The organism is Nocardioides endophyticus, assembly GCF_039543845.1.
In the GTDB taxonomy this organism is placed as follows: Bacteria; Actinomycetota; Actinomycetes; order Propionibacteriales; family Nocardioidaceae; genus Nocardioides; species Nocardioides endophyticus.
Map to the genome: position 1 here is coordinate 168587 of NZ_BAABKN010000015.1, position 56631 is coordinate 225217.

The window sequence follows — 56631 nt, forward strand, 5'->3', positions numbered from 1 at the left end:
GCGGACCCCCGTCCGCGCAGTGCCCCTGGATGGTTCTCTTTCGTTCTCATGTTGACCCCCGATGGACGTGGACCGTCCACGATCCGCACCGAGCGGGCTCCGGTCTGTCCCCCGAATGGCCATACCAGTGGCCGTCCGGCGTGCCTGAGCGGGTCAGCGGGTGACGATCTCTCGGTTGCCTAGACCTCTCTGCGCTCGTGGCGTCATCCGGAACGCCGCGGTGGAGGCGGCGCTACCGTCGAGGAAGACCACGGGGGTGGAGGCATGCGGCACGGTCTGGTGCGTTGGATCAGCGGCATGAGAGGCGCCTGGGGCGGAGGCGGCACCTGACGTTGCATGTCGTTGTCGCGATCGCTGTCGAGGTGGCGGACCACGCGTTCGCTGCGGACGGCGTCGACCGGGTCTACCCGCAGGGGCACTCGTGCGGACCACGCGTTCGCTCGTGCGGACGCCCTGTACCTGACCCGAAGTGCCCGTGGTTGAGGGCGATTGGGCATCGCCGACGCGCGTCAACGGAGGCTAGACCAGTTTGGGTATCTTGCGCGGAAGTCACCCATATAGATGAAGCGGTCCGCTACCAAGGTAGTGCTGCACCTCAGTTTCGAGACGCCCACTTGACAAGAACCGTCACCGAGCAGAACTGAAAAGCTCAGCACATCTTCGACCAGGACGACGCCGCCGAAAGCCGCCTCCCGCGTGGCTCGAGCAGAGCGACCTCCTCGTCCGGAGACCTCTGTCTCCGGCGCGCGCTCAGTGGCCCCCCCGCAACCACTGGGTGCGCGCCGGCATCGGGGGCGCTTCGAGTAGACCACCTATCTCGGGGGCCTACCCGAAGCGCCCCCACCTTCGGATGACCCGCCGTCGTGGCTACGGTGGTGGCATGTCCCTGCCGCGGTCGTACCCGCCGGACACCTGCCTCGGAGAAGGCGGTGAGATCTCGGCCTGGCTTAATTCGAGACGCTGGCGCTCGGAGCGCAGATGACCCAGGAGCAGCGCACGGAGTTCATGGTGCGGCACGACACCTACTGGGTGTGACGGACCGTCGTACTCTCGGCTCCGTGACTGAGATGACCTACCGCCCGCTGGGCGACTCGGGCCTGATGGTGAGCGCGGTCGGGATCGGCTGCAACGCGTTCAGCCGCCGGGTGGACCTCGACGGCGTGCGCGACATCCTGACGGCCGCGCGCGACACCGGCGTGACACTGCTCGACACCGCGGACATCTACGGCGCGCCGCCGGGTGCGTCCGAGGAGCTGATGGGCGAGGCGCTCCGGGGTCAGCGCGACGAGTTCGTCCTGGCGACCAAGTTCGGCATGGACATGCAGGGCGCCAACGGGAACGACTTCGGAGCGCGGGCTTCGCGGCGCTATGTACGGCGCGCCGTCGAGGCGTCGCTGCGGCGGCTGCAGACCGACCACATCGACCTCTACCAGCTGCACCAGCCCGACGGCGTGACGCCGATCGAGGAGACCCTGTCGGCACTGACCGAGCTGGTCCGCGAGGGCAAGGTCCGCTACATCGGCTGCTCGAACTTCGACGGCTGGCAGATCGCCGACGCGTCCTGGACCGCGCGGACCTCAGGGCTGGAGGCGTTCGTCTCGGTGCAGAACCGCTATTCGCTCCTCGACCGCACTGTCGAGGCCGAGGTGACGCCGGCGAGCGAGACCTTCGGGCTCGGCATCCTGCCCTTCTTCCCGTTGGAGTACGGGTTGCTCACCGGCAAGTACCGCCGCGGATCGGGGGCGCCCGCCGGCTCGCGGGCCGCGCTCGACCCAACGCGTGCGCAGTGGCTCGAGGCGGCCGACTGGGACCGGATCGAGGCCGTGGAGAAGTACGCCGAGGTGCGCGGGCTCGGCGTACTCGACGTGGCGATCGCGGGCCTGGCCGCCCAGCCTGCTGTGGCTTCGGTGATCTCCGGCGCCACGTCCGGCGACCAGGTGCGGACGAACGCCGCCGCGCTGCGCTGGGTGCCGACAGTCGAGGATCTGGTGGAACTGGACGAGATCACAGGCTGAGCGCCGCTTCTCGGCTCACCGGACTTCGACGCGCCCGTCGCGCCTTCGCGAGCTCAGGCGCAGGGCTTGCTCAAGCTGCCTTCACCCGCGCGGTGCGCTTGTGCCTCGCGCTTCGCTGCTCAGGCAACCTGCAGCGACCGCTTCGAGAGGCCCATCCAGAATCCGTCGATCACCTGGATGCCGGGCTCGTCGGGGGTGGTCGCTGCGCCCAGGGTGACGAAGAGCGGTGTGTAGTGCTCGACGGTGGGGTGCGCGTACGGCATGCCGGGGGCGTGGGTGCGGAAGCGGGCGAGCTCGTCCACGTCGCCGCGGGTGAGCGCCTCGCCGGCCCAGGCGTCGAAGTCGCTCGACCAGCCGGGAGCGTCCGCCTCGATGCGGAACTCCTTCAGGAACGGCAGTCCGTGGGTGAGGAAGCCGGAGCCGACGATGAGGACGCCCTCGTCGCGCAGCGGACGCAGCCGCTCGCCGAGCGCCATCAGCCGCACCGGGTCGTGGGTGGGCAGCGACATCTGCAGGACCGGGATGTCGGCTTCGGGATACATGATCCGCAGCGGCACCCAGGCGCCGTGGTCGAGACCGCGGCTGGCGTGCTGGTGCACGGGTTCGGACGCCGGCATCATCGCCGCGATCCGCTGGGCGAGCGCAGTGGCATCCGGGGTCTCGTAGGTCATCCGGTAGAACTTCGGGTCGAACCCGCCGAAGTCGTAGACCAGCGGGGCGCGGTTGGCGCTGAGGCTGACCGGCGCCGATTCCCAGTGGGCGCTGACGATCAGGATCGCCTTCGGCCGCGGCAGGTCCTGGGCCCAGGTGGCCAGCTGCGACGACCACACCGGGTCGTCAAGCAGCGGCGGTGCGCCATGTCCGATGTAGAGCGCCGGCATGCGAGAGGTCATGATGCTCCAATGATTTAAGCATCAACTATATTCCACCGGGAGGGCCCAGTCCACCGGTTGGGCGCCCTGCTCGACGAGCAGTGCGTTGACCTGGCTGAACGGGCGGGAGCCGAAGAAGCCGCGGTACGCCGACAGTGGCGACGGGTGCACGGACTCGACGCACGGGATGGCGCCGAGCATCGGCTTGAGCTTGCGGGCAGGGCTGCCCCAGAGGATGGCGACGCACGGGCCGCCGCGTCGTGCGAGCGCTTCGATCGCGCACTGCGTAATCTCCTCCCAGCCCCTGCCGTGGTGCGCACCCGAGTTGTGGGGCTGCACGGTCAGGGCTCGGTTGAGCAGCATCACGCCCTGGTCGGCCCAGGACGTCAGGTCGCCGTGCGGCGGCGTCTCGATGCCGAGGTCGGAGCGCAGCTCCTGGTAGATGTTGGCCAGGCTCGGCGGCAGTGGTCGGACGTGCGCCTCGACGGCGAAGGACAGCCCGATCGGGTGTCCGGGCCTTGGGTAGGGGTCCTGCCCGACCACGAGGACGCGTACGTCGGCCAACGGCCGCCGGAACGCCCGGAAGACCTGGTCGCCCGCGGGGAGGTAGCCGCGCCCGGCGGCGATCTCCTCGCGCAGGAACACTCCCATCGCCGCGATCCGGTCGTCGACCGGTGCGAGCGCCTCGGCCCAGTCCGGCGCCATCAGGCCCTTGTCCACGAGTCCAGCGAGCGCGCCCATGCAGGCAGACCCTAGTGGCCCACTAGGGTCTGCGTCGTGACACGCGCAGCAGTTGCGGCGGCGGCGCGAGCCCTCGCCGACGAGGGCCTCTTCATCGGTACGGCGGGCAACGTCTCGGTCCGCGACGGCGACCGGGTCGCCGTGACGGGCACCGGTGTCGTGCTCGGCCGTTGCACCGAGGCCGACGTGACCGTGGTGTCGCTGGACGGTGCCGTGCTGGAGGGGGACCTGGTCCCGACCTCGGAGATCGACCTGCACCTCGGCATCTACGCCGACACCGAGGCGACGGCGGTCGTGCACACTCACGCGCCGTACTCCACGGCTGTCGCGTGCGTGCTCGACGAACTCCCGGTCCTGCACTACCAGCACCTGCTGCTCGGGGGCGCGGTGCGCGTCGCGCCGTACGCCACCTTCGGCACGCCCGAGCTGGCGGCGCACGTCCGCGAGGCGCTGGCCGGTCGGCAGGCCGCGTTGATGGCCAACCACGGCTCGGTCGCCATCGGTGCCAGCCTGGACAAGGCGGTCGAGCACGCGCTGCTGCTCGAGTGGCTCGCCACCCTGCACCACCGCGCGTCCGCGCTCGGCACGCCCCGCGTGCTGACCGAAGCGGAACAGACGGACGTGATCATCCAGGCGATCAGCCGCAACTACGGAACCCAGCAGGAGAACCCATGAAGATCGCCACCGTCGGCGTGCACGTGCTCGACACCCACGTCATCGGCATCGAGTCGATCCCCGAGGGCTCGGGCGGCCAGCTCGTCGAGACGATCCGGATGTCGCCCGCCGGCACCGCGGGCGGTACGGCGGTGGTCCTGAGCCGGCTCGGTGCTGAGGTGCTCAGCTTCGGCGGGGTCGGCGCCGACCCGATCGGCAGTGTGTTGGCCGGGCTGCTCGCAGCCGAGGGCATCGACGTCTCCGGCCTCGTCCGCAAGGACGACCACCAGACCTCGGCGTCGGTCATCCCGGTGCGCCCCAACGGCGACCGGCCGGCGTGGCACTGCATCGGTGCCAACGGCGCCTTCACCCTCGACGACCTGCCGCTGGCGGCTCTCGAAGGGATCACCCACCTGCACCTGGGCGGACCGGAGTTCCTGGGCGGCGAGGCCGCCGGCCAGCTGCTCGCGCACGGCCGGTCGATCGGCGCGGTGACGTCGCTCGACATCCTCGCTCCGGGCGACCCTGACATGCTCGCGTGGATCGCCGCCGCGCTGCCGCACACCGACTATCTGCTGCCCAACGACGAGCAGGTGCTGGGCTTCACCGGCGCGTCCTCGCTGGTCGAAGGAGCCCAGGCGCTGGTCGCCGCGGGAGTCGGCTGCGTCGCCGTGACCCAGGGCGCCGAGGGCGCGCTCGTGGTGACCGCCGACGAGGTGATCGAGGTGCCGGCGTACCCGATCGAGGTCGTGGACACCACCGGATGCGGCGACGCGTTCTCGGCTGGCTTCCTGCGTGGGCTGGCCCTCGGTCGCGACCTGCGCGGCGCCGCCGAGCTCGGCTGCGCGGCTGCGGCCCAGGTCGCGCAGGGTCTCGGCACCGACGCCGGCGCCTACTCGCTCGACTCGATGATCGCCTTCGCGGCGGAGCCTCCGCGGGCACCGTGATGATCTTCGGCGCCGTCGCGACCCTCGTGCTGAGCCTGCTGCCGGCGGTCGCGCCGCCCCCTGCGCTGGACCACTCGGCTCTGGATCGCTCCGTGCTGACCCCCGACGGGTCGTCCTACCACTACCGGTATGACGGGGACCGCCTCGCGGTGCGGGCATCTCGCGGCGGTGGGGAGCCGAACCGTCGAGAGGTGGTCGTCGACCAGCAGGCCCCCGTCAGCAGGGACCAGCTCTCGTGCGCGACCTGGACCCGACAGAGCAGCTGGCGGGTGCAGCCCGGCCTCGCGGTCCGGGTCAACGACACCGGCGACCGGGTCAGGGCAGTCACCCTGACGAAGAACATCGTCTTCGGCGTGCAGACCGTCATCAACGTGCTGACCTGGGACACGGCGCGACGCGGCGAGCCGTGGCGTGCGGTCGGACAGTACGACGTCGCCCGCGCGGTGGTCCGCGACGGCAAGCTGCTGCGGCTCCCGTGGCGCGTGTGCCTACGGGTCGCGGACCGCAGGATGTCATTCAAGATCTGGCCGATCGGCCGCGTCGACCGGCCGGGATGGTCGGAGCGCCGCTACGTCCGCCACGCGAGGCTGCCGCGGTCGTTCGACATCGCCGGCCGGCCCGGGTGGTACGTCGGACACGTGCCCGGTGGCGGCTCGGCGGTCTACCGCGACCTGAGGACGCGCTAGCGGTTCGGTCGCGCCAGCCGGTCGAGGAACGCGACCAGCAGCGCCTCGCGCATCGCCGGCGAGGCCAGGTCGAGCATCGCGTTGACCTCGGCCATCCGCTCGGGGAGCGAGAGGCCCTCGCCGCCGCCGACGAGGCCGGAGGCCGCGAGCAGCCCGTCGAAGTCGTCGTCCGAGAGCGTCGCCGGGTCGAGCGTCTCGATGAACGCGGCGACGCCGGGGTCGACGCCGACCGGCCCCGCCGCGACGGCCGCCGCCACCGACTCGGTCAGGGCGGTCAGGAACTCGTCGACGTGCGCGAGGGTGGCGGCGCTGACCGAGAGGTGGACGTTGGGCGGCTGGCCGTCGTACGACATCTGCGGCTGGACGTACCACTCCCGCGTCGCCATCTCGTCGCAGATCGTGAACGCGTCGCAGGTCGCGTCGGTGACCAGCGCGACCAGCGTCGAGTCGGGGGTGGCGACCAGGCTGAGCTCGGGGATCGCGTCGACGCCGGCGACGATCCGGTCGACCGCCTCGAAGACGTCGCGGGTCAGCTGCTCGTAGCCCGCGTCGCCGAGCGACTGCACGACCGCCCACGCGCCCGCGAGTGGCCCGCCCGACTTGGTCGACTGGATGGTCGAGTTGAGCATCGTGTATCCGGGCCAGTCGGCGTGCGCGAAGTACTGCGGACGCCGGTGCGCCGGCGTGCGGTGCAGCAGGACCGAGGTGCCCTTGGGGGCGTAGGCGTACTTGTGGGTGTCGACCGAGATCGAGGTGACGCCCTCGACCGCGAACGTCCACGGCGGCACGACGCGACCGATCCGCGCGGCGTACGGCAGCACCCACCCGCCGATGCAGCCGTCGACGTGGCAGCGGATCCCACGCTCGGCGGCGGCCGCCGCGACCGGCGGCACCGGGTCTACGACGCCGTGCGCGTACGACGGGGCGGAGACGACGACCAGGACGGTCCGATCGGGCGCCTCATCGATCGCCGCGATCATCGCGGCCGCGTCGGCGCGGAAGTCGGGGCCGACCGGGACGACGACGGCCTCGACGCCGAAGTAGTGCGCGGCCTTGAGGAACGCCGCGTGCACGGTCGACGGCACGACCATCCGCGGGCGCTCGACGTCGGGGCGGCTGTCGCGCGCGCCCTGGACCGCCAGCAGGCAGGACTCGGTCCCGCCCGAGGTGACCGTCCCGACGGCCTCGGGCGGGGCGTCGAGGAGGTCGGCCGTGAAGCCGACCAGGTCGTTCTCCATCCGGAGCAGGCTCGGGAACGCCGTCGGATCCAGCCCGTTCGATCCGGCGTAGGCCGCCACCGCCTCGCGGCCGATCCGGTCGACGTCGGGCAGGCCCGAGTCGTAGACGTAGGCGAGGGTGCGGCCACCGTGGACGGGGAGGTCGGCGGTCTGCATGTCACGGAGACGGGCAAGCGGATCGCTCATGCAGTGACCTTCTCATCCACCTCCGCGGCGTCGAGCGAGTACCTCCTCAACCACCACAGGCTGAGGATCATCAGCGCGGCCGGCAGGATCGAGAAGCCCAGGGTGATCGCCGTCAGCGCCGAGTCGGGCTGGATGGCGTCGCCGTCGGTGGACGACTTGTAGCCGCCGATCGCGAGCACCAGGGCGAAGACGCCGGGGCCGAGCGCGAACCCGAGGGTCTCGCCCGCGGTCCACACGCCCGTGTAGACGCCGGCCCGGTTGGAGCCGGTACGACGGGCGTCGACCGCCGCCGCGTCCGGCAGCATCGCCAGCGGGAAGACCTGGCAGCCGGCGTACCCGACGCCGATCAGCACGACCGCGCCGTACACGACCGAAAGCGGCGCGAACTGCGCGGTGACGGTGAGCAGCGCGCCGACAGCCAGGATGACCGAGCTGATCAGGTAGCCGCGCTTCTTGCCGATCCGGGTCCCGACGGCCGACCACACCGGGGTGAGCAGCAGCGCGGGGCCGACGAAGAGGACGAAGAGGATCGTCGACGCGCCCTTCCGATCGAGCACGTCGGAGGCCAGGTAGTCGACGCCGGCCAGCATGGCGCCGACGGCGAGCGCCTGGATCACGAAGCACGTGAGCAGCCACCGGAAGTCGCGCGCCTCGCCGACGATGCGCAGCTGGTCGCGCAGGCTGCCGGCGCCTGGCTCGGGTGCGGTGACCGGCGCGTTGCGGGTCCCGGCGTACGCACTGACGACGCCGATCGCGATGATCGCGGCCATCACCAGCCCCATCACGCGGTATCCGTCGCGACCGCCGATGCCGTCGCGGATCGCGGGGGCGGTCGCGCCGGCCACCATGATCGTGAACGCGAGGGTCGCGACCCGCCAGGTCATCAGCCGGGTGCGCTCGTCGTACGACGACGTCATCTCGGCGGGCATGGAGACGAACGGGACCTGGAAGAAGGCGTACGCCGTCGCGCACGCCACGAAGATCACCAGGACCCAGAGCGCCTCGAGTCCGGTGGCCATGTCAGGCGCCGCGAAGAGCAGGGCGAACCCGATGCTCAGGCCGATGCCGGCCCGCAGCAGCCACGGCCGGCGTGGACCGCGCGGGTCGACGGTGCGGTCGGAGATCCGGCCGGCGATCGGGTTGAGCACCACGTCCCACGCCTTCGGGAGGAAGACGATGAACCCAGCGAGGATCGCGGCGATCCCGAGGCTGTCGGTGAGGTACGGCAGGAGCATCAGGCCCGGGACGGTGCCGAAGGCGCCGGTGGCGACTGAACCTGAGCCGTAGCCGATCCGGACGCCTCTCGTGAGGCGGTCGTTGGCTGGCATGGGGGGAGGTTAGTCGCAGGGATACCCGGTTCACCGGGTATCCCTGAGGTTCTTGGGCACTGCAGTGCCCAAGAACCTCACGAAGTGCCTGAGAACCTAGGGCGCGAGCGCGCGCGAACCCGCCGACGTGTGCCGCCGCTGCGGGTTGGCGCCGAGGACCTCTGGCGAGGCAGCAGGCTTCTCCGCGACCGCCTTCTTCGCCGGAGCCTTTTTCGCGGCCGACTTCTTCCGGGCAGCCCGGTTCTTCGGTAGGGCGCGGCCGTCGTGCTGATCGAACCACTCGTCGAGCACCTGCCAGGTCGACTCGCGCGCACCCCGGCCGGCGAGCATGCCGAGGTGGCCGCCCGGCACGATCTCGAATCGTACGTCGGGGGCGCCGGTCAGCAGCGGCAGCACGGCGCGTACGGCGGCGACCGGGGCGATGCCGTCGCCGGCGCCGGCGAACACCAGCGTCGGGGCAGTGATCGCGGACAGCGACACCGGGTGGTCGCCGAGCTCGACGGTGCCGCTCGCGAGCGCGTTGCCCTTCGCGAAGCGGTGGTAGAGCTGTCCGAAGCTGCGGCCGGGATAGGCGGTCATCGCGCCGATGAACCGGTCGACCGCCTCGACCTGGGCGAGCCAGTCGGCGTCGTCGAGGTGGACGGCGACCGCGATCGGCTTGGTCACCAGCTTCTGGAAGGACGTGAGCTGGAAGGCCCAACGCACCAATGGCGTTGGGACTCCCCCCAGCGCGCGGTAGGTGCGGGTGATCGGGCCGGGCCAGTCGGTGGCCGACAGCAGCGGCCGCAGCGGCGCGACCATGGGCACCAACGTCGTGTCGACCGGCGAGCCGAGCACGGAGAGCGAGGCGATCGGCAGGTCGGGGAAGTCGGCGGCCGACAGCATCGCGAAGATGCCGCCGAGACTCCATCCGACCACGTGCACGGGACGTCCGCCGGCATGCCGGGACACCTCACGGATCGCGGTCGGCACGACCTCCTCGGCCCAGTGCTCCAGGCCGAGGTCGCGGTCGCGGAACGAGACCGCGCCGTACTCGACCAGGTACGTCGGCCGGCCGCCCGTCACCAGGTGCTCGACGACCGAGCAGCCGCGGCGCAGGTCGAAGCAGGTCGCCGGGGCGGCCAGCGGCGTCACCAGCAGCACCGGGTCGCCCTGGGCCTCGACGACCGGATCCGGCCGGTAGTGGTAGACCTCGCGCAGCGTGCCCTCGTCGATCAGGGTCCGTGGCATCGGCCGCAGGTCCGCCAGCCCGCCGTACAGCAGCATGTGCGCCACGTTGCCGGCGGCGGCGATCACCTGGTCGGGCTTGGGCACGAGGTCCATGAGTCGACGCTACCCGCAGCGATCAGGGCAGGTAGGTCCGCAGCATCCACCGCTCGGGTTGTGACATCGGCTCGAAGCCGAACCTCGCGTAGAGCTCGTGCGCGTCCGCGGTCGCCAGCACCGCTCTCCGGACCCCGAGGTCCGTCAGCTCCGCGTCGACGGCGGACACCAACGCGGTGCCGACGCCCGAGCCCCGGGCGCCCGGGTCGACGTACACGTCGCAGAGCCAGGCGAACGTCGCGTGGTCGGTGACGACGCGCGCGTAGCCGACCAGCTGGTCGCCGTCGTACGCGCCGAAGTTGAGCGAGCCGGCGACCGCACGTTCGACGACCTCGCGCGGACGCCCGATCGCCCAGTAGGCGTCGGTCGACAGCCACCGGTGGACCGTGTCGACGTCGAGCCGGGTGACGTCGGTGGAGACGGTGACCACGTCAGACCCGCTTCGCCGGACGCACGCTCTTGCTGTGCGAGGACTGGAGGGCGCCGAGCTCCTCGAGGAACTTGTCGGCCCAGGCGGCGACGTCGTGCTCCATCACCTGCTTGCGCATCGCCTTCATCCGCCGGGTCAGGTCGCGGTCCTCGGCCTGGTAGGCGTCGAGCAGCGCCGCCTTCATCCCGTTGATGTCGTAGGGGTTGATCTGCCAGGCCTGCCGCAGCTCTTCGGCCGCACCGGCGAACTCCGAGAGCACCAGCGCTCCACCGTTGTCGAACCGGCAGGCGACGTACTCCTTGGCGACCAGGTTCATCCCGTCGCGGAACGGCGTGACGACCATGATGTCGGCGGCCCGGTAGAGGGCGGCCATCTCCTCGCGGGGGTACGACGAGTGGAAGTAGGCGATCGCCGGCTGGCCGATCTTGCCCAGGTCGCCGTTGATCCGGCCGACGAGGCGGTCGATGTCGTCGCGCAGGATGCGGTACTGCTCGACCTGCTCGCGCGACGGTGTCGCCACCTGGACGAACACCGCATCCTCGACGTCGAGCTCACCGTCCTCGATCAGCTCGGCGAACGCACGCAGCCGGGCGTAGATGCCCTTGGTGTAGTCGAGCCGGTCGACGCCCAGGAACACCTTGCGCGGGTTGCCGAGCGCCTCGCGGATCTCGACGGCCCGCTCCGAGACCGGCTCGGACCGGGCCAGCTCCTCGAAGCCGGCCGAGTCGATCGAGATCGGGAACGCCGCCGCCCGCACGGTCCGGCCGTCGGGCAGGTAGACCAGGTCACGGTGGGTCTTGTGGCCGACTCGCTGGCGCACCAGCCGCACGAAGTTCTGGGCCGCGCCGCTGAGCTGGAAGCCCACCAGGTCGGCGCCGAGCAGGCCCTCCAGGATCTGGCGGCGCCACGGCAGCTGCTGGAAGAGCTCGGTCGGCGGGAACGGGATGTGGAGGAAGAACCCGATCCGCAGGTCCGGACGCAGCTTGCGCAGCATCGCCGGGACCAGCTGCATCTGGTAGTCGTGTACCCACACCGTCGCGCCCTCGGCGGCCTCCTCGGCCGCCTTCTCCGCAAACCGCTGGTTGACCGCCTTGTAGGAGTCCCACCACTCGCGGTGGAACTCCGGCTTCGCGACGACGTCGTGGTAGAGCGGCCACAGGGTGGCGTTGGAGAAGCCCTCGTAGTGGTACTCGACCTCGGTGGCGGTCATCGCCATCGGGACCAGGTCCATCCCGTCGTCCTCGAACGGCTCGAGCTCGTCCTCGGTCTCGGTGCCGCCCGGCCAGCCGATCCAGGTGCCCTCGTTGGCCCGCAGGATCGGCTCGATCGCCGTGACCAGCCCGCCCGGAGACGGCCGCCAGCCCTGGCTGCCGTCGGGCAGCGTCACCCGGTCCACGGGCAGCCTGTTGGCGACGATGACCAGATCTGCCGAGCCGGAGGATGCCACGCGGCCACCCTAGTCGCGACCTCCAGGCCGGCTCACGGCGTACCGGACGTGGGTCGCCCACGGCGAGTGCTCCGCCTCGACCGGCTCGAGGCGTACGTCGACGGTGCCGTCGAAGATCCGCTCGCCCGCGCGCAGGAGCACCGGAGCGATGTCGAGCGTCAGCTCGTCGAGCTCACCGGCGGCGAGCGCCTGGCGCACGGTCGAGGCGCCGCCGGCGATGTCGACGTTCCCGTTGCCGGCCGCTCGGGCCAGCCGCAGCGCCTCGCCGAAGCCGCCGGTCACGAAGTGGAACGTGGTCCCGCCAGCCATCTCGATCGGCTCGTGCTCGTGGTGGGTGAGCACGAAGACCGGTGCGTGGTACGGCGGGTCCTCGCCCCACCAACCGCGCCACGGGCCTCCGTCCGCACCGTCGTACGACGACCACTCGCCGCGGACGGGGCCGTACATGTTGCGTCCCATGACGTAGGCGCCGCCGGCCGGCGGCAGGATGCGCTTGGCCCAGCGGGCGTCGACCTCGAGGTCGCTCTCGAACATCCAGCGGTGCAGCGCCTCCGCGCCGCGTCCGAGCGGGTCCTCGAGGGTCTGGTCGGGTCCGGCGACGAACCCGTCGAGGGAGACCGTCAGGTGTGCGGTGGTGAGCGTCATGACAGGTCAGACCTTGCTGATCGTCACCACTCATCGGTCCCCAGGCCCTAGGTTGTGCGCCGTGAGGATCACCAGAGCGGCGCTGATCGCGGCGATGGCCATGGCCCTGGCCGGGTGTGCGGGGCAGCGGGACGAAGCGCCGGCAGAGGCAGCCGTCCCGGACCGAGCGCCGGACCGCTTCACGATCGCTCCCGACGACTACCACGTGCCCTATGCGGGCACGGCCGAGGACGGCCGCAGGTTCTTCCTCAGCGAGGAGCTCTTCGGGGGCCGTGGCGGCGGATCGTCGTACGTCGGGCTCTTCCTGTGGAAGGCCGACGGCACGTTCGACGAGGTGCGGGTCGACGAGGTCTCCCGGCCCGAGGGCCTGCCCGCGGGGCAGGCCGGTCCTGCAGGTGCGCAGGACCTGGTCGACGCGCGGCTCGCCGAGCTCGGCGACTACGTCCTCGAGCCCATCGAGGTAGAGCCGTTCATCGAGAAGGTCGACGGCGTCAGGTTCGGCTGGAAGGTCGGCCGGTACGACGACGGGACCCACTTCGTCGGCATCGTGCCGGGTGACTTCATCGTCTACTACGCGCCGTGGGACGGCCTCGACTACGACACCTAGGCCGGGCCCTACAGCTTCAGGTGCTGGCTCAGATCGCCGGTCTGGTCCACGAACATCGTGCGGCTGTCGAACCACCAACGGCTGTCGATCCGCTGGAACGTGTCGTGGTAGTGCCCGGTGATGATCACCTGGAGCGGCAGCACGTCGGTGGCCTGGGTGACGAGGTAGCTGGTGCGCGCGGTCGCCGTACCCGCGTCCTCGTCGACCTCGAGCCGGGCATTGGTCGTCAGGTGCTTGGTCTTGGGCGTCCCGGTGTCGTCGTAGATCCGGGTGGCCATGCCGTAGAGCTCCCGCACCCGGTCGCGACCCTCGAACACCGTCTCCGGCGGGCCGTTCTCCTGGCCGATGATCCGGCCGTGGGTGAAGAGCTCGGCCACCCCGTCGAGGTCGCCGGCGTCGATGCGCTCGGCGTACTCGTAGAGCAGGTTCTCGATGTCGCGGGCGCTGTCCACCGCGACAGCATAGGTTCGCGCCCTGGCTGCTGGGTGCGATCTGGCGAGCGTCCTCCACGACGCCCGCTGCGGCTGCGCGCGATCGAGTGGTTCCGTCGGTGTCCCGAGATCGCCGACGAGCAGGTCGTGGGCCCGGACCTACGACCGTGCGCTCGCCACCCGCGCTGCTCGGGCTGACGAGCCGTCGCTGGTCACGGACCTGCAGTTCGTGACGCACCAGCGCCGCGGACCCCGGGGGGTCCGCGGCGTCGGTGGTCGGACGTTGCTACTTCTTCTTCTTGACCTTCAGCGTCACGGTCTTGCTCCACGTGGCGGCGTACTGCTCGCCCGCGACCACGTAGACCCGGATCTTGTGCTTGCCCGCAGACAGCTTGGGCAGTACGACCTTCTTGGTCCCGGTGACCTTCACGGTCTTGAGGATCTTCTTGCCGTCGTACACGAGGACCGTGGACGCGGCACCGACCGTCACCTTCAGGGCGGACTTCTGGCCCGCCTTGACCGCCTTCTTGGTCAGCTTCACGCCGACCTTCGGGGCTGCCTTGGTCACCTTGAGTGTCGCCGTGGCGGCGCTCCCGGCCACGGTCGCCGAGCCGGTGTACGTGGCCGTGACCAGGTGGGTGCCGACCGGTACGCCGGACGGCAGGGTCAGCGTCGCCTTGCCGGCGGCGAGAGTGCCGGTGACGGTGCGGCCGGCGACCTCGAGCGAGACCGTGCCGGTGGCGGCCGGGTCGGCGGTGACGGAGACGGACGCGGTGTTCGCCGCGCCGTACTTCGTCGCGGTGCTGGCGAGGGTCAGCGCCGTGACCGAGTCGGCCGGCCCGTCCCAGGCGAGGGCGGGCGCGAACTCAGTGTGCATCGCGGCCTTGGTCTGCTGCTCCAGGGCGTAGCCCATGCCCAGCACCTTGGCGTCGTCCCAGGCGCGCCCGACGATCTGGACGTTGTTGGACTGGCCCTCGGCGTTCGCGCCGATCGGCAGGATCGCCGTCGGCAGCCCGATGCCCTGCGTGATGACGCCCGAGGCCCGGTCGGAGCTGAAGATCGCCGACGTCGCGTCGTTGTTGCCGACACTGGTCAGGAAGCCCGGGTAGATCACGGCGTCGACCGGGGTGGCGCCGAAGGCGGTGTCCATCCAGCTCGCGGCGTTGACCTTGTAGGTGTCGCGATTGGTCAGCAGGGTCGCCACCTGGGTGTCGCTCAACGGCTGCGTCGAGTAGTTGTTGGACACGTTGTAGGTCAGGTTGGCCTTGCTCTCCATGAGCTGCTTGGTCGTGAGGGGGAACGTCGCCGGACGGGACTCGGCGATGTAGCGCTCCCACCCCTCGGCGCCCGCGGAGACGGTCTGCGGGAAGCCGTTGGACGGCGGTGCGGTCGGCGCCGTGGCGCCGGTGACCGGGACGAGAGTGCCGCCCGCCGCCGTGATGGCGGCGGTGGCCTGGGCGAGCGCGACGGCGCCCGCGTTGTCGTCGGTGATGGCGGTCGACGCGAACGCGGTCGGCACGTAGCCGATGACCTTGCCCTGGAGGGCGGTCGACTTCAGCGCCGACTTCCACTCCACGGGTCGGTCGGTGTTGTCGACCCGCGAGGTGAGCAGGTCGTCGGGGTTGTTGCCGGTGGTCCGGGTCGCCGTGGCGTCCAGCATGATCGCGACGTCGGTGACCGACTTGGCGATCGGGCCGGCGTAGTCGGTCGCCCAGGTCAGCGGCATCACGCCGTTGGTGCTGGTGAGGCCGTCGGTGCCCCGGAAGGACGTCAGGCTGGCGCCGGTGGAAGGGGCGTAGAGCGAGACACCGGTCTGGGTGCCCATCGCCGCGGCGGCCAGGTCGGCGGCCACCGCGGTGGCCGAGCCGCCGCTGGAGCCGAAGGAGGTCTTCGACGGGTAGAGCGCGTTCCAGGTCTGCTTGAAGCCGCTCTCGCTGAACGAGCCCGAGTTGGCGAACTCCGACAGGTTGGTCTTGCCGATGATGACGGCGCCGGCCTCGCGGAGCTTGGCGACCTGCCAGGCGTCGGCGCCCGGCTGCCAGTCCTTCAGCGCCAGGGTGCCGCCCGAGGTGGGCATGTCCTTGGTGTCGTAAAGGTCCTTCAGGGCGATCGGGACGCCCAGCAGGTCGCCCGACTTGCCGGCCGCGCGGGCCTGGTCGGCGGCGAGCGCCTGGGCGACCGCGTCCTTGGCGACGGTGATGAAGGCGTGGAAGCCGAGCCCGCCTCCGTCGTAGGCCTCGATCCGGTCGAGGTAGGCCTTCGTGACCTGGACCGAGGTGACCTTCCCGGCGACCAGGTCGGCCTGCAGCTGGGCGATGGTCTTGCCGGTGACGTCGTAGGCGATGTCGGTGGAGTGCTCGACGTCGGCCTCTGCTTCGGGCAGCGCCAGCGGCTCGGCACCGGCGCACGCCGCGGCGTACGCCGAGATGTCCCAGTTGTGCAGGGTGCAGATCTCGTCGATCGTCAGGTTGGAGAAGTCCGGCGCCGCCGCAAGCGCGGCGGTGTCGGTCGCGATCTGGGTGAAGTCGCCCAGGGCGCCGACGACGACGTACTGCGCCAGCGACTCGGTCTGGCCCGGCTCGATCGTGAGCTCCCGGACGAAGCCGAGGTCGTTGGCCCGGCTGCCGGTCGGTGCATAGGCCGTCGTGAACGGGTTCGACTGCTGGTCGCCGAGCTCATCGACCCCGGCGCCGACGACCACGCCCGTCGGCCGGGTCAGCGTGTCCGGCCGCCCACCGGTCCCCGGGACGGTGGGGGTCGTGGCGGACACCCAGGTGTCAGTCGGGTCGACGACCGCGTCGCCGCTGCTGGATCCGCTGATCGTGGCCTTGTTGGGGCTGGCGACGCCGGTCGCCGGCGTCGGGGCGAACCCGGATCCCAGCGAGCCACCGAAGGAGACCTTCAGGGTCACGGACTTGGTCGAGGTGTTGGTGAAGGTGTCGAAGAAGCTGGTCGTGTTGGTCGCCGTCGCGACCTGGACCTTGCGGGTCATCAGGACGTCCGCGAGCCGGACGGACTTCGTCGAGCGGTACGACCCGGGCGCGGCGGCCGTGAGCCCGAAGCCGCGCATCATCTGGTCGTTCATCCGCGGCTCCTTGCCGGCGGGTGCGTCGACGTGGACGAAGATGTTGCCGAAGCCCTCCATCCGCGACCCGATGACGTTCCGGATCGAGCCGGTGTCGAGGCCGGGGCGGCGCGCGTCGTTGATGTAGACGTTCGCGCCGTTGCTGGTGGTGAGGTTGGTCAGCGCCTGCGCCTGCGGGGTGACCGCGAGGATGCTCAGGCCGACCGCCATGGCCGCGGGGACTGCGGTGAGGCGAGCAGCGCGGCGCCCGGAAGTGTGAATGGGCATGCGGAGAATGCCTTGCCTTTCATCGGGGTGAACGGGGCAACGGCTGTTCTATGTACGCCGGGTAACGGACGAACGCTCTCCAGATTTCCCCGCTGTAACGTTTCAATCCGCATGGCCCGTCCGGGGGTCGACACCGTCGGTTCACCGGGCGCTGCGACGATCGGGTTCGGTCCGGCCATAGGGAAGGCATGGGGACCCGGGAGGTGGACGTGCTCGACGCGCGGCGTACGCAGGTGCCGGCGCGGATCCTCGTGCTTGCGGGACTCTCGCTGCTGGTGTGGCTGGTCGTGATGGTGCAGCTGGTGCACCCGGACCTGATGGACGTGCGCGTCTACCGGGCGGAGGGTCGGGCCCTGCTCGACGGGCTGGACCCCTACGGGCCGCTCGACGGCGTGCACGGTGTGAACACCTACCCGCCGTTCGCGGCGCTCGTCTTCGTGCCGGCGGCCCTGGCGCCGGTCGGGTTCGTCGAGGTCGCGTCCGTCGTCGTCAACCTGATGCTGTTCGTCGTCGTGTGCTGGCAGTCGGTGCGCCTGGCGGGCGGGCGTACGTCGGTCGCGACGGTGGGGGTGCTGGCGGCGGTCGCGCTCTGGAGCGAACCGGTCACCACGTCCCTGCTCTACGGCCAGATCAACCTCGCCCTGCTCGCGTTGGTCCTCTGGGACGTGAACCTCCCGGCCGACTCTCGGTGGCGCGGTCTCGGGATCGGACTGGCCGCCGGCATCAAGGTCACGCCCGGGCTCCTGATCGTCTACCTGCTCCTGACCGGCCGCATCCGGGCGGCGCTGACCGCCACGGGGACGGTGCTGGTCACCATCGGCGTGACGGCGCTGGTCAACGCGGACGCGACCTGGGCCTATTGGACCCACCACCTCTTCGACTTCAGCCGGATGGGCCGGCTCGAGAACGCCGCCAACCAGTCCGTGCGCGGCTGGCTGGTCCGTGCGCACCACAGCCGGGACACCCCGCCGGCAGAGATGCTGCTCGTCCTCGCCGTACTCGTCGTCGGACTCACCGTCGCCGTGCTCGCCTACCGACGACTCGGTGACGCCTGGGGTCTGCCTGCGGCCGCCCTGACCGGTCTGCTCGTCTCGCCGATCTCGTGGAGCCACCACTGGGTGTGGTGCGTACCGGTCCTGGCACTGCTCTGGTGCCAGGCGCGGGCCTGGGCGATCCCCGCCCTCTTCGTCTTCTGGACGTACGTCGTGTGGCTGGTCCCGCACGGTCACGCTGTCGAGCTCGACCTCAACCGGCTGCAGGTCGCGTTGTCGGGCGCGTACGCCGTCTTCGCGATCGGCTTCCTGACGCTCACGGCCGTGCGCTCCCGGACCCACACGGGTTCTCCGACGTGAGCGAGTGCGCTGGGCTGGGCGAATGACTCGTCAGCTCACCATCATCGGTGCCCACTCGAGTGCCGGTGCCATGCGCCGGGCCAGGAGAAGGCGCCCGAGGCATGGCGTCGACACGGCCTCCACGGACGCCGGTCGCCGCGTGCGCGACGGCGGCGACGTTGCTCGTCAGGTCGCGGACCGCGTCGCCATAGCGCTGGAGACGGACGACGTGCTGGTGCTGGGCGGCGACTGCACGGTCGAGCTCGGCAGCATGGCGGGGGCGCTGCGGCGCGATCGCTCGATCGCCTTGGTCTACGTCGACCTCGACGCTGACGGGTCCCTGGGCGAGCTCGCTGTGCTCGGTCCACGGCGTCCGATGCTCTCGGGCGCGGACGTCCTGCTGTTCGCGCAGGACAACATCACCGACTCCGAGGCGGCGATCGTCGCCTCCAGGCATGTCACGGTCGAGACCCTCGGCGAGGTGCACCACAACCCGCTCGCCGCGGCCCGACGTGCCATCGACTGGGCTCCCTGTCACGACGAGCTGTGGGTCCACGTGGACGCCGACGTGCTCTCGTGGGTCGACTTCCCGATCGCTGAGAACAGTCGCCGTCGTGACGGGCTCACCCTCGTCGAGCTCGCCTCCGTCCTCCAGGCGCTGGTCGCTGCGCCGAACTGGCGAGGACTGACGATGTGCGAGGTCAACCCCGACCACGCGCCGGACGAGGATGGGTCCTTCCGTCAGCTGGTCGAGACGATGGGTGAGATCTTCACCGTCCGTGGGCGAGGGTCGGGCGGCCGGGGACGCCTAGTGTCGGAGGGTGCCCCCGCGTTCGCCGTTGCCTCTCCGTCACGGCCTCAGTGCGGCGTGGGTGCAGACGCCGGACCGGGACGCCGCATGTGCGTGGCCGACGATGGGGGCGTGGCTGAGCCACAAGCTCGCACCGCGGGTGGACGTCGCGCGGCTGCTGGCCGACGAGCGCTTCGTGTACGGCGACGCCCGGCCGGTGCGCGACGACGACCCCTGCGCGCCGTACACGTTCGTGTGGTTCCACCGCGACCTCCGCGACGAGCCCGTGGTGCCGAGCTCGCTGCCGGTGATCCACCGGGACGAGCGGCTGGTGGTCGTCGACAAGCCGGCGTTCCTCTCCGCCATCCCGCGGGGTGACCACGTGGTGCAGAGCGTCGTCGTCCGGCTGCGGGCCGAGCTGGGTCTGCCCGAGCTGTCGACGCTGCACCGGCTGGACCGGGTGACGTCCGGCGTGCTGATGCTCGCGACCGAGCAGCGCTGGCGGAGCCCCTACCAGCGGATGTTCGAGCGCGGCGCGGTGCGCAAGACCTATCGGGCGCTGGCCCCGTGGCGCGCGGACCTCGAGCTCCCGGTGACCGTCCGCAACCACATCGCCAAGGAGCGCGGCGCCTGGCGGGCGGAGGTCGTGCCCGACGCCCCGGTCAACGCCGAGACCCACGTCGACCTCGAGTCCACGGACGGCGAGCTGGGGGTCTACCGGCTGACGCCGCGCACCGGGCGCACCCACCAGCTCCGCCTCCACCTCTACGGTCTGGGCATCCCGATCGTCGACGACCCGCTCTACCCCGTGGTGCGTGAGGTCTCGATCGACGACTTCTCCCGACCGCTCCAGCTGCTCGCGAGCGAGCTGGCGTTCACCGACCCGGTCGACGGGACGGAGCGGAGCTTCGCCAGTGTGCGACAGCTGCCGCTCGTTGCCGACGTCTAGGGCCTCCGGGCCGCGGGACGTCATACGGAAGGAGCACCCGCTTGCTCCGTCCGTATGACGTCCCGAGAAGGCCGAGTGTCGGGCTGGCCCGACTACGGGTGTCGGGCTGGCAGGATCGTGCGGGACGCCCGGAGTTCCTAGCGTTGATGCCATGACGGAGACCGTGACCATGCCCACCGCGACGCCCGCGACCGCGCCCGTGTCAGCGCCCGCGACCGACCGCCCCCGCGGCGTACGCCGGGTGCTGCTGGAGACCGGCTACAACCTGTCGGCGTTCCCGATCGCGCTGGTCGCGTTCATCGTGGTGGTCATCGACCTGGCGCTCGGGCTGGGACTGGCGATCTTCATCGGCGGCATCCTGCTGATCTCGGTCGCCACCATGGTGGCGCGCGGGTTCGCGCGGTTCGAGCGGATCCGGCTGCGCGGCATGCTCGGCCGCGACGCGGCGACCCCGACGTACCTCTGCGCACCCGCAGGCGCCGGCTTCTGGCGGCGTCAGCTGACTCCGCTGAAGGATGCCCAGTCCTGGCTGGACGTCGTGTGGGCCCTGGTCGGTCTGACGACCGGCACGCTTGCCTTCGCGGTCACCCTGGCCTGGTGGGTCGCCACAGGCATCGGGCTCACGTACTGGTTCTGGCAGCACTGGATCCCCGAGGGCGACGAGTCCGGGCTCGCGAGCCTGATCGGTCTCGGCGAGGGTCGTACGACGGAGAGCCTGCTCAACCTCGCTCTCGGCGTCGTCCTGCTGCTGACGCTGCCGTGGGCGGTCCGGCTCGTCGCGACCATCCACGCCAGCCTGGCCTGGGTGCTGCTGAGCAGCCGCGCGGAGCTGCAGCAGGAGGTGGCCCGCGTCGAGGGCGGCCGCGACGCCGCCCGGGTCGCGGAGGCGGAGTCCATGCGCCGGCTGGAGCGTGACATCCACGACGGTCCCCAGCAGCGACTGGTGCGCCTGACCATGGACCTCGGTCGCGCCAAGCGCCAGGTCTCCGACGACCCGGACCGGGCCGCCGCCACCATCGACGAGGCGCTTGCCCAGGCCCGTGAGACCGTCGCCGAGCTCCGGTCCCTGAGCCGCGGGATCGCGCCGCCGCTGCTGGTCGACCGCGGCCTGGCGGCAGCGCTCGAGGAGATGCTCGCGCAGAGTGCGGTCCCGATCGAGTCGCGCATCGACGTACCCGCGCAGCTGCCACCGCATGTCGAGACGGCCGTCTACTTCGTGGTCGCCGAGGCGCTCACCAACGTCGCGAAGCACAGCGCGGCGGCGTCCGCGTCGGTGTCCGTGATCGACGCCGGCTCGCAGGTGGAGGTGCGCGTCGCGGACGACGGCATCGGCGGCGCGCACCTCGCGAAGGGGCTCGGACTCGCCGGCCTTCGGCAGCGGCTCGCCGCCGTCGACGGCACCCTCGAGGTCACCTCGCCCGAGGGCGGTGGCACCGTCCTGGTCGCACGGATCCCGGTGCTCCAAGGATGAGAGGACTGGGATGAGGATCGTTGTCGCGGATGACTCACTCCTGCTGCGGGAGGGGCTTCAGCTGCTGCTCGTCGAGGCCGGCCACGAGGTGGTCGGGTCGGTCGGCGACGGCCCGTCGTTCGTCGCGACGATGCTCGAGCAGCGGCCGGACCTCGGCATCGTCGACGTCCGGATGCCGCCGAGCCACACCGACGAGGGGCTCCGTGCCGCCGTCGACGTACGACGCACGTGGCCGGAGGCCCGGCTGATGGTGCTGTCGCAGTACGTCGAGGTGTCGTACGCCGACGACCTGCTCGCGACCGGCGACGGCGGTGTCGGCTACCTGCTCAAGGACCGGGTCAGCGACCTCGACGACTTCCTCGGCGCCGTACAGACCGTCGCCGCCGGCGGCACCGTGCTCGATCCCTTGGTCGTGCGCCAGCTGATGGGCCGCAACAGGGACCCGCTCGCCGACCTCACTCCGCGCGAGCGCGAGGTGCTCTCTCTGATGGCGGAGGGCAGGTCCAACGGCGCCATCGCCGAAGCGCTCTCGGTGTCACTGGCAGGGGTCGAGAAGCACACCCAGCGGATCTTCGCGAAGCTCGGGCTCTCGCCAGACGACGACACCGCCCACCGCCGGGTGGCGGCGGTGCTTCGCTTCCTGGGCTAACCCGCGAAGGTCACGCCGACCTGCGCGCGCAGGTCGTCCATCTGCCGCAGCAGCGTCAGCGTCTGCTCGTGCGGGACCAGTGGGCTCTCGCGCAGGCCGGCCCGCAGGCACCGGCCGACCTCCGCGATCTCGTTGCCGTAGCCCCGGCCGATCACCGGCTCCTCGCCGAGCACCTCGACCGGCTCGCCCGGCTCGACGACCCAGCTGCCCGGGCCCTCGCCGTACGGCGTGAAGACGGCCTTCGACGGGTGGTGGAAGTCGTCGAGGTGGATCCGGCCCAGGTCGGTGGCGATGGCGGCGGTGCGCGAGGAGTACGACGTCATCGACGCCGTCAGCGTCGCGAGTGCGCCGCCGGGGTAGCGGCCGGCGACCGCGACATCGAGGTCGATGCCTCGGTCGGACAGGTCGGCGGTCGCGGTCAGCTGCTCGGCAGTGCCGAGCATCAGGTGGGCGAAGATCAGCGGGTAGATGCCCATGTCCAGCAGGGCGGAGGCGCCGAGCGCCGGGTCGAGCATCCGGTCGTCAGGGCCGGCGTCGACCCGGAAGCCGAGCTCGGCGTGCACGTGGCGGGGCCTGCCGAACTCGCCCGCCGTCAGCCGCGCGCGCAGCTCCCGGATCACCGGGTGGCACGCGGTCCACATCGCCTCCATCAGGAACCGGTCGTGCTCCTCCGCGAGCCGGACCATCTCCTCGGCCTCGACCGTGTCGAGCGTGAGCGGCTTCTCGCAGAGCACGTGCTTGCCGGCCTCGAAGCACAGCCGCGCGTTGTCGAGGTGGAGGGCGTGCGGCGTCGCGATGTAGATGACGTCGACGCTCGGGTCCGCGACCAGCTCCTCGTAGGAGCCGTACGCCGCCGCGCCGCTCTGCTCGTTCGGCCCTGCGTACTGCTCGGCGAAGGCATGGGCGCTGTCGAGGCGCCGCGACCCGACGGCCGCCAGCCGGGCTCCGGGGACCAGCGCGAGGTCGCCGGCGAAGGTCTGGGCGATCTTGCCGGTGGCCAGGATGCCCCAACCGACGTCGCTGCCGATGTCTGCTGCCATGACCGCGAGATTAGCCGTCCGCGACTCGCCGCCGAGCGAATCACATCGTTGTGGTTCACCGCCCTATAGTGAGGCTGACCAGCACTGTCGTTGCCCTTCGGGGGAGGAAATCATGGACGCCGCCAACGCACTCACCGGCGAGGCGAGCGACGCCACGCCCGGCCTGAGCGCGCGTGACGCCGAGATCCTCGAGTTCGAGCGCCAGTGGTGGAAGTACGCCGGCGCCAAGGAGACTGCGGTCCGCGAGAAGTTCGACATGTCGTCGACGCGCTACTACCAGGTCCTCAACGCCCTCATCGACCGCCCGGAGGCGCTCGAGGCCGACCCGCTGCTGGTCCGTCGCCTCCGCCGTCTGCGTGCCGCCCGCCAGCGCCAGCGCTCCGCGCGCCGCCTGGGCTTCGAGGTCTGAGCGATGGCACCGATCCGCAACCAGCCGATCCGCAACCAGCGGGGCGCGGTCTTCCCGTCCCCGGTCGTGATCCTGAGCATCCTGGCCGTCGCCATGGCCGCCGTCGCGTTCGTCGCCACCCGCGGCGGGGAGCCGACCGAGCGCGAGGTCGCGCCGGTCGTCAAGGAGCAGCCGACCCAACCGTCGGACGGAGCCCCGTCCGCGTCGTACAAGCCGAAGCCGAAGCCCAAGCCGGCCGTGCAGCGCGGCAAGGTCTACGTCGAGGTCTACAACAACTCCGGGGTCACCGGCCTCGCCGGCCAGGTCGCCGACCGCGCGACCAACATGGGCTGGCAGGTCGTCGGTTCCGACAACTGGTACGGCACCATCCCGGCGACCACGGTCTACTACCCGGAGCGGCTCAAGCGCTCGGCGAAGACGTTGGCGCTCGATCTCGGCATCCAGCGCACGGCACTCGCGGTCGACCCGATGCGCCGCGACCGGCTGACGCTGATCCTCACCGCTCCGCTGGACTGAGCCCGTTCGACTGAGCAGTTCGCCACATTTGGCGGACCGGCCATCCGAACCCGACGTCGTGATGGTTGGGTGGAGGCATGGAGTTCACCTCCACTGACGGAGAGCAGCGGTACGCCGAGCTGGTGAAGGTCGCGGGCCGCGCCATCGTCGGTCTCGACTTCGACGGCACGCTGTCGCCGATCGTCGACGACCCGGAGCGCGCGCACATCCACGACGACGCCTCCGACGTACTCCTCGATCTCGCTCGTGAGGTCGCCGCCGTCGCGGTGATCACCGGCCGCCCGGCCCGCCAGGTGCTGGACCTCGGCGGCCTCGAGGAGGTCGGCGACGCGCTCGCGAGCGCCGACGCCGACCTCTACGTCTTCGGCCAGTACGGCAACGAGCGGTGGTCGTCGCAGAGCCGGCGGATCGTGTCGCCGCGCCCGCCGCGCGGCCTCGCGTCGTTCGAGCGCGAGCTGACCGGCGTGCTCCGGCGGGCCGACGCCGCCGGCGCCTGGATCGAGGACAAGGGCCTCGCCGTCGCCGTGCACACCCGCCGGCTTCCCGACGCCGACGCCGCCTTCAGACGGCTGCTCCCGCTCATCCGCGACCTGGCCCAGAACCACGAGCTCATCACCGAGCCCGGTCGCAACGTGATCGAGGTCCGCTCGTCCGGGATGCACAAGGGCCTCGCCGTACGCACCCTCGTGGACGAGCTCGACGCCGGGGCCTTCCTCTTCGCCGGGGACGACCTCGGCGACATGGAGGCCTTCGAGGCGGTCGCCGAGCTCCGCGCCGCGGGCATGCCCACCCTCCTGGTCTGCTCCGCCTCCGCCGAGGAGAGCGCCCTGGTCCCCCTCTCCGACGTGGTCGTCAAGGGACCCGAGGGAGTCCTCGACCTGCTCCGCCAGCTGACGGTGGATGCGGGTTCCGTTCGCCCACGGTGAACAGGAGGGGGTCTCCGGAACACCGCGCGCCCTTCGGAAGTTGAGTCGGCATCACTCAATCTTCGTGAAGGAGAGGCGTTCGCATGACCGCCACCAGGCTTCCCGTTCTGTTCGTGTCCGATCTCGTCGTGCTGCCGGGGATGGTCGTCCCGCTCGCGCTCGACGAGTCCTCCCAGGCCGCCATCGACGCGGCCCGCGCCGGCTCCGACAACCAGGTGCTCGTCGCGCCGCGGCTCGAGGACCGCTACGCGTCGTACGGCGTGATCGCGACCGTCGACCGCGTCGGCCGCTTCAGCGGCGGCAGCCCCGCCGCCGTCCTCAAGGCCGGCACCCGCGGCCGCATCGGCTCCGGCGTCACCGGGCCCGGCGCTGCCCTGTGGGTCGAGGTCGAGCCGGTCGAGGACGTGGTGAGCGACCACGCCCGTGAGCTCGCGGAGGAGTACAAGCGGCTCGTCGTTGCCGTGCTCCAGCGCCGCGAGGCGTGGCAGGTCATCGACCAGGTCCACCAGATGTCCGACCCGAGCGCGATCGCGGACTCGGCCGGCTACGCGCCGTACGTCTCGATCGACCGCAAGCGCGAGCTGCTCGAGAACCCCGACGTCGAGTCGCGGCTCGAGACCCTGATCGCGTGGACCCGGGAGCACCTCGCCGAGGCCGAGCTGACCGACAAGATCGGTGAGGACGTCCGCGACGGGATGGAGAAGACCCAGCGCGAGTACCTGCTGCGTCAGCAGCTCGCCGCCATCCGCAAGGAGCTCGGCGAGGGCGAGCCCGAGGGCGCCGACGACTACCGCGCCCGGGTCGAGTCCGCCGACCTGCCGGAGGCCGTCCGCGAGGCCGCCCTCAAGGAGGTCGACAAGCTCGAGCGGTCCAGCGACCAGAGCCCCGAGACCGGGTGGATCCGCACCTGGCTCGACACCGTCCTCGAGCTGCCGTGGGAGGTCACGACCGAGGACTCCACCGATCTCGTCAACGCCCGCGCCATCCTCGACGCGGACCACCACGGCCTCGACGAGGTCAAGGAGCGGATCGTCGAATACCTCGCCGTCCGTGCCCGCCGTGCCGAGCGCGGCCTGCAGATCGTCGGCGGTCGCCGCTCCGGTGCGGTGATCCTGCTCGCCGGCCCTCCCGGCGTGGGCAAGACGTCGCTCGGCGAGTCCGTCGCGCGCGCCCTCGGCAGGAAGTTCGTCCGGGTCGCGCTCGGCGGCGTCCGCGACGAGGCCGAGATCCGCGGTCACCGGAGGACGTACGTCGGCGCGCTGCCGGGCCGCATCGTCCGGGCCGTCAAGGAGGCCGGTTCGATGAACCCGGTCGTGCTGCTCGACGAGGTCGACAAGGTCGGCGCCGACTACCGCGGCGACCCGGCCGCGGCGCTGCTCGAGGTGCTCGACCCGGCGCAGAACCACACGTTCCGCGACCACTACCTCGAGCTCGACCTGGACCTGTCCGACGTCGTCTTCATCGCCACGGCCAACGTGGTCGAGCAGATCCCGTCGGCGCTGCTGGACCGGATGGAGCTGGTCACCCTCGACGGCTACACCGAGGACGACAAGGTCGCGATCGCGCGCGACTTCCTGCTCCCGCGCCAGCTCGAGCGGGCCGCGTTGACCGCCGACGAGGTCGGCGTCACCGACGCGGCGCTGCGCGAGATCGCGGCCAACTACACCCGCGAGGCCGGCGTACGACAGATGGAGCGGTTCCTCGCCAAGGCGCTGCGCAAGGCGGCGACCAAGCTGGCGACGGGAGCGACGCACGTCGACATCGACGAGCCGGACCTCAAGGAGCTGGTCGGTCGCCCGCGGTTCACGCCGGAGGCGCACGAACGTACGTCGGTGCCGGGTGTCGCGACCGGCCTGGCCGTCACCGGGCTCGGCGGCGACGTGCTCTTCATCGAGGCATCGGCCAGCGAGGGCAAGGCGGGGCTCACCCTGACCGGCCAGCTCGGCGACGTGATGAAGGAGTCCGCGCAGATCGCGCTGTCCTTCGTCCGGGCGCACGCGGTCGAGCTCGGCGTGGACCCGTCGTTCTTCGACAAGTCGATCCACGTGCACGTGCCGGCCGGCGCCACGCCCAAGGACGGACCGTCCGCGGGCATCACCATGGTCACCGCCCTGACCTCACTGGCCACCGGGCGACCGGTGCGCTCGGAGGTCGGGATGACGGGTGAGGTCACGCTCAACGGCCGGGTGCTGCCGATCGGCGGGCTCAAGCAGAAGCTGCTCGCCGCCCAGCGCAACGGCCTGACCGAGGTGTTCGTGCCGCTGCGCAACGAGCCGGACCTCGACGACGTGCCCGCCGACGTCCTCGAGACGGTCACCGTCCACGTCGTCGGTGATGTGCTCGACGTCGTACGCGGTGCGCTCGAATCGGCCCCGGAGGCGGCCACCGTCGCAGCCTGATGGTTCGGGTCGTCCGCCTCAGAAGCGTCTATAGACCCTTCTGAGGCGGACGACCCGTCTCTCTGTGCGCTCAGATCCCACATCGCGGAACCGATGTGCACATGGTGAGACGGGCGAAGTAGAGTTCTTCTCAGCTCATCAAGAGGGACAGAGGGATACGGCCCTGTGAAGTCCCGGCAACCGCCGCGTACCTCCGCCGCCCGGAAATATCGGGATGCGGTTCGCGGAAACGGTGCCAATTCCGTCCGGCGCGACCGTCGCAGCCGGAGAAGATGAGAAGGAGGACTTCATGAGCGCACCAGTCATCGAGAAGACGAACACCCTGCGCGAGGGCGCGTTCGGCAACGCGACCAACCTCGCCTGTCGCGAGTGCGGCCACTCGGTCGAGCTCGGCCCCTTCTACGCCTGCCCGGAGTGCTTCGGGCCGCTGGAGGTCTCGTACCAGTTCGGCGAGGTCACCCGCGAGCAGATCGAGGCCGGCCCGGCCAACATCTGGCGCTACAAGGCGCTGCTGCCGGTCCCGACCGACATCGAGGCCAGCCCCAACACCGAGCCCGGCTTCACCCGCCTGTTGCGGGCCAACAACCTCGGTGACCAGCTCGGGATCACCAGCCTGTGGGTGAAGGACGACTCGACCAACCCCACCAACTCCTTCAAGGACCGGGTCGTGGCGTGCGCGCTGAGCGCTGCCCGCGAGCTCGGCGCGAAGGTGTTCGCCTGTCCGAGCACCGGCAACCTGGCCAACGCCGTCGCCGCCGCCGGCGCCCGGGCCGGGATCAAGACCGTGGTCTTCATCCCGAGCAACCTCGAGCAGCCGAAGCAGGTCAACTCCGCCATCTTCACCGAGTCGCTGGTCGCCGTGAACGGCAACTACGACGACGTCAACAAGCTCGCCTCCGAGATCGCCGGCGAGGAGGAGGGCTGGGCGTTCGTCAACGTCAACGTCCGCCCGTTCTATGCCGAAGGCTCCAAGACGCTGGGCTACGAGATCGCCGAGCAGCTCGGCTGGCGGCTGCCCGACCAGATCGTCATCCCGGTCGCGTCCGGCTCGCAGCTGACCAAGGTGCACAAGGCCTTCCAGGAGTTGATCAAGCTCGGCCTCGTCGAGGACAAGCCCTACCGTGTCTTCGGTGCCCAGGCCGCCGGCTGCTCCCCGGTCTCGGTCGCCTACAAGGCCGGCGTCGACGCGATCCGCCCGGTCAAGCCCGACACGATCGCCAAGAGTCTCGCCATCGGCAACCCCGCCGACGGCATCTACGTGCTCGACATCTGCCGCGAGACCGGCGGGGCCGTCGAGGACGTCACCGACGACGAGGTCCGCGAGGGCATCGTGCTGCTGGCCCGCACCGAGGGCATCTTCACCGAGACCGCCGGCGGCACCACCGTCGCCGTGCTGAAGAAGCTGGTCGACACCGGCCAGCTCGACACCTCCCTCGAGACCGTCGTCATCAACACCGGACACGGCCTGAAGACGCTCAATGCGGTGTCCGGCAAGGTCGGACCGGCCGCGACCATCGAACCGACGTACGCCGCCTTCGCCGCCACCGGCCTGGCCTGAACCTGAATCACCGATAGGGAGCCTCATGTCCGTCTCCGTCCGGATCCCGACCATCCTGCGCACCTACACCGGTGGCGAATCCGAGGTCAGCGCCACCGGCGCCAACCTGGCCGAGGTGCTCGACGACCTCGACGCGAACTTCAGCGGAATCAAGGGCCGGATCCTCGACGAGTCGGGCGAGCTGCGCCGCTTCGTCAACGTGTACGTCGACAACGACGACGTGCGGTTCCTCGACAGCCTGAGCACCCCCACGCCCGACGGCACCCAGATCTCGGTGATCCCGGCCGTGGCCGGCGGCTGCTGAGCGCGACCCGGCATGTAACGCGGTGTTGTGGGATCTGGTGACCCTGTTCTAACGGGCTCATGGATCCCACAACACCGCGTTACAACCGTGCTCGGCGCTCGATCAGGTGCGCTCGCTCGGCCAGGTTGCCGCAGCGGCCGATCGCCTCGTCGTACGCCGTGCGCGCCTCGTCGAGTCGCCCGGAGCGGGCGAGCAGCTCGGCGCGGGTGGCGGGCAATCGGTGGCCGGGCAGTGCCAGCCCTTCCAGGACCGACAGTCCGGCGGCGGGACCCGACGCCTCGGCGACGGCGACCGCCCGGTTGAGCCGGACGATCGGCGATCCGGTCAACGCCTCCAGCTCGGAGTAGCGCTGCACGATCCGGTCCCAGTCGGTGTCGCCGGGCTCGAGCGCAACCGCGTGCTCGGCGGCGATCAGCGCCTGCAGGAGGTACGGCGACGCCGGGGCGCCGACCCACGGTTGCAGCAGGTCGAGCCCCTCGGTGATGTCGGCGAGGTCCCACCGCGACCGGTCCTGGTCGGGCAGCAGCACGAGCCGCCCGCCGACGGTGCGGGCATCACGACGCGAGTGCTGGAGGAGCATCAGCGCGAGCAGGGCGTCGAGCTCCACGAGGTCGTACGACGGGGGCAGCACTGCGCGGAGCACCCGCACCAACCGGATCGCCTCCCCGGCGACCGAGGCGCGCAGCACGTCGGGGCCGGAGCCGGGCGCGTAGCCCGCGGTGAACGCCAGATAGGCCACGTCGGCGACGACCCCGACGCGGGCGGAGAGGTCGTCCGGGATCGAGAAGGACTCTCCGGCCAGCCGCTTCCGGGCCCGGGTCAGCCGGGCCGCCATGGTAGGCGTCGGGACCAGGAACAGCCGGGCGATGTCCTCGGTCGGCACCCCCAGCACCAGCCGCAGCGTCAGGGCGGCGGCCGACTCCGGCGGCAGCGACGGGTGCGCGCAGAGCAGCACCAGCCGGAGCCGCTCGTCGCGCACCGGCACCCCCGCATCGGCCATCACCTGCTGCGCCTCCTCCTGGAGCGATGCCTCGACGGCGAGCAACGGCAGCTTCCGCGCCGCCACCGCCTCGGCGCGCAGCCGGTCGAGGATCCGTCGCCGGGCGGCGGTCAGCAGCCACGCCGGCGGGTTGTCGGGCGCGACGGTCCACGTCCGCGCCGCCGCCTCGAACGCCTCGGCCAGCCCGTCCTCCGCCAGGTCGAGCCGGCGGAACTGCGCGACGAGCAGGGCCAGCAACCGGCCCCACTCGTCGCGCAGCAGCGACTCGAGCGAGGTCACGTGGGCTGGACCGGCCGGACCTCGATCGTGTACGCCGACGGGAGCAGCCGGGCCGCCTCGATGGCGGCGTCGATATCGGGCAGCTCGACGAGGTAGAACCCACCCAGCTGCTCGACGGTCTTGGCGTACGGACCCTCGGTGACGACCCGGTCCGCGCCAGGCCGCAGCGTCCTGGCCTCGGTCGGACGGGTCAGTGCCTCGCCGCCCACGAGCTCGCCACCGGCGGCGATGACTGCCTTGTCGAAGGCCTGGAAGGCGTCGAACACCGCCTGCTGCTCGGACTCCGAGGCCGCGTCCCAGGTGGCGAAGTGGTCCGCCTCGGTCATCAGCACCAGGAACCTCATGCCGGACCTCCGCTCCCGCCGACCGCCGCCCGCACCTCGACGGCGCCCTCGGCGTCGGCCAGGACCCCGCACACCTCGAGCAGGTCGTCGAGGTCGTCGGTGTCGACGACGTAGAAGCCGGTGAGCTGCTCGACGGTCTCGGCGTACGGCCCCTCGGTGACCGCGATGCCGTCGCCGGACCGGCGTACGACGCGGGCGTCGCGGGAGGGGGTGAGCTCGGCGCCACCGGTGATGGTGTGCCCGCGCTCGGCGAGCAGCCGCGCGAACTCACCGTGCTTGGCATACATCGCGGAGCGGTGCTCCTCGGACGCTGCCTCCCAGGTGTCCTCGCGGCCGGGCAGCAGGACGACGTACGTGGTCATGACGGTTCCTCTCGTCGTGCGGATGAGTCTGGCACCGAGATGACGCGCGAGCTCGGAGCATTTCGACAGCAGACGCTTGACACCCGGTCCGGCGAGGCAGCACAGTGAGTTGTGGGAACGCTCCCACTCGCCACGGAGCTACGAGGGGTGGACCGCGCGATGGCCTCGGAACGACGTGGTGGCAGTGCCCGGCCCGGACGGCGGTCCGCGGCCGGGCCCCTACGTGCGGCGGGCCTGGGACTCCTCGACGTCCCAGGCCCGCCGTTCGCGCGTCCGGCGGCGGGTCGGCTGGGCATACTGACGCCATGAGCCGACCGCCACGCACCCGCCCGACCCTCGAAGAGGTGGCGGCGAGGGCCGGGGTCGGCCGCGGTACGGCGTCCCGGGTCATCAACGGGGGCGAGAAGGTCTCCGAGCGGGCACGTCTCGCCGTCGAGCAGGCGATCGCCGAGCTCGGCTACGTCCCCAACGCCGCGGCTCGTGCGCTGGTCACGCGACGCACCGACGCGGTCGCGCTGGTGATCGCCGAGTCGGAGGAGCGGGTCTTCGGGGAGCCCTTCTTCGCCGGCATCATCCGGGGCATCGGCTCGGCGCTCGCCGAGGCCGACCGGCAGCTGATCCTGCTGCTCGCGCAGGCCTCGCAGCGCCGCGGCGCGCTCGACGACTACCTCACCCGCCAGCACGTCGACGGGGTCCTCCTCCTCTCGCTCCACGACGACGACGAGCTGCCGGACCGGATCCGCGCGCACGGCGTGCCCGTCGTCGTCGGCGGCCGCCGCGACGACGCCGACAGCGACTTCGTCGACGTCGACAACGTGCAGGGTGCCCAGCTCGCCGTCGCCCACCTCGCCGGCCTCGGTCGCCGACGCATCGCCACCATCGCAGGGCCCGCCGACATGGTCGCCGGACGCTCGCGCTTCGAGGGGTACGTCGCCGGGCTGGTCGCGGCAGACCTCGCGGTCGACGACCGGCTCGTGGTCCGCGGTGACTTCAGCCAGGCCAGCGGCGAGGAGTCGATGCGCGCCCTGCTGTCCCGCGGGGTCGAGGTCGACGGGGTCTTCTGTGCCAACGACCTGATGGCCGCCGGCGCGCTGCGGGCGCTGGCCGATGCCGGCCGGCGGGTGCCGGAGGACGTCGCGGTCGTCGGCTTCGAGGACGCGCCGATCGCGCTGTCGACCCGGCCCCCGCTCACGACGGTGCACCAGTCGCCGGAGCAGATGGGTCGCGAGATGGTCGCCATGCTCCTCGATACGACCCGGACGCCCGGTGCCGCGCACCCGGGCCGGATGCTCCCCACGCACCTCGTCATCCGCGGTACCGCGTGAGGCCCTAGTCTGCGCGCATGAGTGAGCGCCCCGTCGTACTGCTGGTGACCTGCTCCGGGCTGCCCGAGGGCGAGCCGGGGCACGCCGCGCTCGACGCGGCCCTGGACGCCCGCGGCCTCGACTCGCGCTGGGTGGTGTGGGATGACGAGGCCGTCGACTGGTCGGGTGCCGCCGTGATCGCGGTGCGCGCGACCTGGGACTACGACTCCCGGGTGGGGGAGTTCCTCGGCTGGGCCTCCGGCCTGGGCCCGACGCTGCTCAACGGCTTCCGGGTCTTCCGGTGGAACGTCGACAAGCGCTACCTGCTCGACCTCCAGGACGACGGGCTCCCGGTCGTCCCGACTCGCGCTGCCGACACCGTCGCCGACGTACGCCGGGAGGCGGAGCGCTTCGGCATCGCGGTGGTCAAGCCTCGGGTCGGCGCCGGGGGCCGCGCGCTCGAGCTGGTCCGCGACCCGGTTGTCTGGGAGCCCGAGGACGGTCACGAGGGGCCGTGGATCGTGCAGCCGCTCGTCGAGTCCATCCACCACGACGGCGAGATGTCGGTCTTCGTCATCGGTGGCCATGCAATCAGCCAGGTCGACAAGCTGCCCAGCACCACCGACATCCGGGTGCACGAGCAGTTCGGCGGTTCGTCACGTCCGGTGCCACTCGGTCGTGACACGGCCGCGCTCGCCATGAGAGCGATCGCCGCGGTAGCCGACCTGCTCGGCCAGGAGATCACCTACGGCCGAGTCGACCTGATGCGGCACAAGGGCAGCCTGGTCGTCAGCGAGGTCGAGCTCACCGAGCCCGGTCTCTACCTCGACGTCCTCCCCGACAATGCGGGCCCGTTCGCCGACATGATCGCCGAGCAGGTCCGCAGGCAAGGTGGAGTGAGGGGCTAGCCCCAACCTTCTGCGCCCCTGCCGCGTTACAACAGGCGGAGGTGGTGACGTGAGCCTGGACGAGATCGAGCTCGGCCGCCCGCCGCGCGCCGTACGACGTCTCCGCAGAGGCCCGGTGATCGGAGCGGGCGCGACGGTGCTCGCGGTCGCGCTGGTGGTCGGCGGGGTGGTCGCGGTGAGGGACGGCTGGGGCCGTGACGTGCAGCCTGCGCCACAGGTCCCGACTCCGACGGAGACGACCTCGCCCGGCGACGCGGAGTACCAGGACCTGCCGGTCTGGTGGAGCCCCGACCTCGACCAGGAGCTCAACCTGCCCTGGCTGCGCGACTCGCCGCTGCCGCGCGAGATCGACCTGACCGCCGAGGTGCCCCACCTGGCCGACTCGCCGATCGAACGCGCGGTCGCGGCGTTCGCCGGGCCGGACTTCCAGGATCCGAGGAGCGTCGTCCTGGTTGCGCCCGACGGAGACCTGCGCCGACTCGACCTGACGGCGCTGGAGCCGTGGGAGGACGCGACCGGCGTCCCGCACTCGCTGGCCACCCCTTCGATGCTGTCCCCGGACGGCCGACGGCTGGTCTTCCCCCAGCACGGTCACCTGTCGCTCTACGACCTCGCCACCCACGAGTGGTCGCAGCTCGACGCCAGAGGTGCGGAGACGGCGTACGTCCGCTGGCAGCTTGACGACCTGCTGGTCCTCCCGCGCGAGCGCGCGCCCACGGGCCCGCTGTTCAGCGTGGACGGGGTGCCGTCGGGCCGCGGAGAGATCGCGCCGCCGCAGGTGCTCGACCTGATGGAGGCGATGCGGAACCCGTACGGTCTGGAACGCGCCATCGACGACGGGGTTGCGACCCGGAGCGCGCAGAGCTGGGGGATGGGGCCGGCCATCCCGATCCGCGAGTCGGCGGTGTACTTCGCTGGGCCGGCGTACCTGGTCGTCACGGGCGGTCTGAAGGGCTCGAGCATCCTGGCCTTCATGACCGGCATCGACGACGAGCGCTGGATGGACGCACCGCCGGTCGCCGGTTGGTTGGACGCCGACACCGTGGTCTACGAGTCGGTGGCCGAGGATCGCGACCTGCTGATCGCGTGGGACGTCGACACCCGGACGTTCCGGCGGGTGATGTCGGTGACGCCTGGGTGGCAGTCCAGCTTCGCCCGGCTCCACTCCTGAGGGCGGCGCCGATCTTGCACTCGCAGGGGTCGAGTGCTAAACATGACGCTGGCACTCTCGTCATGAGAGTGACAACTCCGGATCGGTGCAAGTTGAGGCCCTCCGCGCCGGCGAGAAAGGGTTCGCCGGGTCAGCAGGGTCGTCCGTCGCGGGCAACCCATCGAGCCGGATCCCCGAACTCTAAGCGTGAGGAATCGCAGGAGTTATGCCCAAGCTGATTGCTTTCAACGAGGAGGCCCGGCGTGGTCTCGAGCGTGGCATGAACACGCTCGCCGACGCCGTCAAGGTCACCCTCGGTCCCAAGGGCCGCAACGTCGTGCTCGAGAAGAAGTGGGGCGCCCCCACGATCACCAACGATGGTGTGTCCATCGCCAAGGAGATCGAGCTCGAGGACCCGTACGAGAAGATCGGTGCCGAGCTCGTCAAGGAGGTCGCCAAGAAGACCGACGACGTCGCCGGCGACGGTACGACGACCGCCACGGTCCTCGCCCAGGCGATGGTCCGCGAGGGCCTGCGCAACGTGGCCGCGGGTGCGAACCCGATGGGCCTCAAGCGCGGCATCGAGGCCGCTGTCGCCGCCGTGTCGGAGCAGCTCTCCAACATGGCGATCGACATCGAGACCAAGGAGCAGATCGCCGCGACCGCGTCGATCTCCGCCGCTGACACCACGGTCGGCGAGATCATCGCCGAGGCGATGGACAAGGTCGGCAAGGAAGGCGTCATCACCGTCGAGGAGTCGAACACGTTCGGCCTCGACCTCGAGCTCACCGAGGGCATGCGGTTCGACAAGGGCTACATCTCGGCCTACTTCGTCACCGACCCCGAGCGGATGGAGACGGTCCTCGAGGACCCGTACATCCTGATCGCCAACCAGAAGATCTCGAACGTCAAGGACCTGCTGCCGCTCCTCGAGAAGGTCATGCAGTCCGGCAAGCCGCTGCTGATCCTCGCCGAGGACACCGACGGTGAGGCGCTGTCGACCCTGGTCGTCAACAAGATCCGTGGCACCTTCAAGTCCGTCGCCGTCAAGGCCCCGGGCTTCGGTGACCGCCGCAAGGCCATGCTGCAGGACATCGCGATCCTGACCGGCGGCCAGGTCATCTCGGAGGAGGTCGGCCTGAAGCTCGAGTCGACCGGCATCGAGCTGCTCGGCCAGGCCCGCAAGGTCGTCATCACCAAGGACGAGACCACCATCGTCGAGGGTGCCGGCGACGCCGACCAGATCGCCGGTCGGGTCAACCAGATCCGTGCCGAGATCGAGAAGTCGGACTCCGACTACGACCGCGAGAAGCTGCAGGAGCGCCTGGCCAAGCTGGCCGGCGGCGTTGCGGTCATCAAGGTCGGCGCGGCCACCGAGGTCGAGCTCAAGGAGCGCAAGCACCGCATCGAGGACGCCGTTCGCAACGCGAAGGCGGCCGTCGAGGAGGGCATCGTCGCCGGTGGCGGCGTGGCGCTCGTGCAGGCTGCGGCCACCGCGTTCGACAAGCTCGAGCTCGTCGGCGACGAGGCGACCGGTGCCAACATCGTGCGCTTCGCGTCCGACGCCCCGCTCAAGCAGATCGCGATCAACGCCGGCCTCGAGGGCGGCGTCGTGGCGGAGAAGGTGCGCAACCTGACCCCGGGTCACGGCCTGAACGCGGCCACCGGCGAGTACGTCGACATGATCGCCTCCGGCATCATCGACCCCGCCAAGGTGACCCGCAGCGCGCTGCAGAACGCCGCCTCCATCGCGGCGCTCTTCCTCACCACCGAGGCCGTCGTGGCCGACAAGCCGGAGAAGGCGGCGCCCATGGGCGGCGACCCGACCGGTGGCATGGGCGGCATGGACTTCTGAGTCCAGCCTCAACACGCACCAAGCAAGACAACGAACGGCCCCGGGCGTCAGCCCGGGGCCGTTCGGCCTATCGAAACTCCAGACTCGACCGGCCTGTGTGAAGGTGGTGCCCGTGGACGAGAGCCGACGCGAGCGCTTCGAGGCGGTCGCCCCGGAGCTGATCGAGCCGTTGCGGCGCTTCCTCGCCCGGCGTACTGACGCGGCGACCGCCGACGACGTGCTGGCGGAGACCCTGCTGGTGTGTTGGCGGCGGGTGGCGGAGCTGCCGGAGGAGCCGTTGCCGTGGGCGTACGGCGTGGCCCGCAACTGCCTGCTCAACGCCGAGCGAAGCGTACGCCGCCAGGAGCGGCTGGCCGCCAAGATCGCCACCGTCGACCCGCCATTCGAGGCGGCACCGGCGCCCGCAGAGGCGGACGGCGACCTGGTCGTAGCGCTCGCGGCGCTGCGGCCCGACGACGCGGAGCTGCTCCGCCTGTGGGCATGGGAGCAGCTGACACCGGCCGAGATCGCGACCGTCCTCGACATCACCGCCAACGCCGCGAGCATCCGACTGCACCGCGCTCGCGAGAAGCTCAAGGACCAGCTGCGAAAGACCGCGGGCGCTGCCGGACATGAAGGGTCGAGAGAGGGGAGAAGGCCATGAACGACGAACAGCTGCAGGCGCGGCTACACGCGTCCGACCCGGCCGCCTCCCTCCCGCCGGCCGCCCCGCACGAGGTGGCCCGACTCCTGGAGGACGTCATGGCCACCGAGCTCACCACCGAGAGCCGCGAGACCGGCACCCGCAACCGTGGACCCCTGACCTGGCTGGTCGCGGCCGCCGCCGTCCTGGTGATCGCGGGCGCCGGAATCTTCGGCGTCCGCGCGCTGACCGGCGACGACGCCACACCGACCGCCGACGATCCGGTGGTGGGCGCCACCCAGCTGGAGGTCTCGGCACCCGCTGGGAATGCCAAGTGCATGGTCCCCAACGCCGAGACGCTGGCCTCCGTCGACATCGCTTTCGACGGGACCGTGACGGCCATCGACGGTGACCGGGTGACGCTCATGCCGAGCAAGTGGTACGCCGGCGGACCGACCGACACCGTCGAGGTGACGGCGCCGAGCGATCAGCCGACGGATGCCGGGTTGGGCTTCCAGTTCAGCGCCGGCGAGCGCTACCTGGTGTCGGCACGTGACGGCCAGGTCAGCGTGTGCGGCTTCTCGGCGCCGTACAGCGACGACCTCGCGGCGATCTACGCCGAGGCGTTCCCCACCTGATATGCAAAGAGCGATGCACGGACTCCTGCTCGCCGCCGGCGCCGGCTCCCGGATGGGGATGCCGAAGGCGCTCGTGCGCGCCGACGACGGCGAGCCCTGGCTGCTCCGAGGGATCCGGGCGCTCGTCGACGGCGGGTGCACGCGGGTCACCGTCGTGCTGGGTGCATCGGCCGAGGAGGCGCTGCCGCTGCTCGAGGGCTCCGGCGCCACCGGCATCGTCGTCGCCGACTGGGCCGACGGCATGTCGGCCTCCCTGCGGGCCGGGCTGGCCGCGCTCACGGTGACCGACTCCGACGCCGTCGTGGTCACGCTCGTCGACCTGCCAGACGTCGGGCCCGACGTCGTACGCCGGCTCCTCGACCCGCCGCCCGGTCCAGCCACCTTGAGGCGCGCGTCGTACGACGGCCGGGTCGGCCACCCGGTCGTGATCGGCCGTGACCACTGGGTCGGCGTGGCCGACGAGACCAGTGGAGACCGGGGTGCGCGCGGCTACCTCGCGACCCACGACGTCGAGGTCGTCGAGTGCGGCGACCTCGCGAGCGGGCAGGACGTGGACCGGCGGTGACCGCCCTCGCTCGTCTGGTCGCCCTCGTGCTCGTGGTGGCGGGTGGGGTCTGCGTGTCCGGCGCTCCGGCCTCGGCGGCGGACGACCAGGTGCGGGTGGGCAGTTTCAACATCGACCGCGACCGCGGGCTCCAGTCCTGGCGTGGTGCGGTGCGCAAGCTGCGCCGCGAGGTCGACGTGGCCGGGCTCCAGGAGGTCAGCAGTGCGGCCAAGCGGCGCTTCCTCGCGAGCGGAGACTGGGGGTCCTACGGGCGGACGCCCGGACGGGACGAGAACCCGGTGATCTGGGATCGCGCCGAGTTCAGCAAGGTCGGCGGGCGAGCCGCACGGATCGCGGATCGACAGGGTCGCCTGCCGGCGTCGTACGCGACCGTCGTCCGGCTCGAGCACCGCGAGTCGGGCCAGCGGTACGCCGTCCTCAACGTCCACCTCATCTGGGGCGCCGTCGAGGACGGCCGCAAGGTCCCCGGCCACCGTGCGCGCTACCGCTACTACGTCGCCCAGGTCCGCGGCCTCGCCCGAGCCGTCGCCGACGAGCAGCTGAAGGGGGGAGCCGAGGTGCTCGTTGTCGGTGACTTCAACGGCGACCACGCGGCAGACCGGGTCGCGCGACACGACGACCTCCCCGCGGTCCGGCTCGGTGCGCACGGGCTCGTGTCGGCGTGGGACAGCCGCGCCGACCTGCCCGAGGGCGGCGGCTCCAGCACCGTCGGGGCCGGCTACATCGACAACGTGTGGTCGCGCCAGCAGGCCGCCTCCGTCCGCGCGCTCCGGCTGTCCGGCGGCCAGCACCATCCGGTGGTGGCGACGTACGAGGTCGTCGGAGCCAACCCTGCCCCAACTGCCCCCTGAGTAGCCTGGGGAGATGGAGCCGTTGATCCCCGCCGACCTCGCTCCGAACGATCTTGCCCAGCGACTCGGCGCGACCGGCTACCTGTGCGACGACGCGCTCGCGACCGTCACCTATCTCGCGCTCAAGATGCAGCGCCCGCTCCTGCTCGAGGGTGAGCCCGGCACCGGCAAGACGGCGCTCGCTGAGGCGATCGCGGAGTCCCTGGGGCTGCCGCTGGTGCGGCTGCAGTGCTACGAGGGCATCGACGCCACGCAGGCGCTCTACGACTGGGACTTCCCACGGCAGATCCTGCACCTGCGGGCGCTCGAGGCCGCGGGGCGTGCGGACGACCAGAGCGTCGAGGAGGCCGAGAAGAGCCTGTACGACGCCCGCTTCCTGCTCGCCCGTCCGGTGCTGCAGGCGCTGCAGCAGAGCCCCGCCGTACTCCTGGTCGACGAGGTCGACCGGGCCGACGACGAGTTCGAGGCGTTCCTGCTCGAGGTGCTCTCGACCTACCAGGTCTCGATCCCCGAGCTCGGCACCGTGCGCGCAACGACCCCGCCGATCGTCGTCCTGACCTCCAACCGCACCCGCGAGCTCCACGACGCGCTCAAGCGTCGCTGCCTCTACCACTGGATCGACCACCCGGGCCTCGATCGCGAGGTCGAGATCGTCCGCTCGCGCGCCCCCGAGGTCTCCGAGGAGCTGCGTCGCCAGGTCGTGTCGATCGTCCAGGCGCTGCGCGACCGCGACGACCTGCAGAAGCCGCCCGGGGTCGCCGAGACGCTCGACTGGGCGCGCGCCCTGAACTACCTCGGCACCGCCGAGATCGACCTGGCCGCCGCGTCGGCGACGCTGGGTGCGCTAGTGAAGTACCGCGAGGACGCCGACCGGGTGCGGCACGCGCTGGAACAGATGCTGCGGGCATGACCGTGGTGGAGCGGGGTGGTGACGAGATCCTCCTGGGGTTCACCCGCGCCCTGCGGGCAGCCGGAGTGCCGGTGACGCACGACCGGGCGCACGGGTTCCTCGCGGCGGCGGCCACCCTCGGGGTGGGCGACCAGCGCGCGACGTACCTCGCGGGCCGCGCCACGCTCTGCGGCGGACCCGACGACCTCGAGCGCTATGACCAGGTCTTCACGGCGTACTTCGACAGCCGCGCCGGGCTGCCCCGACCCCGCCCCGCCCAGGCCAGCGTCCCCGGATTCGCTGGCCTGCCCGACACCGAGGCCTCCGGGGCCGGCGAGTCCGAGCAGGAGGACGAGGTCGTGCGGGCCCGCGCCAGCGACACGGAGGTGCTCCGGCACCGCGACCTCGCCACGCTCTCGGCGGCCGAGAAGCACCGACTGTCCGGCATGTTCGCGACCCTGCGGCCGCGACCGCCCGTGCGTCGTACGGCGCGACACCAGCGATGGCACCGCGGCCAGGTCGACGCCTCGCGCACGCTGCGCGCGTCGCTGCAGCGGATGGGCGAGCCCGGCGAGATCGCCTGGCGGCGCCGCGGCGTCCGGCCGCGCCGGGTGGTGCTGCTGGTCGACGTGTCCGGCTCGATGAGTGGGTACGCCGACGCGCTGCTGCGGCTCGCGCACCGGTTCACCCAGGTCGGCCGGACGGGCGGTGGCGTGGTGGAGACGTTCACCGTCGGCACCCGGCTCACCCACCTGACCCGGGCGATGCGGATCGGCGACCCCGAGCGGGCGCTGATCGCCGCCGGAGAGACCGTGCCCGACTGGTCGGGCGGCACCAGGCTGGGGGAGACCCTACGGTTCTTCCTCGATCGCTGGGGCCAGCGCGGGATGGCCCGTGGTGCCGTGGTCGTCGTCTTCAGCGACGGCTGGGAGCGCGGCGACCCGACCCTGCTCGGTGAGCAGATGGCCCGGCTCCAGCGGGTCGCGCACCGGGTCGTGTGGGTCAACCCGCACCGCGGCAAGGCCGGCTACGAGCCGGTGCAGCAGGGAGTGCTGGCCGCGCTGCCGCACTGTGACGACTTCGTCGCCGGCCACTCGCTGGCGACGTTCGCCGAGCTGTCGGAGGTGATCTCGCGTGCGTGACGTGCTGCCCGAGCTGCTGGCCTGGTGGCGAGCGGGGGAGACCGTCGGTGTCGGCACCGTGGTCGCCACCTTCCAGTCCGCGCCCCGCCCGCCGGGCGCCTCGATGCTGGTCGGACCCGATGGCACTGCCGTCGGCTCGGTCTCCGGCGGCTGCGTCGAGGGTGCCGTCTACGACCTGGCCGAGTCGGTCGTGTCGTCGGGCGAACCCGTCCTCGAGCGCTACGGCGTCTCCGACGACGACGCCTTCGCCGTCGGCCTCACCTGCGGCGGCATCCTCGACGTGTACGTCGAGAAGATCAGCCGTGAGAGCTTCCCCGAGCTCGAGGAGGTCGCCGCCGACATCGAGGCCGGCCGCCCGGTCGCCCTCGCCACCGTCATCGAGCACCCCGACCCTGCCTGGCTCGGGCGGCGGCTCGTCGTACGGCCGGACGGCCGGACGGCCGGCGGGGACGGGATAGCCACGGACGAAATGGCTGTCGACACCCCGGGTTCCACCACCGGAACGTCCGTGGCTATCCCGTCCCTCGGCTCCCCCCGCGCAGACGACGCCGTCCACGACGACGCGCTCGGGCTGCTGGCGCTGGGCAACAACGCGACCCTGACCTACGGCCCGGACGGCGAACGCCGGGGCGAGGGCATGCGGGTGTTCGTCTGGGCGTTCGCGCCGAAGCCGCGGATGCTGGTCTTCGGGGCGATCGACTTCGCCGCCGCGGTGGCCAGGGTCGGCAGCTTCCTCGGCTATCACGTGACCGTGTGCGACGCGCGTCCCGTCTTCGCGACCAACAGCCGCTTCCCCGAAGCCGACGAGGTCGTCGTCGACTGGCCGCACCGCTACCTCCAGGCCGAGCAGGACGCCGGGCGGATCGACGCTCGCACCGTCATCACCGTGCTCACGCACGACCCGAAGTTCGACGTACCCCTGCTCGAGGTCGCGCTGCGCCTGCCCGAGGTGGCGTACGTCGGGGCGATGGGCTCGCGGCGCACGCACGAGGACCGGCTGGCCCGGTTGCGCGAGGCCGGCATCGACGACAAGGAGATCGGGCTGCTCTCCAGCCCGATCGGCCTCGACCTCGGCGCCCGTACGCCGGAGGAGACCGCGATCAGCATCGCCGCCGAGATCGTCGCCGGTCGGTGGGGCGGCAGCGGCGAGCGGCTCGGCGTCCGCGACGGCCGGATCCACCGGGATCCGGCGTGAGCACTGGAGGAACCATGGAAGGTCTGTCCCTCGCGACGCTGGTCGACGAGCACCTCGGGATCGCGCGCGAGCAGGAGAGCGGGCGCAGTTCGGTCACGATCCACGGCGGTCGCGAGCACCATCTGCGCCAGACCCTGATCGCCCTCGTCGAAGGGCGCGCGCTCGGGGAGCACGACAGTCCCGGCGAGGCCACCCTGCAGGTGCTGCGAGGTCGAGTCCGGGTGCAGGCCGGGGACGAGAGCTGGGAAGGCGCGGCGGGCGACTACCTGCTGATCCCGGCCAGCCGTCACGACCTCACCGCGCTCGACGACGCGGGCGTGCTCCTCACCGTGACGAACCGGCTCGCGGACTGAGCGTGCGCGGCGGGCGTCGTACGGCGAGCGCCGCGGCGCTGCTGCTGGCGCTGTCCGTGGCCGCCTGCTCGACCGACGACCCGGGCGCCGAGTCGCCCCCGACGCCGGCCCCGACGTCGACCGCGTCCTCCGAGCCCTCTCCGGGCCCCACCCAGCCCCCCACCCCCGCCGAGCAAGGCGAGAGTCTGCCCCCGGCCACCGACACCCCGTCGCTGGCCAACCTGATGCGCGCCGACTTCGACGGCCACGGCCTGCGCGTCCTGCGCACGGAGACCCGGACCGACGCCTACACCCGCCAGCAGGTCACCTACCGCAGCAACGGCACCCAGGTGTCCGGGGTGCTGCTCCGGCCGCACGGCCGCGGACCCTTCCCGGCCGTCGTCCTCAACCACGGCTACATCGAGCCGTCGGCGTACGCCACCGGACAGGGCATGGCCCGCGAGCAGGACTGGCTGGCGCGGGCCGGCTTCGTGGTGCTGCACACCGACTACCGCGGGCACGCGGCGGGCGACCCGGCTGGTGAACGGGAGCGCGAGCTGCGGCTCGGCTACGCCCGCGACAGCATCAACGCCGTGCTCGCCCTCGAGAAGCAGCCGTACGTCGACGCCGACAAGACCGCGATGGTCGGCCGGTCGATGGGCGGCGGCGTCACCCTCAACGCGCTGGTCGCCGCGCCCGGCGTCGTCGATGCAGCGGTCGTCTACGCCAGCGTCAGCTCGAGCTTCCTCGACAACCTGCGCCACTTCACGCTGCCCAACCGGCCCGAGGCGGTGCAGGCGCTCACCGACGAGTACGGCGCGCCGCGGGACGAGCCGGCGTTCTACCGCGGCCTGTCCTCGCGCACCTACTTCGACCGGATCACCGAGCCGGTGCTCATCCACCACGGCGCCGTGGACGCCACCTGCCCACCGCGCTGGTCGCGCACCACGCAGCGACTGCTCCAGCGAGCGGGCGTCGACAGCACCCTGGTGGAGTACGCCGGCGAGGACCACACCTTCTACGCGCGCTGGCAGGAGTCGATCGTCAGGACGGTGCGGTTCCTTCGTCGCCAGTTGGGTGCCTGAACCAGCGGGATGTGACGTAGGTCGCCACCTCTGTTGACAGCGCTTGGACCGCGCGTGGAGCGCCCGTGGATCACCTGAACCTACTGTGAAGTAACAGCAGCATGGATGCGGCTGAAAAGTGGATCCGGGGGGATCGGCAACATGGCATCACAAGTTCAAGGGGCGCGGACGACTGCGCTTCGCGCCGTACTGAGCGTCCTGCTCCTCTCGTTGGCCACCATCGCCGGCGTGGCCGCCTTCCAGGGGTCCGCGCGTGCCGAGGTCGGCAGCGGCGTCGTGTCGCTCGCCTGGACCGACGGGGCCTGGACGCTGCAGCTCGCCGAGGCGCAGGCGTGGGAGGTCAAGCTCATCGACCCGTCGCCGCAGGAGATCGTATGTGGCCAGAACTACGGTCGACCGTGCGCGAGCTCGACCTACACGTTCGCGTCCCAGGCCGACTGCGTCATGGTGCAGGTCGACTGGCGGGACAACCGCTACAACTCCTCGGATCCCACGGCTTGCAAGCCGGGGGACTCCGAGACGCCGACCGAGACGCCGACTGAGACGCCGACTGAGACGCCGACCGAGACGCCGACCGAGACGCCGACCGAGACGCCGACCGAGACGCCGACCGAGACGCCGACCGAGACGCCGACCGAGACGCCGACCGAGACGCCGACCGAGACGCCGACCGAGACGCCCACCGAGACGCCCACCGAGACGCCCACCGAGATCCCGACGATGATCTCCAGCGAGCTCCCGGTGGCGCCGCCGGCGTCCACCTCGGCCTCGGCCGTACCTCCGACCGCGCCGTCCACGACGTCTGGCACCACGCCGCCTGCGGCCGTCGCCCAGTCGCCCGGCGTGCTGCCGAACACCGGCGGCGTCCGGATCGGGCTGCTCGGCCTCGCCGGACTGGCACTCGCCGGCGGCGCCGGCCTGATCCTGCTCGGACGCCGACGCACGTCCTGACCCTCGACGTTCTTCGTGTGACCCCCATCACCTGCGCGGTGCTACGTTGGCGACGACTGATGCACCGGGGGGGACCCATGGCACGCACGGAGCTGCAGACACGCAGGCTGGCGGCGGTGCGCGCCTGGACGGCGTTCGTCGAGCGCGGCGACGACGCCGGTGACCTGGTCCGCCCCGAGATCCTGACCAGCTGGGCCCGGTCGGAGGCCGCGATCCGCGCCGACGTCACCCAGGCGCCGCTCGCCGACGAGGCCGAGACCGCGGCGTACTGGCAGGGCTCCGCGCTCCAGACCGCTGTCGAGCGGGTCGAGGCCGAGCTGCGCCGTACGGCGGAGGATGGCGACCTCGTCGTCGCCATCACGGATGCGGAGACCCGGATCCTCTGGACGTACGGCGGCCGGGTGATGCGCCGCAAGGCCGAGACCGTCAACTTCGTGCCCGGCGGACGCTGGGACGACGAGTCGGTCGGCACCAACGCCCTCGACCTCGCCAACCGGACCGACCGGCCCGAGATGGTCTTCAGTGCCGAGCACTACGCCTCGATCGTGCACAACTGGGTCTGCTGGGCCGCGCCCGTGCACGACCCGGTCACGGGCGCCCAGCTCGGCGTCATCGACCTGTCGACGACCTGGGACCGCAGTCACCCGATCGGGCTGGCGACCGCCCGGGTGATGGCCCGGCTGATCGAGACCGCGATGCCGGCGCCGCACCATCCGCTCACGCGGCTCGACGAGACGTCCGAGCCCGGCCTGGTGATGCGGCTCCTCGGCACCGCCGAGACCTGGCTCGACGGCCGGCGCCTCCTGCTCAACCGGCGCCAGACCGAGGTGCTCGCGCTGCTCGCCATGCACCCCGAGGGGCTCTCGCTGGAGCACCTCCATGCGCTGGTCTACGGCGACCAGGCGGTCACGACCTCGACCCTCAAGGCCGAGGTCTCCCACCTGCGATCCTCGCTCGGCGGCCAGCTCGCCTCGCGCCCCTACCGGCTCACGATGCCCGTCTCCACCGACGTCGACCTGGTGCTCTCCCTGCTGCGCCGCGGTCGGGTCAACGCCGCAGTCGACGCGTACGGCGGCGACCTGCTGCCGGGCACGAACTCGCCGGCCCTCACCGAGCTCGCCGACCTGGTCGCCGTCGCCGTCCGCGAGGCGCTGCTCGCCGACCCGGACCCGGACGCCGTGCTGCGCTACGGCGAGCTCGCGCCGTACGACACCGAGGTCGTCGAGGTCTGCCTGACCCGGCTGCCGGACGGGCACCCCGCCGTACCCCTGCTCAAGGGACGGCTCGCCGCAGCGTCGAGGTGACGGGAATGCGTGCCTAATTAGAGTTGTTCTCTAGACTTACGAGCATGGTGGTCCTTGATCGTGCCCAACCCGAGCGCGCCGTGACCCGCTCCGACCGCGTCGCCATCATCGGCGGCGGTGCCAGCGGAGTCCTCACGGCGCTCCAACTGCTGTCGAGCTCGGATGACTCCGCGCTCTGCGTGACGGTCCACGAGGCGTCCGGCGTCCTCGGCCGGGGCATCGCTTACGGCACCTCGGACCCACGACACCTCCTCAACGTGCGGGCCCGCCACATGAGCGCGTACGCCGACGTCCCCTCGGACCTGCTCGACTGGGCGCGCCGGGCCGGCCGCGACCCCGATCCGCTCGGGTTCCTGCCGCGGATGGAGTTCTCGGCTTACCTCCAAGACACCCTCGCCGACGTGGCCGACCACCGCCTGACCATCAGCGCCGGCCGCGTCGACGACATCGTGCCGGTGGGCGACGGCTTCGAGCTGCGCACCCGCGACCGGGTCGCCACCGCCGACACCGTCGTCCTCGCCTACGGCAACCAGGCGCCGCAGGCGCTCGCGGTCGGCGGTGTCGACCTGGCCGAGCTGCCCGGCTACCTGCCCAATCCGTGGGACCTCGCCGCGATCCGCGCGCTGCCGGACGACGCGGTCGTCGTCATCGTCGGCACCGGCCTGACCGCGATCGACACCGCGATCACCCTGCTCGAGGACTCTCCTCGCCGCAGCGCCGTCATGGTCAGCCGGCACGGACTGCTTCCGCACGCCCACATCGAGCAGCAGTCCACGGCCTGGGTCAGCGACGTGCCCACCGGTGCGCTGACCGCCGACGGCATCGCCGCGCTCGTGCGCGGGCAGGTCGCGGCCGCACGCGCCCACGATGTCGACTGGCGCAACGTGGTCGACGGCCTGCGCCCGGCGACCCAGTCGATCTGGGGGCGCCTCGACCTGAGCGAGCGACGACGGTTCCTCTCGACGTACGTCCGCGACTGGGAGGTACGCCGTCACCGGATGGCTCCCGAGGTGGCCGACCGGATCCGTGGCTACCGCCGCGACGGACGGCTGATGGTCCTCGACGGCGGCATCGCCTCGGTCGAGACTCGCGGGCCGCGGAGCGCCGTACGCCTGGCCGACCTGGCGGAGCCGGTCCTCGCCGACGCCGTCGTCAACTGCACCGGGCCGCTGACCGACCTCGACCGCACCACCGACCCGCTGCTGCAGGCGCTCCGGTCGCGTGGTCTGGTGGCGCCGGACCCCCTGCGCCTCGGCCTCGACTCGACGCTCGAGGGAGAGGTCGTCGGCCGTGACGGGCGGGTCGTCCCCGGCCTGTACGCCGTCGGCCCGCCGCGCAAGGGGACGCTCTGGGAGTCGACCGCGATCCCGGAGATCCGCACCCAGGCGGCCGAGGTGTCCCGCCTCGTCCTCGGGCGGGTTGCGGCCACCCAGTAGGGCCTACCTTTCGCCAACCGCGCCTCCCTAGCGTGACCTGCACCACAGCAGGCCATCTCTAGGGAGCGTCCATGACCCGGATCAGCCTCACCGTCGACGGAGCGTCCGTCTCCGACGACGTCGAACCCCGCATGCTGCTCGTGCAGTACCTCCGTGAGCGTCTCGGCAAGACCGGCACCGTCATCGGCTGTGACACCAGCAACTGTGGCGCGTGCACCGTGCACCTCGACGGCACCAGTGTGAAGTCGTGCAACGTGCTTGCGGTCCAGGTCGACGGCGCCGAGGTCACCACCATCGAGGGGCTGGCCCAGAACGGCGAGCTGCACCCCGTGCAGAAGTCGTTCCGTGAGTGCCACGGCCTCCAGTGCGGGTTCTGCACGCCGGGGATGATCATGCAGAGCGTCGACCTGCTCAACAACAACCCGAAGCCCAGCGAGGAAGAGATCCGCCTCGGGCTCGAGGGCAACCTCTGCCGCTGCACCGGCTACCACAACATCGTCAAAGCCGTGCAGCACGCGAGCGGGCAGGAGATGCACTCATGAGCACTCCGCCAAACTGCACGCTTCGCTCGCTCCGCGCACACTTTGGAGGGGACCCCGCATGACCGCCACCCAGGAGCGCCCGTCCGACGAGATCGAGAAGGAGATCGGCCGCGACCGGCGCCGCAAGGAGGACCAGCGGCTGATCACCGGCCGCACCCGGTGGACCGACAACATCGTCCTTCCGGGGATGCTGCACCTCGCGATGGTCCGCAGCCCGTTCGCGCACGCGACCATCACCAGCATCGAGACGGCAGATGCCAAGGCGTCCACCAACGTCGTCGACGTGCTCACCGGCGCCGACTTCGGCGCCGAGCTCGGCGCCATCATCAACGCGTGGCCGATCACCCCGGATCAAGTCACGCCCGCGCACTCGCCGATGCCGTCCGACCGGGTCGCCTTCGCCGGCGAGATCGTCGCCGTCGTCATCGCGCGTACGGCGGCCGAGGCACGCGACGCGGCCGAGCTCGTCGAGGTGGAGTACGACGAGCTGCCGGCTGCCCTCGACCTCAAGAAGTCGGCCGCCGACGAGGTCCTCGCGCACCCCGACCTCGGCACCAACAAGTCGGCCCTGTGGGTCTTCGACTCCGGCGAGGCCGGCACCGGTGGCAACGTCGAGGACGCGATCGCCAAGGCGCGCACCGACGGCATCGTGATCGAGCGCGAGTACCGCCAGCAGCGGCTGATCCCGGCGTTCATGGAGCCCCGCAGCGTGGTGGTCGACCCGACGGGTGAGCAGTACACGATGTGGTCGGCGACCCAGATCCCGCACATCGTGCGGTTCGCGCTGGCCGCCACTACCGGCGTACCCGAGTCCAAGATCAGGGTGATCGCGCCCGACGTCGGAGGCGGCTTCGGCGGCAAGCTCCAGGTGACGCCGGAGGAGTGGATCGCCTGGGCGGTCGGTCGCCGGCTGGGCAAGCCGGTGAAGTACACCGAGACCCGCTCCGAGTCCCTGATGAGCGCCCATCACGGCCGCGACCAGTGGCAGAAGCTCACGCTGTCGGCGGAGAAGGACGGCACCGTCACCGGCCTCAAGGTCGAGCTGCTCGCGGACCTCGGCGCGTACGTCGCCATCGTCGGCGGCGGCGTCCCGGTGCTCGGGGCCTTCATGTTCAACGCGATCTACAAGTTCCCCGCGTACCACTTCGCCGTCCAGACGGTCCTCACCAACAAGGCCTGGACCGACGCCTACCGAGGCGCCGGCCGCCCGGAGGCGACGTATGCCATCGAGCGGCTGATGTCGGAGCTCGCCGCCGAGGTCGGCGTCGACCCGCTGGAGATCCGCGAGAAGAACTGGATCAAGCACGAGGAGTTCCCGTTCACCACGGTGGCCGGGCTCGAGTACGACTCCGGCAACTACGAGGCGGCGACTGCGAAGGCCAGGGAGATGTTCGGGTACGACGAGCTTCGGGCCGAGCAGATGGCGCGCCGGGCCTCCGGTGACACGGTGCAGCTCGGCATCGGCATCTCGACCTTCACCGAGATGTGCGGCCTGGCGCCGAGTCGGGTCCTCGGCCAGCTCGACTACGGTGCGGGTGGCTGGGAGCACGCGAGCGTGCGGATGCTGGCCACCGGCAAGGTCGAGGTCGTGACCGGCGCCTCGGCGCACGGGCAGGGCCACGAGACGGCGTTCAGCCAGATCGTGGCCGACCGGCTCGGCGTCGCGTTCGAGGACGTCGAGGTGCTGCACGGCGACACTCAGATCTCCCACAAGGGCTTGGACACCTACGGGTCACGGTCTCTGGTCGTCGGCGGTGAGGCACTGGTCAAGGCGGCCGACAAGGTGATCGAGAAGGCCAAGCCGATCGCCGCCCACCTGCTCGAGGCGTCGGTCGACGACCTCGAGTTCTCCGGTGGCCGGTTCTCGGTGCGGGGCACCGACCAGGGCATGGCCATCGGCGAGATCTCGACCGCCGTCTTCGCCGCGCACAACCTGCCGGACGGCGTGGAGCCGAGCATCGACGCAGAGGCGACCTACGACCCGGTGAACTTCAACTACCCGCACGGCACCCACCTCTGCGCCATGGAGGTGGACACCGAGACGGGGGCGGTGAAGATGCGCAAGTACGTCTGCGTCGATGACATCGGCAACATCGTCAACCCGCTCATCGTCTCCGGCCAGGTCCACGGCGGCCTGGTGCAGGGGATCGCGCAGGCGCTGTGGGAGGAGGCGGTGTACGACGACTCCGGCACGCTGGTGTCCGGCTCGTTCGTCGACTACCTGCTGCCCACCGCGGCCGACACGATCAGCTTCGACATCGAGCACACGACGACGCCGTCGCTGACCAACACCCTCGGGACGAAGGGCGTCGGCGAGGCCGGCACCATCGCCTCGACACCTGCGGTCGTCAACGCGGTCGTCGACGCCGTACGCCACCTCGGGGTCAACGACATCCAGATGCCGTGCACGCCCGAGCGGGTGTGGAAGGCGATCAACGGCCCAGGCGCCGGCGGCGACACCGAGGGTGCGGCGATGCCCCACTTCGAGTCCGGGGGAGCCGCGGGCAACCAGGAGCAACCCGGCCAGTCCTCCACGGAAGGAGCCGGCGCATGATTCCCGCCGCGTTCGACTACGTCGCCCCGACCACGGTCGAGGCCGCGCTCGCCGCTCTCGCGCAGTACGGCGACGAGGCCAAGATCATCGCCGGCGGGCAGAGCCTGCTGCCGGTGCTCCGGATGCGGCTCAACGCGCCGGAGTGGGTCATCGACCTCGGCAAGATCGAGTCGCTGCGCGGCATCCGCGACGACGGCGACGCGATCGTGATCGGCGCGATGACGCCGCACTCGGTCGTCGGCTCCGACCCGCTCGTCGCCGAGCACGCGGCGCTGATCACCAAGGCGGTCGAGCACCTCGCCGACGCCCAGGTGCGGCACCGCGGCACCTTCGGCGGTGCGCTCGCGCACGCCGATCCCGCGGGCGATCTCGGGGCGCCCGCGTTGGCGCTCGGCGCCGAGTTCGTGATCGCGGGGTCCGGTGGCACCCGGACCGTCGCGGCAGACGACTTCTTCGTCGACCTCTTCGAGACCGCGATCGGCGAGGACGAGATCCTCACCGAGGTGCGGATCCCGAAGCGGACCGGCTGGGGTGCGACGTACGAGAAGTTCGTCCGGGTCGCCCACCAGTGGCCGATCGTCGCGGTCGCCGCGACCGTGCGGGTCGAGGGTGGCACCATCGCCGAGGCGCGGATCGGGCTCACCAACATGGGCAACACCCCGCTACGGGCGCGGGCGGTCGAGGACGCGCTCGCGGGACAGCCGGCCACCGACGACGCCGTACGCGCGGCTGCTGCGCTGGCCGCCGAGGGCACCAACCCGCCCTCGGACCTCAACGGCGACTCCGACTACCGGCGCCACCTGGCGACGGTGCTGACCCGGCGCGCCGTACTCAACGCTGCAGGGGCCTGAGGCCCGTGGACCTGACGCACCGCTTCACCGTCCCGACCTCGGTCGACGAGACCTGGGCGCACTTCCAGGACATCGCCTCGGTGGCCGAGTGCTTCCCGGGCGCCACGGTCACGTCGGCCGACGGCGACAGCTTCGCGGGCTCGGTGAAGGTCAAGCTCGGCCCGATCGCCCTGGTCTACAACGGCTCCGGCACGTTCGTGGAGAAGGACGAGGCCGCCCATCGCTTCCTCGTCGACGCGAAGGGGCGTGACAAGCGCGGCAACGGTACGGCGGGCGCGAAGGTCACGCTCACCATGACCGACGCCGCGGCCGGTGGGACCGACGTCGAGGTCGTCACCGACCTGGCGATCACCGGGAAGCCCGCCCAGTTCGGGCGCGGGGTCATGCAGGACGTCTCGGACAAGCTGCTCGGGCAGTTCGTGGAGTGCCTGGAGCAACGTCTGAGTGCGGAGTCCACGGGGGCATCGCAAGCGACGACTCTCGCGGCCGATCCGGAACCCGAGACCGCCTCGGCCGCCGAACCGCGGTCTGAGGGGCCAAAACGTCAGGGAGTGCCCCCGATGGCTGCCTCGCAGCCCCAGCAGGACGACGCGCTCAACCTCGGCTCAGCCGTGCTGCCCGTGCTGGCCAAGACCTACTGGAAGCCGGCCGTCGGTGTGGTCGTCGTGGTGGGCCTGGTCATCTGGTGGGTCGCGAGTCGCTGATTCCCGGGTCGTGTGCCTGAGCGCGCGCTATAGCGCGCGCTCAGGCACACGACCCGATGCAGATGGTCACCGGGGGATCCAGAACTGCCAGTCGTCGGGCGCGCTCGGCCAGGGCCAGAACATCGGTCAACAGGCTAGGTATTCGAACGCGCGAGTGTGTCGCTTTGGCAAGAGCGCCCTCAGCCGGCTCACTCCAGGGAGCTCGACCGGGTCTTCGGCGTCGGCTCGGGTACGGCGGCCGGGTCGGTGACCAGCTCGGGCTCGCGGATGCCGTTGACGCCCGGCGGCAGCTGGGGCTCGAGGCGGGCGATGGCGAGCACGCCGAGGAGCAGGCAACCGGCGACCAGGGTGCCGATGTAGACGCTGTCGAGGTGGTGGCCGATCAGGAAGCCGGCGATCGGCGGCGCGATGATCTGCGCGAGCTGGAAGGCCGCCGAGCTCGCGGCGTTGTAGCGACCGCGCAGGTGGTCAGGCGCTAGGTCGTTGACGAGTGCCGGCACGGTCGGCTGCAGCAGGGTCTCGCCGAAGGCGAAGACCGAGGCGCACGCGGCGACCAGCATGGTCGCGCCCCAGGTGCCGGAGACCAGCCCGGTCGCCCCGAGCAGCAGCCACGACACCGCCCAGACCGCGGCCATCACGGCGATGATCCGGGTGCGCCGGTGCCCTTCGATGCGCTGGAGTACGACGAGCTGGAGCAGCACGATCACCAGCGTGTTCGCCGCGAACGCGAAGCCGAGCCCCTGCGTCGAGATCTCGCCCACCGAGCGGGCGTACGCCGGCATGCCGGCGTTGAGCTGCGAGTAGCCGACGTACGACGAGACGAAGCTGATGACCAGCATCGAGGCGACCGCGGGGCGGCGTACGACGTCGAGGTAGCCGACCTTCTCCTTCGCCTCGTCGTGGTGCTCGACCCGGCCGGCGACGTGGCGCAGGGGGACGATCATCAAGAAGAGCGCGGGCAGGTAGCTGAGCGCGTCGCCGAGGTAGATCGCCTGGAACGTCGCCACGTGGTCGACCCGCACCACCATGCCGGCGACCAGGCCACCGATGCCGATGCCGAGGTTGAGCAGGGTGAAGTTGACCCCGAAGTAGCGCTGCCGCAGCTCGGAGGGGATGACGGCCGCGATGAACGCCTGGAAGCCCGGCCACGAGACGCCGAAGGCGACACCGGAGAGCAGCAGGGCTACGGCTGCGACCGCCTGGGTAGAGGCGAAGGCGAGCACCACGTTGCCGATGACCTGGAGGACCAGTGCGCCGATGAGGATCCGGCGGGCTCCCCACCGGTCGATCGCCGCACCACCAGGCCCGACGACGAGGAAGCCCACCAGTGGCGGCAGGGCGAGCAGCAGGCCCGCGTCGCTGAGCGCGAAGCCACGCACCTCGTGCAGGTAGACGATGTTGAAGGGCAGCACGAGACCGGTGCCGATGAACTCGAACACGACCACCGAGAGCAGGAGCTTGCCCTCGCGGGGCAGGTCGTGCCAGAACGAGCGGAGCGTGAGGGGACCGGGGCTGGTGCTGCTGGACATCAGGGGTGAGTGTGCCAAGCGGTACGGACACTCGGCGAATCCTTATTCGCCGACCCCGGCGACCCCCTAGGCTCCGGCTCATGAAGCGTCTCGTCGGCTGGGTCCTGGGCGTGCTCGCCGTCGTGCTGCTGGTCGCTTGGCCGGCCGCCATCTACGGCGAGCTCGGCGACGACGAGGGTGTCGCGAAGACCGAGGACACCACGATCACCTCGTACGTCGGCGACTTCCGGGTCGATGACGACGGTGACCTCGCGGCGACCGAGACCCTGACGGTGGACTTCCCGATCTCGGGCAGGCACGGCATCTTCCGGTTCTGGAACCTCGAGGACGACAACGCCCCCGACTCCCGGCGTACGCCTCACGACGTCGAGGTCACAATGGACGGTGGCGACGTCCCCGTCGAGATGTTGTGGCAGGCAGGCGGGCAGTACCGCGTCGCCAAGATCGGCGACCCGGACTCCACGGTCCCGACGGGCGAGCACGTCTACGAGATCAGCTACCGCGTGGACGGGGTGCTGCTGCCCGGCAGCGGCGACGCCCCCACAGACTTCTACTGGAACCTGATCCCCCCAGGCTGGGCTCAGGAGATCGTGGCGGCCGACCTGACCGTGCACCTGCCCACCCTTGCCGAGGATGTGCAGTGTGCGGTCGGTGCCGACGAGCAGGGCTGCACGGTCGAGGGCGAGGGCACCGACACCCTGCACGTCACTGCCAGCGACCTGGCACCGCGCACCGCGGTCACGGTGAAGACGGGTCTCGACATGGAGACCCCGGCGGCCGGCGGCGTGCTGCCGTGGCCGGCGGCGTACGACCCCGTGCTCGGCTCGAACGTCGCCGTCCTCGCGCTGGTGCTGCTGCTGTCGGTCGTCGCCGCCGTCGCGGGCTACCTGCTGGCGCGCAGCACCCGGGAGACGGAGCCGGGCTTCCCGCTCATGTACGCGCCACCGGACGGGATCGGACCGGCCCAGGCGGCGTACCTGGTCAGCGAGCAGGTCGACGACGAGCAGTACGTCGCCACGCTGATGTACGCCGCCGAGAAGGGCGCGATCGACCTCGACCGGGGCGACAGCGCCTGGACGATCACCGACAAGCAGGGCGCGGCCGGTTGGGCGGGCCTGGACCCGGTCACCTCCGGCGTCGCGCATCTCCTCGGCGGCCCCGGCACGTCGTTCGTCGCTTCCCCCACCGATGTGGAGGCCGGGAAGAGACTGAAGACCGAGATGTCCACCTTCGAGTCGAGCACGGCGTCGTGGGCGTCCTCCAACGGCCTGATGACCCGGAGCGGGCTTGGGCGTCTTGGGTGGGTCGTCATCGGTGCCTGTGCGGTCCTCGTGCTCGGCACCGTCTTCGTCAACCCGTTCCAGATGACCGCCATCGGTCTCATCCCCGGTCTGTTCGCCGTCTTCGGTTTCGGCATCGCCGGCGCCGGCGCTGGCACCCGCCGCACCAAGGCCGGCCGCGACCTGTGGTCGCGCGCCGGCGGCTTCAAGCGGATCCTGTCGACGTCGTCGGCGCAGGACCGCTTCGACTTCTCCGGCCGACAGGAGCTCTACACGGCCTACATCCCGTGGGCCGTCGCCTTCGGCTGCGCCGACGAGTGGGCCGAGAAGTACCGCACGGAGATGGCCAGCGAACCGCCGGTCCCGTCGTACTTCGGGCACGCGTACGCCGGCGCCTACGCCGGGTCCGCCGTCTCGTCGATGGTCTCCGACTTCAACAGCACCGTCAGCTCCGCCATCTCGGCGTACGACGCCACGCAGTCCTCCTCGTCCTCGGGAGGGGGCGGCGGGTTCAGCGGTGGTGGCGGCGGCGGTGGCGGTGGCGGCGGCTCCTGGTGACCCCGATACCTTCCCAGCACCCCAACGATCAGCACCCCAACGACCTGCACCCCATGAACTGAGGAGTTCACATGCTCATCGCCATCATCGTCGTCGTGGTGCTCGTCGCCATCGTGGGCTTCGTCGTCTTCGGCTTCAACAAGCTGCGCACCACGGACATCGGCGCCCAGGAGGCGCTCGGCGGCATCGACGTCCAGCTCACCCGGCGCGCCGACCTGATCCCCAACCTGGTCGAGACGGTCAAGGGCTACGCCGCCCACGAGAAGGGCGTCTTCGAGGAGGTCACCCGGGCGCGCGCCGCCGTCGCGACCGCCGCGAAGGGCGACGACGTCCCGGCCAAGGCTGCCGCCGACGCCGAGCTCAGCCAGGCCCTGGTCAAGGTCAACGCGGTCGCCGAGGCCTACCCCGACCTCAAGGCGAACACGAACTTCCTCGAGCTCCAGAAGCAACTCGCCGAGACCGAGAACCAGATCTCGTTCGCCCGCCAGTACTACAACGACGCCGTGGCGACGCTCAACAAGCTGACCCAGACCATCCCGTGGATGTTCCTCACCGGCATCGCCAACGTGCACAAGCGGGACTTCTACGATGCCCCCGACGGCCAGGACGTCGCGCCGACGGTCAGCTTCGAGTAGCGACGGCCGCTCACGGCGGCTGGTCGACGAACCGGAATTTCACCCGGACGTCGTCGAGGTCGAAGACGAGCGTGGAGTTGCTGGGGGTCCACCGGTCCGGGACCAGGAACATCCGGTCGCCGGCCTGGACCAGCAGGCGCAAGCCGTAGTAGCGGTAGCGGAAGGTCTGGCCCTTCTCCGGCTCGGCGCCCTCGGTCGGCGCGAGGGTCTTCTCCGTCGTGACGCCGTCGCGCAGGTAGAGCCGCTCGGGGGTGTCGAGCACGACGGCCGGGAGGTCGCCGAGGTTCTGCGCGGTGTGCCGTGCGATACCGCGTCCGGTCCACTGGGCAAGCGTCGCTGTCGCCCAGAACGTCGAGACCACGATGAACACCACGAGGAGAGCGACCACGGCGAGCGGCAGCCCGAGCGGCCGCCCGGCGAGCGAGGCCAAGCCGGCACCGGTCGCGAGCACCAGAGGCGTCAGAAGCGCGTAGCCCGCCCAGCCGCCGATGACCGAGTACGCGAACACCAGGACCAGCCCGA

At 71.2% G+C, this 56631-nt stretch carries 53 protein-coding genes, 1 pseudogene and 1 riboswitch (1 of these 55 running past the window's edge); of the genes and pseudogenes, 38 read left to right on the forward strand and 16 right to left on the reverse strand.

Features of this window, described 5'->3' with window-relative positions; genetic code table 11:
- Positions 1-1067 precede the first annotated feature (1067 nt).
- A complete protein-coding gene (locus tag ABEA33_RS13325; protein WP_345527505.1) occupies positions 1068-2015 on the forward strand; it encodes an aldo/keto reductase in 948 nt (315 codons plus the stop codon).
- A 119-nt stretch (positions 2016-2134) separates the two neighbouring features.
- Here the strand turns inward: ABEA33_RS13325 and ABEA33_RS13330 are convergent, their stop codons facing one another.
- Positions 2135-2908, reverse strand: a complete 774-nt coding sequence (locus tag ABEA33_RS13330; RefSeq protein WP_345527274.1) for a dioxygenase family protein — start codon at positions 2906-2908, stop codon at positions 2135-2137.
- Between the two features lie 21 nt (positions 2909-2929).
- Positions 2930-3628: a uracil-DNA glycosylase gene (locus tag ABEA33_RS13335; RefSeq protein WP_345527275.1), complete on the reverse strand. Its 699-nt coding sequence runs from the start codon at positions 3626-3628 to the stop codon at positions 2930-2932.
- Positions 3629-3664: 36 nt separating this feature from the next.
- Between ABEA33_RS13335 and ABEA33_RS13340 the strand changes: the two genes are divergently transcribed.
- Genes ABEA33_RS13340 through ABEA33_RS13350 form a run of 3 tightly spaced genes read left to right on the forward strand, consistent with a single transcriptional unit; the run spans position 3665 to position 5915 of the window.
- Complete coding sequence (locus ABEA33_RS13340; RefSeq protein ID WP_345527276.1) at positions 3665-4303, forward strand: class II aldolase/adducin family protein; 639 nt, start codon at positions 3665-3667, stop codon at positions 4301-4303.
- Positions 4300-5229, forward strand: coding sequence for a carbohydrate kinase family protein (locus ABEA33_RS13345; protein WP_345527277.1), 930 nt, complete (start codon positions 4300-4302; stop codon positions 5227-5229). The genes ABEA33_RS13340 and ABEA33_RS13345 overlap by 4 nt, the downstream gene beginning before the upstream one ends.
- Entirely contained in the window at positions 5226-5915 is a 690-nt protein-coding gene (locus ABEA33_RS13350; protein WP_345527278.1) for a hypothetical protein, read from the forward strand. The genes ABEA33_RS13345 and ABEA33_RS13350 overlap by 4 nt, the downstream gene beginning before the upstream one ends.
- Here ABEA33_RS13350 and ABEA33_RS13355 read toward each other — a convergent pair.
- The 6 genes from ABEA33_RS13355 to ABEA33_RS13380 form a co-directional block, all read right to left on the reverse strand.
- A complete protein-coding gene (locus tag ABEA33_RS13355) occupies positions 5912-7339 on the reverse strand; it encodes a pyridoxal phosphate-dependent decarboxylase family protein (protein ID WP_345527279.1) in 1428 nt (475 codons plus the stop codon). The genes ABEA33_RS13350 and ABEA33_RS13355 overlap by 4 nt on opposite strands.
- Positions 7336-8667, reverse strand: coding sequence for an MFS transporter (locus ABEA33_RS13360; RefSeq protein WP_345527280.1), 1332 nt, complete (start codon positions 8665-8667; stop codon positions 7336-7338). The genes ABEA33_RS13355 and ABEA33_RS13360 overlap by 4 nt, the downstream gene beginning before the upstream one ends.
- Before the next feature lie 96 nt (positions 8668-8763).
- Positions 8764-9990, reverse strand: a complete 1227-nt coding sequence (locus ABEA33_RS13365; RefSeq protein WP_345527281.1) for an alpha/beta fold hydrolase — start codon at positions 9988-9990, stop codon at positions 8764-8766.
- Between the two features lie 22 nt (positions 9991-10012).
- Positions 10013-10420, reverse strand: coding sequence for a GNAT family N-acetyltransferase (locus tag ABEA33_RS13370; RefSeq protein WP_345527282.1), 408 nt, complete (start codon positions 10418-10420; stop codon positions 10013-10015).
- 1 nt (position 10421) lies between these two features.
- The gene (locus ABEA33_RS13375; RefSeq protein ID WP_345527283.1) at positions 10422-11867 is read right to left on the reverse strand and encodes an alpha,alpha-trehalose-phosphate synthase (UDP-forming); all 1446 of its coding nucleotides are present in this window, start codon (positions 11865-11867) and stop codon (positions 10422-10424) included.
- Between the two features lie 9 nt (positions 11868-11876).
- Positions 11877-12512 (reverse strand): dihydrofolate reductase family protein, encoded by a 636-nt coding sequence (locus ABEA33_RS13380; protein WP_345527284.1) that lies wholly within the window; start codon positions 12510-12512, stop codon positions 11877-11879.
- Positions 12513-12573: 61 nt separating this feature from the next.
- Here ABEA33_RS13380 and ABEA33_RS13385 point away from each other — a divergent pair, with 61 nt between their 5' ends.
- Positions 12574-13119: a hypothetical protein gene (locus tag ABEA33_RS13385; protein WP_345527285.1), complete on the forward strand. Its 546-nt coding sequence runs from the start codon at positions 12574-12576 to the stop codon at positions 13117-13119.
- Positions 13120-13127: 8 nt separating this feature from the next.
- Here the strand turns inward: ABEA33_RS13385 and ABEA33_RS13390 are convergent, their stop codons facing one another.
- Positions 13128-13571, reverse strand: a complete 444-nt coding sequence (locus tag ABEA33_RS13390; protein ID WP_345527286.1) for a nuclear transport factor 2 family protein — start codon at positions 13569-13571, stop codon at positions 13128-13130.
- Between the two features lie 265 nt (positions 13572-13836).
- Positions 13837-16902, reverse strand: a complete 3066-nt coding sequence (locus tag ABEA33_RS13395) for an amidase family protein (RefSeq protein WP_345527287.1) — start codon at positions 16900-16902, stop codon at positions 13837-13839.
- Between the two features lie 188 nt (positions 16903-17090).
- On the opposite strand from ABEA33_RS13395, the gene ABEA33_RS13400 reads away from it, so the two are divergent.
- The 5 genes and pseudogenes from ABEA33_RS13400 (at position 17091) to ABEA33_RS13415 (ending at position 22092) form a co-directional block, all read left to right on the forward strand.
- Positions 17091-18254: a glycosyltransferase 87 family protein gene (locus ABEA33_RS13400; protein WP_345527288.1), complete on the forward strand. Its 1164-nt coding sequence runs from the start codon at positions 17091-17093 to the stop codon at positions 18252-18254.
- Positions 18255-18324: 70 nt separating this feature from the next.
- Positions 18325-18948 (forward strand): annotated as a pseudogene (locus tag ABEA33_RS27475) (arginase family protein); the annotation flags it as partial.
- A gap of 199 nt (positions 18949-19147) precedes the next feature.
- Positions 19148-19972, forward strand: a complete 825-nt coding sequence (locus tag ABEA33_RS13405; protein WP_345527506.1) for a pseudouridine synthase — start codon at positions 19148-19150, stop codon at positions 19970-19972.
- Positions 19973-20123: 151 nt separating this feature from the next.
- A complete protein-coding gene (locus ABEA33_RS13410; protein WP_345527289.1) occupies positions 20124-21443 on the forward strand; it encodes a sensor histidine kinase in 1320 nt (439 codons plus the stop codon).
- 10 nt (positions 21444-21453) lie between these two features.
- Positions 21454-22092, forward strand: a complete 639-nt coding sequence (locus ABEA33_RS13415) for a LuxR C-terminal-related transcriptional regulator (protein ID WP_345527290.1) — start codon at positions 21454-21456, stop codon at positions 22090-22092.
- On the opposite strand, the gene ABEA33_RS13420 is transcribed toward ABEA33_RS13415, so the two are convergent.
- On the reverse strand, positions 22089-23132 hold the full coding sequence (locus tag ABEA33_RS13420) for a Gfo/Idh/MocA family protein (RefSeq protein ID WP_345527291.1): 1044 nt from the start codon (positions 23130-23132) through the stop codon (positions 22089-22091). The genes ABEA33_RS13415 and ABEA33_RS13420 overlap by 4 nt on opposite strands.
- A gap of 112 nt (positions 23133-23244) precedes the next feature.
- Between ABEA33_RS13420 and napA the strand changes: the two genes are divergently transcribed.
- From napA to ABEA33_RS13450, 6 genes are all read left to right on the forward strand, one after another.
- Complete coding sequence (napA, locus tag ABEA33_RS13425; RefSeq protein WP_345527292.1) at positions 23245-23541, forward strand: nucleoid-associated protein NapA; 297 nt, start codon at positions 23245-23247, stop codon at positions 23539-23541.
- 3 nt (positions 23542-23544) lie between these two features.
- The gene (locus ABEA33_RS13430; RefSeq protein ID WP_345527293.1) at positions 23545-24057 is read left to right on the forward strand and encodes a LytR C-terminal domain-containing protein; all 513 of its coding nucleotides are present in this window, start codon (positions 23545-23547) and stop codon (positions 24055-24057) included.
- Between the two features lie 77 nt (positions 24058-24134).
- Positions 24135-24983 carry a trehalose-phosphatase gene (gene otsB / locus ABEA33_RS13435; protein WP_345527294.1) on the forward strand — a complete coding sequence of 283 codons (849 nt, stop codon included), beginning with the start codon at positions 24135-24137 and terminating at the stop codon, positions 24981-24983.
- An 83-nt stretch (positions 24984-25066) separates the two neighbouring features.
- On the forward strand, positions 25067-27382 hold the full coding sequence (lon, locus tag ABEA33_RS13440) for an endopeptidase La (protein ID WP_345527295.1): 2316 nt from the start codon (positions 25067-25069) through the stop codon (positions 27380-27382).
- A 132-nt stretch (positions 27383-27514) separates the two neighbouring features.
- Positions 27515-27661: riboswitch (SAM riboswitch) on the forward strand.
- A gap of 10 nt (positions 27662-27671) precedes the next feature.
- The gene (gene thrC / locus ABEA33_RS13445; protein WP_345527296.1) at positions 27672-28940 is read left to right on the forward strand and encodes a threonine synthase; all 1269 of its coding nucleotides are present in this window, start codon (positions 27672-27674) and stop codon (positions 28938-28940) included.
- 25 nt (positions 28941-28965) lie between these two features.
- The gene (locus ABEA33_RS13450) at positions 28966-29244 is read left to right on the forward strand and encodes a MoaD/ThiS family protein (protein WP_345527297.1); all 279 of its coding nucleotides are present in this window, start codon (positions 28966-28968) and stop codon (positions 29242-29244) included.
- Between the two features lie 79 nt (positions 29245-29323).
- On the opposite strand, the gene ABEA33_RS13455 is transcribed toward ABEA33_RS13450, so the two are convergent.
- From ABEA33_RS13455 to ABEA33_RS13465, 3 genes are read right to left on the reverse strand one after another with little or no spacing between them, the layout of a single operon-like run.
- Entirely contained in the window at positions 29324-30523 is a 1200-nt protein-coding gene (locus tag ABEA33_RS13455) for an RNA polymerase sigma factor (RefSeq protein ID WP_345527298.1), read from the reverse strand.
- Complete coding sequence (locus ABEA33_RS13460) at positions 30520-30867, reverse strand: YciI family protein (RefSeq protein ID WP_345527299.1); 348 nt, start codon at positions 30865-30867, stop codon at positions 30520-30522. The genes ABEA33_RS13455 and ABEA33_RS13460 overlap by 4 nt, the downstream gene beginning before the upstream one ends.
- Entirely contained in the window at positions 30864-31229 is a 366-nt protein-coding gene (locus ABEA33_RS13465; protein ID WP_345527301.1) for a YciI family protein, read from the reverse strand. Before ABEA33_RS13465 ends, ABEA33_RS13460 begins: the two co-directional genes overlap by 4 nt.
- Positions 31230-31534: 305 nt before the next feature.
- Between ABEA33_RS13465 and ABEA33_RS13470 the strand changes: the two genes are divergently transcribed.
- From ABEA33_RS13470 to ABEA33_RS13565, 20 genes are all read left to right on the forward strand, one after another.
- Positions 31535-32554, forward strand: a complete 1020-nt coding sequence (locus ABEA33_RS13470; RefSeq protein WP_345527302.1) for a LacI family DNA-binding transcriptional regulator — start codon at positions 31535-31537, stop codon at positions 32552-32554.
- Positions 32555-32571: 17 nt separating this feature from the next.
- On the forward strand, positions 32572-33441 hold the full coding sequence (locus ABEA33_RS13475; RefSeq protein ID WP_345527303.1) for an ATP-grasp domain-containing protein: 870 nt from the start codon (positions 32572-32574) through the stop codon (positions 33439-33441).
- A 49-nt stretch (positions 33442-33490) separates the two neighbouring features.
- On the forward strand, positions 33491-34612 hold the full coding sequence (locus ABEA33_RS13480) for a hypothetical protein (RefSeq protein WP_345527304.1): 1122 nt from the start codon (positions 33491-33493) through the stop codon (positions 34610-34612).
- Positions 34613-34817: 205 nt separating this feature from the next.
- The gene (gene groL, locus ABEA33_RS13485; RefSeq protein ID WP_345527305.1) at positions 34818-36446 is read left to right on the forward strand and encodes a chaperonin GroEL; all 1629 of its coding nucleotides are present in this window, start codon (positions 34818-34820) and stop codon (positions 36444-36446) included.
- Positions 36447-36558: 112 nt separating this feature from the next.
- Positions 36559-37089, forward strand: a complete 531-nt coding sequence (locus ABEA33_RS13490; RefSeq protein ID WP_345527306.1) for an RNA polymerase sigma factor — start codon at positions 36559-36561, stop codon at positions 37087-37089.
- The gene (locus ABEA33_RS13495) at positions 37086-37706 is read left to right on the forward strand and encodes a KOW domain-containing RNA-binding protein (RefSeq protein ID WP_345527307.1); all 621 of its coding nucleotides are present in this window, start codon (positions 37086-37088) and stop codon (positions 37704-37706) included. Before ABEA33_RS13490 ends, ABEA33_RS13495 begins: the two co-directional genes overlap by 4 nt.
- 13 nt (positions 37707-37719) lie before the next feature.
- Positions 37720-38271 (forward strand): nucleotidyltransferase family protein, encoded by a 552-nt coding sequence (locus ABEA33_RS13500; protein WP_345527308.1) that lies wholly within the window; start codon positions 37720-37722, stop codon positions 38269-38271.
- Entirely contained in the window at positions 38268-39122 is an 855-nt protein-coding gene (locus tag ABEA33_RS13505) for an endonuclease/exonuclease/phosphatase family protein (RefSeq protein ID WP_345527309.1), read from the forward strand. Before ABEA33_RS13500 ends, ABEA33_RS13505 begins: the two co-directional genes overlap by 4 nt.
- A 13-nt stretch (positions 39123-39135) precedes the next feature.
- Positions 39136-40032, forward strand: a complete 897-nt coding sequence (locus ABEA33_RS13510) for an AAA family ATPase (RefSeq protein ID WP_345527310.1) — start codon at positions 39136-39138, stop codon at positions 40030-40032.
- Positions 40029-41153 carry a vWA domain-containing protein gene (locus tag ABEA33_RS13515; RefSeq protein ID WP_345527311.1) on the forward strand — a complete coding sequence of 375 codons (1125 nt, stop codon included), beginning with the start codon at positions 40029-40031 and terminating at the stop codon, positions 41151-41153. Before ABEA33_RS13510 ends, ABEA33_RS13515 begins: the two co-directional genes overlap by 4 nt.
- Complete coding sequence (locus tag ABEA33_RS13520) at positions 41146-42348, forward strand: XdhC family protein (protein WP_345527312.1); 1203 nt, start codon at positions 41146-41148, stop codon at positions 42346-42348. The genes ABEA33_RS13515 and ABEA33_RS13520 overlap by 8 nt, the downstream gene beginning before the upstream one ends.
- Complete coding sequence (locus ABEA33_RS13525; protein ID WP_345527313.1) at positions 42345-42701, forward strand: cupin domain-containing protein; 357 nt, start codon at positions 42345-42347, stop codon at positions 42699-42701. Before ABEA33_RS13520 ends, ABEA33_RS13525 begins: the two co-directional genes overlap by 4 nt.
- A gap of 2 nt (positions 42702-42703) precedes the next feature.
- Positions 42704-43765 (forward strand): alpha/beta fold hydrolase, encoded by a 1062-nt coding sequence (locus ABEA33_RS13530; protein ID WP_345527314.1) that lies wholly within the window; start codon positions 42704-42706, stop codon positions 43763-43765.
- A gap of 141 nt (positions 43766-43906) precedes the next feature.
- A complete protein-coding gene (locus tag ABEA33_RS13535; protein WP_345527315.1) occupies positions 43907-44716 on the forward strand; it encodes an LPXTG cell wall anchor domain-containing protein in 810 nt (269 codons plus the stop codon).
- Between the two features lie 77 nt (positions 44717-44793).
- Positions 44794-46020 carry a transcriptional regulator gene (locus ABEA33_RS13540; protein WP_345527316.1) on the forward strand — a complete coding sequence of 409 codons (1227 nt, stop codon included), beginning with the start codon at positions 44794-44796 and terminating at the stop codon, positions 46018-46020.
- A gap of 44 nt (positions 46021-46064) precedes the next feature.
- Entirely contained in the window at positions 46065-47456 is a 1392-nt protein-coding gene (locus ABEA33_RS13545; RefSeq protein WP_345527317.1) for an FAD/NAD(P)-binding protein, read from the forward strand.
- A gap of 71 nt (positions 47457-47527) precedes the next feature.
- Complete coding sequence (locus ABEA33_RS13550; RefSeq protein WP_345527318.1) at positions 47528-47998, forward strand: (2Fe-2S)-binding protein; 471 nt, start codon at positions 47528-47530, stop codon at positions 47996-47998.
- A 58-nt stretch (positions 47999-48056) separates the two neighbouring features.
- Positions 48057-50552, forward strand: coding sequence for a xanthine dehydrogenase family protein molybdopterin-binding subunit (locus ABEA33_RS13555; protein WP_345527319.1), 2496 nt, complete (start codon positions 48057-48059; stop codon positions 50550-50552).
- A complete protein-coding gene (locus ABEA33_RS13560; protein ID WP_345527320.1) occupies positions 50549-51403 on the forward strand; it encodes an FAD binding domain-containing protein in 855 nt (284 codons plus the stop codon). Before ABEA33_RS13555 ends, ABEA33_RS13560 begins: the two co-directional genes overlap by 4 nt.
- A 5-nt stretch (positions 51404-51408) precedes the next feature.
- Entirely contained in the window at positions 51409-52107 is a 699-nt protein-coding gene (locus ABEA33_RS13565) for an SRPBCC family protein (protein WP_345527321.1), read from the forward strand.
- A gap of 188 nt (positions 52108-52295) precedes the next feature.
- On the opposite strand, the gene ABEA33_RS13570 is transcribed toward ABEA33_RS13565, so the two are convergent.
- Positions 52296-53636 (reverse strand): MFS transporter, encoded by a 1341-nt coding sequence (locus ABEA33_RS13570; protein WP_345527322.1) that lies wholly within the window; start codon positions 53634-53636, stop codon positions 52296-52298.
- 80 nt (positions 53637-53716) lie between these two features.
- Here ABEA33_RS13570 and ABEA33_RS13575 point away from each other — a divergent pair, with 80 nt between their 5' ends.
- The gene (locus ABEA33_RS13575) at positions 53717-55474 is read left to right on the forward strand and encodes a DUF2207 domain-containing protein (protein WP_345527323.1); all 1758 of its coding nucleotides are present in this window, start codon (positions 53717-53719) and stop codon (positions 55472-55474) included.
- Between the two features lie 71 nt (positions 55475-55545).
- The gene (locus tag ABEA33_RS13580; RefSeq protein WP_345527324.1) at positions 55546-56109 is read left to right on the forward strand and encodes a LemA family protein; all 564 of its coding nucleotides are present in this window, start codon (positions 55546-55548) and stop codon (positions 56107-56109) included.
- 10 nt (positions 56110-56119) lie between these two features.
- Here the strand turns inward: ABEA33_RS13580 and ABEA33_RS13585 are convergent, their stop codons facing one another.
- Positions 56120-56631, reverse strand: the 3' portion of a protein-coding gene (locus ABEA33_RS13585; RefSeq protein WP_345527325.1) for a hypothetical protein. 340 nt of this gene lie beyond the right edge of the window; the window shows 512 of its 852 coding nt (coding positions 341-852); its start codon lies off the right edge, out of view; it ends in the stop codon at positions 56120-56122.

What these genes read in the sequence shown, in the direction of transcription:
- ABEA33_RS13325 (WP_345527505.1), top strand. Translation starts at nt 1,068, where the DNA reads ATGACCTACCGCCCGCTGGGCGACTCGGGCCTGATGGTGAGCGCGGTC.
- ABEA33_RS13330 (WP_345527274.1), bottom strand. Translation starts at nt 2,908, where the DNA reads ATGACCTCTCGCATGCCGGCGCTCTACATCGGACATGGCGCACCGCCG.
- ABEA33_RS13335 (WP_345527275.1), bottom strand. Translation starts at nt 3,628, where the DNA reads ATGGGCGCGCTCGCTGGACTCGTGGACAAGGGCCTGATGGCGCCGGAC.
- ABEA33_RS13345 (WP_345527277.1), top strand. Translation starts at nt 4,300, where the DNA reads ATGAAGATCGCCACCGTCGGCGTGCACGTGCTCGACACCCACGTCATC.
- ABEA33_RS13355 (WP_345527279.1), bottom strand. Translation starts at nt 7,339, where the DNA reads ATGAGCGATCCGCTTGCCCGTCTCCGTGACATGCAGACCGCCGACCTC.
- ABEA33_RS13360 (WP_345527280.1), bottom strand. Translation starts at nt 8,667, where the DNA reads ATGCCAGCCAACGACCGCCTCACGAGAGGCGTCCGGATCGGCTACGGC.
- ABEA33_RS13365 (WP_345527281.1), bottom strand. Translation starts at nt 9,990, where the DNA reads ATGGACCTCGTGCCCAAGCCCGACCAGGTGATCGCCGCCGCCGGCAAC.
- ABEA33_RS13380 (WP_345527284.1), bottom strand. Translation starts at nt 12,512, where the DNA reads ATGACGCTCACCACCGCACACCTGACGGTCTCCCTCGACGGGTTCGTC.
- ABEA33_RS13395 (WP_345527287.1), bottom strand. Translation starts at nt 16,902, where the DNA reads ATGCCCATTCACACTTCCGGGCGCCGCGCTGCTCGCCTCACCGCAGTC.
- ABEA33_RS13400 (WP_345527288.1), top strand. Translation starts at nt 17,091, where the DNA reads ATGGGGACCCGGGAGGTGGACGTGCTCGACGCGCGGCGTACGCAGGTG.
- ABEA33_RS13405 (WP_345527506.1), top strand. Translation starts at nt 19,148, where the DNA reads ATGGGGGCGTGGCTGAGCCACAAGCTCGCACCGCGGGTGGACGTCGCG.
- ABEA33_RS13410 (WP_345527289.1), top strand. Translation starts at nt 20,124, where the DNA reads ATGACGGAGACCGTGACCATGCCCACCGCGACGCCCGCGACCGCGCCC.
- ABEA33_RS13415 (WP_345527290.1), top strand. Translation starts at nt 21,454, where the DNA reads ATGAGGATCGTTGTCGCGGATGACTCACTCCTGCTGCGGGAGGGGCTT.
- ABEA33_RS13420 (WP_345527291.1), bottom strand. Translation starts at nt 23,132, where the DNA reads ATGGCAGCAGACATCGGCAGCGACGTCGGTTGGGGCATCCTGGCCACC.
- napA (WP_345527292.1), top strand. Translation starts at nt 23,245, where the DNA reads ATGGACGCCGCCAACGCACTCACCGGCGAGGCGAGCGACGCCACGCCC.
- ABEA33_RS13430 (WP_345527293.1), top strand. Translation starts at nt 23,545, where the DNA reads ATGGCACCGATCCGCAACCAGCCGATCCGCAACCAGCGGGGCGCGGTC.
- otsB (WP_345527294.1), top strand. Translation starts at nt 24,135, where the DNA reads ATGGAGTTCACCTCCACTGACGGAGAGCAGCGGTACGCCGAGCTGGTG.
- lon (WP_345527295.1), top strand. Translation starts at nt 25,067, where the DNA reads ATGACCGCCACCAGGCTTCCCGTTCTGTTCGTGTCCGATCTCGTCGTG.
- thrC (WP_345527296.1), top strand. Translation starts at nt 27,672, where the DNA reads ATGAGCGCACCAGTCATCGAGAAGACGAACACCCTGCGCGAGGGCGCG.
- ABEA33_RS13450 (WP_345527297.1), top strand. Translation starts at nt 28,966, where the DNA reads ATGTCCGTCTCCGTCCGGATCCCGACCATCCTGCGCACCTACACCGGT.
- ABEA33_RS13460 (WP_345527299.1), bottom strand. Translation starts at nt 30,867, where the DNA reads ATGAGGTTCCTGGTGCTGATGACCGAGGCGGACCACTTCGCCACCTGG.
- ABEA33_RS13465 (WP_345527301.1), bottom strand. Translation starts at nt 31,229, where the DNA reads ATGACCACGTACGTCGTCCTGCTGCCCGGCCGCGAGGACACCTGGGAG.
- ABEA33_RS13470 (WP_345527302.1), top strand. Translation starts at nt 31,535, where the DNA reads ATGAGCCGACCGCCACGCACCCGCCCGACCCTCGAAGAGGTGGCGGCG.
- ABEA33_RS13475 (WP_345527303.1), top strand. Translation starts at nt 32,572, where the DNA reads ATGAGTGAGCGCCCCGTCGTACTGCTGGTGACCTGCTCCGGGCTGCCC.
- groL (WP_345527305.1), top strand. Translation starts at nt 34,818, where the DNA reads ATGCCCAAGCTGATTGCTTTCAACGAGGAGGCCCGGCGTGGTCTCGAG.
- ABEA33_RS13495 (WP_345527307.1), top strand. Translation starts at nt 37,086, where the DNA reads ATGAACGACGAACAGCTGCAGGCGCGGCTACACGCGTCCGACCCGGCC.
- ABEA33_RS13500 (WP_345527308.1), top strand. Translation starts at nt 37,720, where the DNA reads ATGCACGGACTCCTGCTCGCCGCCGGCGCCGGCTCCCGGATGGGGATG.
- ABEA33_RS13510 (WP_345527310.1), top strand. Translation starts at nt 39,136, where the DNA reads ATGGAGCCGTTGATCCCCGCCGACCTCGCTCCGAACGATCTTGCCCAG.
- ABEA33_RS13515 (WP_345527311.1), top strand. Translation starts at nt 40,029, where the DNA reads ATGACCGTGGTGGAGCGGGGTGGTGACGAGATCCTCCTGGGGTTCACC.
- ABEA33_RS13535 (WP_345527315.1), top strand. Translation starts at nt 43,907, where the DNA reads ATGGCATCACAAGTTCAAGGGGCGCGGACGACTGCGCTTCGCGCCGTA.
- ABEA33_RS13540 (WP_345527316.1), top strand. Translation starts at nt 44,794, where the DNA reads ATGGCACGCACGGAGCTGCAGACACGCAGGCTGGCGGCGGTGCGCGCC.
- ABEA33_RS13545 (WP_345527317.1), top strand. Translation starts at nt 46,065, where the DNA reads ATGGTGGTCCTTGATCGTGCCCAACCCGAGCGCGCCGTGACCCGCTCC.
- ABEA33_RS13550 (WP_345527318.1), top strand. Translation starts at nt 47,528, where the DNA reads ATGACCCGGATCAGCCTCACCGTCGACGGAGCGTCCGTCTCCGACGAC.
- ABEA33_RS13555 (WP_345527319.1), top strand. Translation starts at nt 48,057, where the DNA reads ATGACCGCCACCCAGGAGCGCCCGTCCGACGAGATCGAGAAGGAGATC.
- ABEA33_RS13560 (WP_345527320.1), top strand. Translation starts at nt 50,549, where the DNA reads ATGATTCCCGCCGCGTTCGACTACGTCGCCCCGACCACGGTCGAGGCC.
- ABEA33_RS13570 (WP_345527322.1), bottom strand. Translation starts at nt 53,636, where the DNA reads ATGTCCAGCAGCACCAGCCCCGGTCCCCTCACGCTCCGCTCGTTCTGG.
- ABEA33_RS13575 (WP_345527323.1), top strand. Translation starts at nt 53,717, where the DNA reads ATGAAGCGTCTCGTCGGCTGGGTCCTGGGCGTGCTCGCCGTCGTGCTG.
- ABEA33_RS13580 (WP_345527324.1), top strand. Translation starts at nt 55,546, where the DNA reads ATGCTCATCGCCATCATCGTCGTCGTGGTGCTCGTCGCCATCGTGGGC.